The organism is Nocardia fodinahabitans (assembly GCF_052983615.1).
In genome coordinates this window covers 1,373,746-1,430,015 of sequence record NZ_JBRJJC010000001.1, presented here as the reverse complement: position 1 = coordinate 1,430,015, position 56,270 = coordinate 1,373,746, and the positions used below count along the sequence as shown (strand labels likewise).

Here is a 56,270-nt window from a genome sequence, read left to right as displayed (position 1 = left end):
GCATCTATCTACTCAGGCCAGAAGTCCGCAGGTCACTGGCGGCATAGCGAGAACACTGGAGCCCTGACCGGGCACACCATTCTTGACTTCAAGAACGATTTGGTCCCGGTCGGGGGAGGGTTTTCGACGTGACAGTGCCTTGGGGATCGAGTCCAGCTATCAAACGTATTGTCGGCGGCCCGATATCCGGCCAGTCGAATGCCTGTGTGGCACGAAGGATGTCCGCCTCGGCGCCCGATGTCCACTCGGGCGTGGAGGTGGCGAACACCAGCTCGTCTGCTTCGAGCCAGACTGCGGCCTGGCACTTCTTGGAGACCTCGGCTCGACGTTGGTCGACGTTCTTTCCCGAGAGCTGGGCGGCGCTCTTGGCTTCGGCGATGGTTCGGATGCCGCCTTGGTATGCGACCAGATCCAGCTCCACTCTGGCCTTGCGGTTGCCGACGAGTTCGACTTCGGTGAGGTCCTGGTATGGTCCGAGTGAGCTCTTTTCGTGAGATAGATACGCTGCCAAGGCGATCGGGACGTCGCCGTGGTCACCGAGGAGCTGTCTGCCGACTGGATGCAGGTCGTAGTACCAGCGAGGTTCTTGCAGTGGCAGTTTCCAGGCTGGTTGGTTCAGTTCGTTGCCCGTGTCGCAGCGTTCACACGTCCAGCGCTGGCCCAGTCGGTCGACGGGCTGGAACTGTAGTTCGGTGCACAGAGCACATTGGAGAACGAGGCCGCGGCGAATCACCCCTGCCTGCAGTGCCGCGTCAAGGCGGTGCCTGACATCGGTCTCGGCGGCGTCTGCCGACAGGTTGTGAAAGCCCGAGAAGTTCAGGACCCCGTAGTGTGCTCGGATTCTGACCCCTTCGTCATTCGGGTAACAGGCGGTTGAGCTTTCCTGTTTGGCGTCCATTTTCCGTAGGGCCGGCAGTAGCGGTCCAGCGAACAGGTCCACTACCGCGTCGCGGCTGCCGAACATGCGTGTCAGCTGCGCGGCGCGGTGCCCTGCGGGACTCAGTCTGCTGGTGAGATCGTGTTGAGCCAGTTTCGCGTCGACCCAGTCCGACAGGCTCAGGTCGCGGAGTTTGGGGCGGGGGAGCCGATTGAGGGTCGGGATGCCGCCCAGGACAAGGTCGTATCGTTTCGACGGATACGAGGGCCCGTGTCTGCCACTACGGACCAGCGTGACCGGCAGCCCATCCTCGGGGGCCAACAGCTCTCCAGTGGTCATGTCCCCACCCTCGACCGATCGATCGTCCAGCCAGGTGATATCGACGTGCCAGGTGATGTCATTCTGGGAGGCCACCTGTTTGTTCTCGAGGAGCGGCGGGGGTAACGGTGTCAACATCGTGCGTGTTCCAGTGGCGTCGACCTCGACCGGAATATTGAGCGGGTCGTCGAACTGCTCGGTCACCGCGAGTTGTTTGGTGGCGCGTCGCGGCCAAGGCAAGTCCTGAGCCGTGAGAGCTTCGCTGATCTCGGCCGGATTCTGGTCTCCGTTCGGCCAGCCACGCACTCCGGCCCTGAAGCGCTCCAGCTCCGAGTCCACTTGTGCCGCAGGCATCGATGCTGAGGTCACCGTGACCATTGCAGGCCTGTAACGCGAGAGGTAGAAAATCTTGGCCAGGGCATCGACCAGCGCGGTCGGCATCGCGTCGGGGTCACCGCGCAGGGGGCTGGGAAGCCACACTCCGTGCCCGTAGATCAGCTGCCATAGCCGAGCTAGTGCGAAATCCTCCGCCGAGTCACCCACGACCAGCAATGTCCGATGCTGCGCCTCGTGCATCAACGATATCTCGCACAGGCCCGTGGAGGTGTAGCCCCATGCAGAGCCGATGTCCGAGAGGTCGGCACCGTCGAGGGGAAGCCGTGCCAGGAAGTCAGGCGGAAGTGTTCGGGTCCCGGTCAAGAATTCGATAAGCCGCTGCCGGGTGCGTTCGTCGAGGGAGGGCTCGGTGGCCGCCGGATTCGGTGCATCGACCAGACCGGCATGGGAGGCGACGGCCACTGCGAGCAGGCCGCCCCAATTCGGGGGGCATTGCACGCAATTGAGGACCGCCACGCCCGCCATGAAATTCACGTCCGGGAACTCTGATTTGGGAACGCCGAACCGGTGGGTGACCTCTCTGCGGGTGTCGGCACCGACGCGTCTGTACGGCGAGCACACCGCCGCCACCTGATCACGCGCCTGTGAATCCAGCCCGACATGCACGTCCAACATGTTGTGGTCCGCCGTCAACGCTTCCCACCGGGCACGGCCCGTCAAGAGCTGACTGTCCGCGCCGCGTATCTTCAGGGCTCCGGGCAGGAAGTATTCGTAGTCGAGGACTTCCCGGGGGAACGTCACGACGTAGTCCGGGTCATAGGTTCGGCATGCTCGCAGAAGGGCGCGCGCGACGTGGCCCTCGTGATGGGGTATAAGCGCGAATCCGGATCCGCCCCATGTCATGTTGGCAAGGTGAAGTGCCCGGCGGGCCCAGTACGACCAGTGGTCTCCACCGTCGAAAACAATCGCGACGCGCGCAGGGCGAAGGCCTCGCCGGACAGTGGAGTAGGCGACCGTCGTTGGTGAACCCATCCGGCAACCCAACCACAGGCCAAGGCTCCCCGGCAGCGGATTGGGTCCTCAGTCCGCAGCATCTCTCGCCTGTGAGAACTTGCCGGGTGACGGCGCACTCTTCACACCGGCCGAACGGCCGCGGCCTGCGAGTGGCGGTGCTTGCACGCGTCACCGCTCGACGGTAGACACGGACCGATTATACGGGGACCGCGCGAGATGGGCGATCGTAATCGACAGCTATGCAGGATGTTTCGATGCGATCTGCCTCAGTGCGATTGGTGGTTTGCATGCGCGACCAGTCGCGATACAGGTGGGGATCAGGCACCGTCAACCCCGCCGTCGCCGACGCCGCCCGCTGGTCGTGCATGTGCGATGTCACCTGCGAAAGCGCCTCCACATCCATGACAGTCCAGGTTGACAGTTTGCAGGGGTGATCATGACGACTAGAGTGATCCGTATGAGGCAATTGGCCAGGCAGTATGGATGTTTCAGCCGTGTGGTGATGTCCGAGGTTCCGGCTGGACGTGAAAATGGTGATCTGCGCATGGCAATGCGCACTTGGTGGTGGGGCTCGTGCTGCATAGCGTGGTGCCTGTACAAGCGAGAGCATCTCGCTCAGGTGATACGGAGGAGTTCGATGTCCCGTCCTGTCCGAGTCCTGTTGATGCTGGTGGCCACCCTGTTCGGTGTGATCGTTGGCATCGTCGCGGGAATCCTCACAGTTGTTGATGGTGGCTCGCTAGCAGCCGCAGCCGCTTTCGGGGCGGCGGGGTGCGCCACAGCGACCGTCTTCGCCCTGACAATGATCCGCTTCGTGTTCGAGGTCCGGCCATGAGAACGAACCGCTTGGTGTCGCGGCGAGAGATCGCTGCCCTGGCCGGGATCGACAAGTCGCTGCTGTCGACATGGAAGCGCCGGCATGCCAGCTTCCCTCGTCCGCGATCGTCAGAAGAGGGCGAGTACTTCGTCCTCGCCGAAATGATCGAGTGGATGAAGGACCGCAGGATCCCCGACGGCCAGCTGTCGCCGACCGAGAGGAAAGGCTGCACCTATGCCGAGCGCATCGTCCAGAACTCCCGTCAGCGAGGCGCTGGCGGCTATGACCGGTCGGTCGGCGGCGATGGTTCTGCTCGGCAGAGTTCGGATCGGGCCGATGTGCTAGCCGAACTGTACGGGCCATTGGCCAAACGTGTATGTGGTAGCGGACCACAGATGGACTACTTGCAGCTGCTGCTTTGCCTGGTCTTCGTCCGTGTCGTCGCTCCCGGGCAGTGGGCGCGCATCACCGACCTCGTCAACGAAGCCGTCAAGGATCAACGCAGCCCGGCGCAGCTGCTCGACCCGCTCGGGGCAATCGTTGACACCGTCCTGCGTGAGCACGGCGTGCTGCCGGGCATCCGAACGGTTTTCGCTCGACTGCAGCCCGTTTCGGTCGAGGACATCGCCCAGGTCCAGCGGACGTGTCATGATCTGGGCCGCGACTCGTTCCAAGCGATCCTCGATCGTTTCGCGGACTGGGGTCAACGCGACAGCAGCGAATTCTTTACACCATCCAGCATTGTTCGGCTGGCGACCGAGATCCTGCTTGGCGAGGTCACCGGCCCGGTCCGCTGCCACGATCCATACCTGCGTTTCGGTGAATTCCTCTCCGCGGCGGCGTCTGCGGTGGCCGGCGTCGAAACGTCAGGATTCGGGCGCCATCCAGAGCAGCTGCGGCTAGCGGCGATGAACATCGCCATCCACGGCGCGGAAGTCACGGACCTGCTACCCGGCGATGTCCTGGTACCTGGTGAGGTTGCCAATCCGTCACCGACCTTCGACTTCGTCCTGACCAATCCACCCTTCAACCAGAAGAACTCCGCCGAATGGCCTGTGCCAGTACAAGGTTGGCCGTTTTCCGCGCCACCGGCGAAGAACGGCAACTTCGCCTGGCTCCAGCAGGTGTATGCGTCGCTCAAGCACGGGGGACGCGCATGCGTGGTGATGCCGAACCAAGCAGCTGCATCGGATAACAAGGATGAGACGGACATTCGTCGGGCCATGGTCGAGGAAGGCGCCGTGGAATGTGTCGTTGCGCTGCCTCCGGGGCTGTTCGTGACGACACCTGTGCCGGTAAGCGTTTGGTTCCTCGTTAAACCGGAGCAGGCCCCAGATTCCGTTGTCCAGACTGACGTGGGCGCGGCAGTCGAGAAGAAGGGCCGAGCTACCGTTCTGCTGATCGACGCGCGCGCGGCGGGCGAGAAGAAGGCCGGTCGTCGGCATCTGACCGACCAGGACGTGCAGTCAATGGTTGATGGCTATCGCGAATGGCGTTCGGGTGCTACGAAATTTCGTCCGAAGGATCTTGGTCGCGGTGGGATTGCTGTAGCTGCCGACGTCACCGACATCGAGCGTCGCGAGTTCTCGCTCAGCCCAGCCGACTACCGGCCGATTCCCGGTGCAAGCGCCGCCGAAAACGCTGAGCAGCTCAGTGTCTTGTGCGCGATCCAAGCGGGACCCTCGAACGCCCTCTTCAAGGACCTGGAGTTCGTCGACGACGGAGTCGCGATGATCGCGCCCGCACAGCTCCGACACCGTGGCATCCTGGATGAGAATGCGAAGCGGATGCATCCAGACGACGCTCAACGGCTGGGAAAGTTCCAGCTCGAGGATGGCGACATCCTTTGTGCCAGAACGGGAACGCTTGGTCCCTGTGCGATCGCCGATCACAGCGCGAAGGGGATGGTTTTCGCGACGGGATTGCTTCGGTTGCGTGTGAGAAACCCCAACATGGTCGACCCGCAGTATCTCGTCGCGTTCCTGTCGCTGCCGTCGACGGTGACCTGGATCGAGAACAAAGCAGCTGGCACGACGATCCCGTCCATCAGCTCTGCCAACCTCGGCAAGCTGCTCGTCCCCTTGCCCTCGCTGGATGTGCAGAGACGCATCGGTGCCGAGGTTGCTGCTGCCGATGCGGACATCGCTGCGCTGCACAAGCAGATGCAGACAGCGGAAGCGGACCGAACCACCTCTGTGATCGCCCTCTTCGAGAACCCACTCGCGTCTCTCGACGACGGCGACGTAGTCGCGACCGGTCGGTCGGGAGGGGATCCCTTTGGCGGGGACGGGTGCACCAGCACCGCTGGTGGACAGAGCCGATGAGTTGGCGTTGCTCTTGGACGTTCGATGGTGTTCGGCTGAGACCCGGGAGGCACCCGTCATCGTTCTCCGCGGCGAGGCAGGGGCGGGCGCTGACGATAGGCGGGCCGTCGCACACGGCTCCCCTGTACTTGGCAATTGTCTGCTGATGGATGACTGTCGACGGTAGTTCAACAAGGTCAGGGCTGAGCAGTTCGATGTCGCCAGCGCGGCGTGCGCGATTGGAACAACTAGTTTCTGAACATCCCGAGTGGGAAGGAAAAGTAGTATGGGGCAGTTGATTTATGGCCGGACCAGGAGCGATGTCAAGCGTTGGCCTTCTGACCCTGCGGCTCAATCGGCTCTGGGGCTCTACCTGGATCAATTGCCACCGGTGTCGATGTCGATGTCGGCATCCAATCTCTTCAATGGGGACGGTCTGGACCTTTCCCGCTCTGATGTATCGGGTTTGTTCTTGGAGGGCGCGTCCTTGAATGGGGCCGATCTGACTTCGGCATGTGTATCCGATGCGGATCTGTATACAGCGTGGATGATTTCGGCCGATTTGCGTAATGCTGATTTCAGTCGTAGCGATCTCCGCAAGGTCGAAGGTCGTGGCTGTTCGGCATCTGGTGGTATTTTCTGTGATGCCCGTCTTCAGGGCGCGGTCTTCGAGGATTCGGACTTCCGGCGTGCAAATCTGGTTGGTGCTGACTTGCGGAGCGCAAGCTTTGCGGATGCCGATCTCGGATCCGCCGATCTGCGAGGCTGCGAGTTTTCTTCGACAGACTTTTCGGACGCACGAATGGGTGGATGTTCGGTGGCGGGCGCTTCGGGGTCCATAATTGGTCCAGTGGATGTCGGAGTGAAATCGGCTGTGGTTCTCGCGGGTCTCGAGCTTAGAGCCCCTATCGGGTTCGGTTGCTGAGTCGTCGCCAACAGATCAGTGCCGCACCAAGATTGAGGAATCCGTAGTGAATGTCGGTCCGACGTTCCCATCGGACGGCCAGGCGCCGGTACTGGTGGAGCAGGGCGAAGGTCTGCTCCACGATCCACCGACCGGCGGTGACCTTGTCACGGGTTCCGCGGCGAGGAATGTAGCCGGTGATCCCGCGTTTCCGCAGCTCGGCGTACACGCTGGGGTAGTCGTAGCCCTTGTCGCCGATGAGGGTCTTGATCCGGCGCCGTGGTGACCCCGGCCGTCCGCGGAGGGGTCGAACCCGGTCGAGCACGGGCGCGAGCATCAGGTGGTCGTTGAGGTTGGCCGCGGAGAGCTCGACGACGAGCGGGAACCCGTTTCCGCAGGTCAACAGGTGGTGTTTGGAGCCGGTCTTGGCACGGTCTACCGGGCTCGGCCCGGTCGCTGCGCCCCCCTTTTGGCCCGCACGTGCGAGCCGTCGATCATGACCCGGTCGAAGTCGATCAACCCGGCAGTGTTGCTGCGGTCGAGGGCCGCTTGGTGCATCGCCTCGAACACCCCGGCGGCCTGCCAGTCCCGCAACCTGCGCCAACACGTCATCCCGGACCCGAACCCCAGTTCCTGGGGCAGGTCTTCCCACCCGATCCCGGTGAACAGCACGAACAAGATTCCCTGGAACACCAGCCTCGGATCGTGCTGGGCCGGGCCCGGTGTTCCCGCCGGTTTCGCTGGTAGTAGCGGTTCGATAACCGCCCACAACTCGTCCTCCACGATCCACGGTGCTGCCACAGCGAAACATCGTGCACCACAAGGTGTCTCACCGCTACCGAGCCGAACCTGTTAGGAGCTCTTAAGAAATGGTTCAGCGAAAATGGAGCTGTGGATTTCACCATTCGATCGTGACCCGGCTGTCATCGACTCCGAACTTTCGAAGGCGAGGAAACATGCAAGACAACTCGGGTGACCCTGTCGAATCTCTCAGGTCCGGCAATCCCGACAATCAGGTAGCCGCACGGGCGTCATCGACGCTGCACCTGCGGAACGAGTACAGCAACCGTCCCGGTGATGGGGAAAGCGATGAGCTGTGGTCGCAAGATGGAGCACCCGTCGCCGATCGAATCCGACTCGACGGACTTCGAGCCGGATTGCCGACCAGGCTTCCCGGCGCACCTACCCGTAAAGATGCCGAAAGACCCGCATGCACCGCAAACCGGAACGATCCGCCGAGACAGCCCGCACCGAATCCACCGCCGCGCGGCCGACGAATGGACTCACGGAGGATTCTGGGCGCGCTGCCGGTCACAGCCCCGATACATGCCACGATCGATGTCGATCCGACCAGGCTTGGGACGGGGAGGGGAGTCGGAACCGGTGGTGGCCAGATGGCCACGGGCGCTGTGCCCGACCTCGGGCGCGGCCTGGAACAACCGGTCGTGGTCATCACAATCGGCGGGTTCGCAACGGGACGAAGACCTTTCGCCGTCGACCACCTCTATCGGCTCACCATCGAGGTGGACTGAGTCGGGTGCTTCGGCGCCGGGGTGTTCTCGAGCCGATGATGCACAGCTGGCCAAGTCCGTGGAACCGGCCGCTGCGCGCCGCGAAGGACATGGTGCCGGGACTAACCGGTGCCGGTGAGAGGCCCGGTCGCTGATATCCCGTGTACCGATGCGTGCATTCCCATGTTCGCTGTGCCCTGCCACTCCAGAGGGACGAACGCGCTTGACCTGGACTTTCGTGTGCGACCTTTGTTGGAATCGAGAGGAAACGGCCGTTGACCTGCGAAATTAGTGTCGCAGGTTTGTGCCCTCGGCGGGGCACATCGAAAATGGACCGGGGATGACCTGGCAATAGGCTCTGGCCAGTTGGTAGTGAAAGCGGATCTTGCGATGGGTTGAGTGGACGTTGGCTACCGCCGGGCGGCCGGATGGGCTTTCGGGACCGGTGAACGGTCTGCTCGCTCAGTCTGGCCGGGACGGCGACAGGACGGACCGATCCACCCTACGTTGGCCGACCACCCCGGATTCCGCATCGCGCCGAAGCTTCATCACCGCCGCGTCATGACGTGTGGCCGCGATCGACGACGGCAGTTCCTCGTTCAGAGCTGTCAGCAACTCGGCAGCCTCAGGCGCCGTGACGGGCGGGAAGATCGGCATCCCAACAGTATTCACCTCGTCCCGTACATACTGCTCGGTCGACGAGCGATCCGCTACGGTGGCTGCAACGCGCCGACGCTGGGGTTTCGGCTGTTGTCCGTCACGGGTTCGCGGTTCAGCAGGGCAAATGGTGAAACACGGGCAACAGGAGAAGGTCCGGTCGTTACGGGTAGATACGCCAAAATGGCAGGTCATAGCTCGCTTTCAACGCCTATGTCGAAAGTGCTTGACGCGCACGACCGTTACGGTAGGAAGTTGAGCATGTCTGACATAGTCGATCGAGGGCCCGCTAGCGTGCCCCGCCCGTCACGGTGCGACCACCTTCGTGCGGACGTTCGTGGGTACCCGATCATCGCGACGATTGGACAGGAGCCGCCACCAGACTTCGGCGCTGTTTCCGAAAGACGCAAGATCGCCTTGGCAACATTTGATCTCTGTGCAGTCTGTGCGCTTCCCTTCCATGACGAGCTGCGTTGGCAGGTGATGTTCGAGGAGACGGATGAGGACGTCACCACATCTGAAGCTCCTGTACACGAGATATGCGGTTTGTACGCAGCGCAGATCTGTCCCTTCGTCTCTTCGCCGTATGCCCGGCTGAGTCGAGGTGAAGGGCGTAAGGGCGAGCGTCGAGCCGAACTTGTGGTGCTGAGTGGGTATCGGGAAACCAGGGCCGTCTACGGCAAAGCATCCGGCATCCAGTCGGATGTTGTGCTCCACTTCGACATGGGCGGTTATGTACGTCGATATGTCTTGCGCACCAGAGAGGACGCCGCAGCCGCGTACTCCGCAGCCTTGGCGGCGGAACGCCCGATGGACCTCGATGAACATGAGCACCAGCTCGTCGACCTGCTTTGTAGCCCGACGGACCCCGACGGCGAGGACTCCGGTGGTGTGATGGCTGGCGCAGCGTGGAACATTGGGGCGGGATTCTGTGCGGGGGTCACCCACGTTCAGGGTCTTGAACGCTACAACGTCTCCCCGTACACGACCATTGCCGTGCAGGCGTTAGAGGACCGGACTGTTCGCGAGTTGGCAACCGGCTTTCCCGATAAGTACACACGCGCCGCGATGTCGTGGCTGATCACCCGGGACAGACTGCCCTCCATACTCGCAGAGTGGAGGCGTGACGGCCGCCGTCGGTACAGCCACGTCCCGAAGCCCGCTGCTAGTCAGGATAAGTCGGCCGAACGACGGAAGTCCCAGAGGAAAAGGCAATCAGCCGCGAGGCGCAACAACCGACGTTGAGCGGTCGACTCGTTCACTGCTATCACCGGGCCAACCAGATAGGTGCGAGGGTTTACGTCGTTGGTTCGACGTAAACCTGGACGACCGGAGAACGTCTGCTCATTACGGATGTCTACCCGATCTGGCCGTCAGGCGACCGTGCGGCGGCGAACGCCGACGGGATCGGCGCGCGTCGGTGGCAGGCTTCGACCGGTGGGTCCTAGTCGAGTAGCTGGACCCGCGTCGGGCGGGGTGGGTTGTGCCCTGCTTCAGGACGGGGGCTGCTGCACGATGTGGTGACACAATGTTCTGCCTCACCAGCAGCACCTCGTCTAGTAGTGATCGTGCTCGGATGAGTGGGCGGCGGTCGAGAAGTGCTCGATGGGTCGCGGCGTTTCGCGGGTCCCGCGACGCGGTGTTGCGGTGTTTGGTGCACGATATGTAGCTATGGGAGCCTCTGATATCGCCGACGAGCACGATGCCGCCGGAGGAACACTGGTCAGCGTCGGCTACGAGGGCAAGACCGCTGCGGATCTTGTGGCCCAGCTCATCGCACAGGATGTGCAGGTACTCGTGGATGTGCGTCTGACTCCGCTGAGTCGTAAGCCGGGATTGTCGAAGACGAGGTTGGCTGAGGCGCTTGCCGCCGTGGGCATCGCTTACGTTCACCATCGTGCACTCGGCAATCCGAAGAGCAACCGGGAGGGATTCCGTGCCGGTGAGCCGGAGTCGCGTGCCCGGTACCGTGATGTGCTCGATACCGCCGCCGCGACCAACGCGCTCGCTCATGTGTCGGAGCTTCTCGACGGTGGGGTGGTGGCATTGCTGTGCTTCGAACACGATCACGCCGAGTGCCATCGAGAGATCGTCGTGCATCGGCTCCTGGAGGCCCGGCCCAACGCTGCGGTGGTGCACGTCTAGAACAACGCAAGCTCGGTCTTCGGATACCAGACGCCCAGGACGGAGAACGATCGGCGGCGCATGTTCTGATTGCCGACGTAGAAGTGGACGTCGCGGGCGGGGGATAGCATCTCGTCACCCCATTTCGCGATCAGCATTTCTCGCGCCCGGCGGTCGCCGTTGTCTCGGAGCCACCGCCGGCCAGCCTGCCCGGTTTCCCAGTCGAGCACTTTTTGATCATGGCCTCGGCAGGTCGGTGCCTGGCAGTGGTAGTTGTAGCGCACAGCGTAGGGAGCCGGTTCCAGCGGTTTGAGTGAAGTACCGAACAGGTCCGGCGCGGATGCTGCTTCGACCTTGGCCTGTTCCGCTGCGCTCCACGGGTCCCCGGCGACTACGCTCACCTTAACGTTGGTGGGTTTGATCAGTCCGAGCGACGGTGAGGGGGTGCCCATGCCGCCCGCAGGGTTGGCTTCGAGGAGCTCGCACATCGTGGTGGCACCGACAAGGCCGTCGAGGTTCATCCGTCGTTTCTGCCAGTTGCCCCGCGAATCTAGCTGGTCGACGTGCTCCAACTCGTCCTGCCGTGGACGGAACGATTCGGGCCGATTGTCGTTCCTCGTCTCGTATGTTCCGTTCACACGTAGGATTTCGTACTTCCTGAACCGCTTGTCGAAGTCCTCGTTGCGAAACTTGACCGGATACAGCCGGATCCACTCCGGCCGTCCGCGATCGAGCCGTACCCCTGCGACACAGACGGTCTCGCCGTAGGTGTCGCTGGGATTCGGGTAGGTCTTGACCGTGATCATCACCGTTGCTGTCACATCGCCCGCGCGTGGTGACCTGATGCCCATTGAACCCCCCGGGAATCCGGCCGATGGCTGTCCTCGCTCAACCAGAGTAGTGCGCAGTAGTGAATGATCGCAGCAGTTCAACCAGCAGGCCGCCGGGGCGAAGATCATTGTGAGGCAATCTATGCCAACACCGGGTGCCGCGCTTCGGCCTGCTGCTGTGGCAGATGTTCGCCGTCGTGGTTCTCGGCACTCCGGATCTCTTGGACGGCCTTGAGCGGCGCTGGCCGCCGCCCCAGCGGAGGCGCTCGCATCAGGGTGCGCGGGTTGTCCGGGGACGACGGTTCGTCGGCCGGGGCGTGTCGGCCTATGTCGCCACTGCCAGGTCGACGACCGTGGCGTCGGCGGCGTTGAACGGAGCGATTGGCGGATGGGTCGCGTGGTGCACGCGACGGGTGTGCTGTGGGAGCACGGTGTCCTTGAACGTTCGGTACGTCGGTGGTGCGGAAGTGAACGTATCGCTGCAGTCCAAGCCAAGGCGCTGGCCGCGCTGTTGAGTTGGCCGCAGAGTCGTGGCGACAACGATCCGTGCTAAAGGCCGTGTCGAGCGGTTTCCCGGCTCTGATCGCCGCAGCGTCGGCTGTGCGCCGTGTCGGGAAGAAGTCGGCAGGTGCAAGACTTGAGCGGGCCCACCGGTAACCCCCCGCTTTCGTCGTAGAGGTGGCATCAGTGTCAGGCTTTGCCGAGAGAAGATTGTTCGAGAACTGAAGGCCGCGCTGTCGGCAGGTTTCATCTTTGTGCTGGTCAGCCCTTTTCCCATGCTCCTGACCATCTCGGCAAGGTGAACCGGGCGGCTTCCTGTCGTCCGTTGGGGTATTTGACGTTCTGACCACCGATCAGCGCGGGCCGAGTACCTGCCGCTGGACTCGGGGTAACCCGCGGATGGGTGCGGTGCGGCTTTCGCCACGGAAGAAGGTTCCGATCAAGGCGCCGAAATTCTGTTGCAGCCGAGCATGTTTCGCGATTTCAGCGACCTTTTGCCCGGTCGCGGCGGCCGCCGCGCTGGACTGATCGTCGGTGGGGTCGGGCTCCGCACACCAACCCCGTCGGGGCCGGTGGGCTCATGACGCTCTATGTGGGGGTCAGGGGTTCGAGTCCCCTTAGCTCCACTTCCGAGAGACCCCCTCCGACCTTCGTCGGAGGGGGTCTCTTCATGTCCTAGGCGATGTCCTCCGCCGCCGACATGTCCCAACTCTGTTCCACAGCTTTCGAGAGCAGCGCCGACGCGGCGGTCAGCCGGTCGCCGGTGACACGCCCGTAGACGGCCTGCGTCATGCGTTCCGAATGCCCGTGCCACGCCGCCACCACGTCGGCCGGTACTCCCGCCGCGCGCATTCGTGACACGGAGCTGTGCCGCGGTTCAGATAATCGGCGACAAGCGGCCGACCCACCGCCAAGCGCTCACGCTTGTGGGTCGTGTGCACCGTCTCGAGCAACGCCAGTTCGCCCGGGGGAATGGGCAACTCGCGAACGCTGCGGGCGTTCTTCGGATCGTCGATCACGTCGATACCGTTCACGTCCACGCGCGCCTGGACGATGCGCGGCGTCCCGCCTGTCAGGTCGATATCCGGCCAGCGCAGTCCGCCTACTTCCTCGCGCCGCAGGCCGATCAGCGTCAGGGCGCAGCACCCGGTAAGGCGATGATCGGCCACGGAATCCAGAAACGTGGTCATCTGCTCCGGCCACACGTCGTCTTCCTTGGCGGCGACTACCACCTTTTGCGACGGCGGCTCGAGGTGCGCGGCGGGGTCGTGGATACCCACCGCATCGTGACCGCGTGGGCGAACTTCGCGCGTACGGCGTCGTCGGCCTCCCGGACCTCGAGCCAGGTCGGCCACGTCGGCGAACGTGCGATCCGAGCGCGCCGCCCACGTGGTTGCGTCCCAGTTCTCCTGCTGCTCGGATACCCAATCCCCGTGACGGCGAACCTGAAGCGGCTGCGCAATGTCGCGAAGAGGCTGCGAAGTACCGAGCCGAAGCGGTGAAGCGCGGCCTACTCCGATCAGTCCTCCGGCCGCCGATTAGCGGGCCAAATCGGTGGTTGGTCAAATGGAACGGCCGTGGTTCGTGGGGTACACGTGGTGGGCGCAAAGGCACGGTGCACGACCACAGGTGCTCTGCATGACCAGGTTATTCGGTGGTGGCGGGGCGGTCATCAGGACCGCTGGCTCGGACAGTGCGCATGAGCGGCCATAGCTGTCCGGTGCTGATGGCAGCGTCTCAGCTCTTGTCAGCGGGATAGATGGCGGATAGGAATATCGCGTGGCTGATCAACAGAGTGTTGCCCGGATCGTCACGGCCGTCTCGTCGGTCGTGGTCGCCGTGTGCGCGGTGGTGGTGACGGTAAAGGTGGCTGGCGCCGATCTCGACCCTGCCGCAGCACCGAGGGTGCTGGACCAGGCGGCGTTGGAGCAGCAGGTGGCAACCCGGTTGCAGGGTGTGCGGGACAAGCCGGTGGGCCGGGTGACCTGTCCCGGTTCTGTTCAGGTCGTCGTTGGCAACCAGTTCGATTGCGATACATGGGATTACCTGCATACGGTCAAGGTGCGCGTTGAGATCGTCAGCGACCAAGGCGAGATCGAGATCACCAGGTCGTGACAGGAAACCGGGATTCGAGTTGATCCAGCATCTGCTGGGCTGAGTTGCCCGTGCCCGGGTCGCGCATCACCTGTGCCGACCGTCAACGGCATGGATGCGCCGTGATCAGGCGCTCTGCCGCGGCTTTCACCACACTGTGAACCACCGCAACACCGACCTCGATGCCGCGGGCGATCTCTCGCAGCGATTGTCCTTCGGCGCGACGGGCCAGGTAGAGGTGGGCTGCTGGAACAGGTCGTTGAGCACGATCAGGCCCTCGAGCAGGTTGCGGCCGAGCCGGTCGGTTTACTGCACGGTGAGTAGATCACCCAGGGCATCTCGGTGAAGGTCCTGCACGGCATCGCCGCCGGCGAGCACACCGAACGCTGCCCGTTCGGGAAACGCGTTCGGCAACCCGGAATGAGACTGCCTGTTTCCGAACGGGTTTCCGAACATCTGCGCCTGCGAGTCCGGCAATGCTGTCGATGTTCGAAGTTGCGTTCAGCGATGCCCGAAGTGCTCTTCAGCTGCGGAGATGGATGCACGGGATGCGGCGTGCTCGCTTCGCGGACCCGTCACCGACGGGTGACCGGAGACGGATCCGCTTGCCAAACACCGACAATCAGCGTCGCTGTCAGGGGCGGCGATCGGAGTATTCGACGTATCCGCGTCCGCCGATCTGGCGGCCCTTGTGCCGGGCGGTGTAGGTATATCCGGCAACGATGTTGACTCCGGCGTAGAGCCACTGTGTGTCGACGGTCCCGTCGAGCGTGGTTAGTGTCTGATTGCCGTCGCGGATCGTCCATCGGAACGACGCGGGCATGGCCATCGATTCACCGTCGGGTCCGACGAAGGGCTTGTTCTGGAACTCGATGACCTCGAAGCGAACCGAGGTGCCCAAGCGCCAGGACCCGCCACCGACAGTGCGCTCGAAGGCCAGCATGACCAGCGGGGTGTCTCCCATCCCCGTGCCCACGAGCAACAGCTGGGAATCGGCATCCAGATTGAGGACGTGGTAGGTGAAGAAGTCGAACGGAGCCTTCAACTTCGCGGGCACCGGTCGGTCGAGGATCATCGTCGGGGTGTGCCCCTTCCCGTATTCGACCGAGCACAGGCCGGTGACCACGGTTGGCTCGCCCCCGTGGGTGATGGTTCCGCGGTAGCGGCTCAACAGCCCGACATGGGTGTAGTACGGCCGCTTGGTGAACCAGGTGACATCCCCGGTCGCGGTGATCTCGAGGTCGGTCTCGAAACCGGGACGCATGCTGCGGAGCCGGAAATCGGGGTAAGTGCCGGAGATGGTGTAGTCGGGCCCGAAGCGCAGCGATGACCCGTCGGGGGCGAACGCGCTGTCGTGAGCGCCGTGCGCGGTGAACGGGTCGTGGGTGGTCGCTGCCGTACCGTGGCCGACGGTGGCGGTGTCGCGCGCGCGACCCTGGCGGGCGAAGTCCGCGTCCCAGGCCCGAAAGCCCGTGTAACCCACCATGGTCATGTTGGCCATGAAATGGTGCGGTGCCGGCAGGTCGGGGATCATGATCCCGTAGTGGGCGACGCCTTGTCCGAAGCGGCTCTTCGACGGTGGGGTGAACGTCGGTAGTGCGGTGTCGGTGGGAAAGTCCGGTGGCACGACGCCGAACAGATGCGGGGCGATCCGCGAGACCATGTCCTTGAACCAGCCGAGTCGGCGGTCGGGATCGTAGACAACGGGCACCGGCTGGTCGCCGCGGGCAGACTTCGGGGTCATGGGTGAGTGCTCCTTTGCACGGCTGACGACAGTGTCGGGGGTGAGAGGTATTGCCGGCGGCTGAGTTGTCGACGTCATCGCGCGAAACGGCGAGTGGTGTCTCGGATGAAGCCGTCGAACAGGACTTTGCGGTTGAGCGGTTGGCTCACCGCGAGGGGCAGCCGCATGCGGGGGCGCGGCTCGAAGGCAAATCTCCAGGTGAAGCGGCATCCGTTCGGGGTGGAGACCACGCTGTAGTCCTCGGCGAAGCTGCGGAAGACCGGAAGGTTCGCCGCTTCGACGAAGAAGGCGTGACGGCGGGCGGCTTCGTCCCAGAGGAAGAAGCGCTCGTGCAGAACCAGCGCCGCGGCGACCTTCACCCGACGGGTTGTCCCGATGCCGAAGGGGCGGGCACTGGTGTATTCGCCGTCGAGCGTCCGGCACCAGGCAAGAGGTTTGTCGGCAACCAAGCCCCGCCAGACCAGGTCGGCGTCGACATCGAGATCTATGTCGTAGCGGATCGTGTGCGTGGCGGCGTCGAAGAATGTCTCGTCGGTGACGGGGTCGAGGGAAAACCTGGCCATGGGGCGTCCTCGGGATCAGTGGGTGAGTCGGTACAGGGTGTAGGGCACCGTGCGGGACAGGTAATGCGCCATGGTGAGGTACGGGCTGCGCTCGGGCGCGGGGTCCTTTCCGTCGCCGAGGCGCCACAGCTGAGTGGTGTGCCACACGATGTTGCCCAGGCCGTCGATGCGCTTGATCCCGGTATTGCGTTGCCGGGCAGAAGTTTGCGGGTCGATACCGGCCAGCAGGTGTCGTGGGTAGCTGGGCTGGAGGGCCATCGGGCGGGCAATTCCAACCAGGTCGACAGCGCCGGACGCCACGGCCGTACCCGCACCTTCTGCGGTACGGAAACCGCCGGTGAGCAGCAAAGGTATGGAAACGCTCGCACGGATCTTCTCGGCGAACCCGAGGAAGTACGCTTCACGGCCGCGCGTGCTGGCCTTCGTCGCGTCGCCACCCATGAACGCCACCGATTCGTACGTTCCGCCGGAAATCTCCAGCAGATCGATCGACTCCGCGTCGAGCGCGCGCGCCACCGACGCCGAATCGTCCTCGTCGAACCCGCCGCGCTGGAAATCGGCGGAATTGAGTTTCACCGCCAGCGGGACGGCCGTTCCGATGACCGCACGAACCGCGCGAACGACCTCGAGCAGGAACCGACGCCGGTTCCCCGAGTTGCCACCCCACCGGTCAGTGCGAACATTGGTCACCGGAGACAGGAACTGGCTGATCAGATAGCCGTGAGCGGCATGGATCTCGATACCGTCGAACCCGGCCGCGACCAGGATTCGTGCCGTCTCGGCGAATTTGGCGACCAAAGCCACGATCTCGCTGTCGGCCAATTCCCGGGGCGTGCGGTAGGCCCCGGCACTGCCGGTGAGCCGCACCGCCGACGGCGCGACCGGACTCGAGTTCAACGTCGCCGGTATCTGCCTGCCCGGATGATTGATCTGCGCCCAGATCTGCGCCCCACCCGCTTTGGCCGCCCCAGCCCATTCCCTGAGCAGATCGATATCGCGTTCGTCGTCGACAACCACGTTGCCAACCTCGCCGATCGCGGTGCGATCGATCATGATGTTGCCGGTCAGCAGGACCGCCGCGCCCGACTGGGCCCATCGCCGGTACAGCGTGACATGCCTACGGGTCGGCGAGAGACCGAAATCGCCCAGGCACTCCGACATCGCGGCCTTCACGATCCGGTTCGCCAGAACCGTCCCGTTGGGCAGAGTGACAGGCCTCGCTAAAGGGCCCTCGGTATTCGGCATGGTGATCCTCTCCTGAGATGACCGGTCATCTTGAATCAGTAAACAGAGAGCGGTAAGCTACGTCAAGACGACCGGTCATCTGCGAGGTAGGACATGGTGCAGCGAAACATTCCCCAGCAATTGCTGATCGCCGGACTGGACCGGTTCCACGGGCACGGCTACCACGGCACTGCCGTGCAGGACATCACCACGACCGCCCAAGTGCCGAAGGGGTCGTTCTACAACCACTACGCCTCGAAAGAGGCGCTCGCGGTCGCGGCGATCCACCAGTACGTCGCCGACAGTCCCGTGCAGGTGCTGTTCGATCCGACGATTGCGTCCCCCGTGGCCCGCGTGCGCGCGCATTTCGACGCGCTCAGAAGAAACTTCGAAGATTCGGGCATGACCCGCGGGTGTTTGCTCGGCAATCTCTCCAATGAGGTCGCCGACCACAGCGAGACCATCCGAGCCGCCCTTGAGCAGGCGTTCGCCGCATGGGTCGCGGTGATCAGCCACGTCCTCGAGGCCGCATGCGAAGAGGGCGAGATCCCGGCCGACCTCGATGCCCCAACCACCGCGGGGTTTTTGCTCAACGCGTGGGAAGGCGCGCTGCTTCGCGCTCGCGCATCCAAGAGCGCCGATCCCATCGACGCGTTTTACGCGCTTACCTTCTCCGTCGTCCTGAAGCTCAGTAGCTGAGACCCACCCGCCACCCAGAGCTCTGTCTGCGACGTGTCCGCACAGCAGCGGCGGCGGCAGCAGGTATCGCGGGCTCACCGCCGATACCCGTGAATCCTTTGAAGCTCAGGCATCTTTCAGGCGGCAGCGGCCATACCGTTCCGGCACTGGCAGGTCCGGCCGAGCAAGCGCGGTGAATACCGGGCTGCGCGGACGGCCGCATCGTCACGGTGGCCAGAGCGCCGCGCGCACGCCGGAACTCGGAGGTCAACCTATCGGCTCGTTGGACCGATCGTGCTCGCGCAGTAGCCGCATGACGGTGGCTGGTGAGGGGTGCTGGCCTTTTTTCTTTCCCTTGGTGATGACCAGGCGGGCGGCGATGTCGCGCAGGCTGTGGTTGCTCTCGCGCAGATGCAGCGCCATGGAGAGCATGTCGTCGTCGGCCACAGAGGCGCCACCGATGGTCTTGCCGCGCGCGCGGGCGGATTCGTGACCTTCGAGGGTGCGGTCGCGGATGTATTCCCGTTCCATCCCCGACAGTGCGGCCAGCACGGTGAACACCACCCCGGACGGATCGTGGGAACCCTGCAGTTCACCGGTGAGAAATTCCAAGCCGATGTCGGCGGCCTTGAGCTGTTCGGCCAGGGCAGCGAGTTCGATTCCGCGGCCGAGTCGTTTGTGTTCGTGCACGACCAGAGTGACCGCGGCACCGGAGGCGCGGATCTCGCGGGCCAGAGCGACAGCCTTGTCGAGTTCGGGACGGGCCAGGGCGCGGGTGGAGATCTTCTCGGAAAAGATCCGTCCGATGCCGGTGGCGCGCAGGGAATCGAGCTGGGTGTCGAGGGACTGGCGCACAGTGGAGGCGCGCGCATAGCCGATGCGTACGTGCGCGCTCGACTCGGCGGCGGTCGCGGGCGGACGCGGCAACTCGATCCACACCGATCCGGGCTTGCGCAACGCCGGAGTCGTCACGTTGAGAGCCTTCGCGAGCGAGGGCACGAGACGAAAGCGGGCGGTGTGGTACTGGATCGCGACTTTGCCCTTGCCGGTCCGGCACGGCGACCCTGCCGGGGCGGCGCAACTCGACATCGGGCAGTCGTGGGCCTCCGCGCGGAGGAAGTCGTCGTCGCTCACCCACCCAGTGTTTCATAGGTGCGTTTCAATAAGTAGCCTATTTGCACCAACCTATGAAACATTGAACGCGCTGGATACCGATGGAGGTCGACGGTGTTTCATGAGTGATCACCTATGAAACACCTGGGGTTCGGCGTCGTCGGCGCACCGTTCACCGATCCAAGCGGGCGCGCAGGTGGGCGAGGTCGTCGAGAACGAACAGCTCCGCGGCCAGCCCGCCGATTCCGCGCGCCGGGGACGCGGCGGTGAACTCGGTGAGTACGCGAGCGACCTCACCGAGGTCGTATCCGTATAACCCCAGCAGCGCTTCGGTTTCGGCCCGGGTCCGCACGAACTCCGGTGGCATGCCGGTGTCGCGGATCAGGATGTCGCGCTCGCGGTCGAGGTTGGCCGGGCTCGGATCGGCTTCGACGAGAAAGGTCAGTACCCGGCGGGCGGTATCGGGATCGGTGCGCACCGTGCGGGCGAGTTCGTCGAACAGCGCGCTGTAATCGGCGCGGCGGTCCAGGCCGCGAGGATCGAGGATCCGGGCGGCCGAGCCGTCGTGTGCGCGGCGAGGGTCGTCGCCGGGGTAGACCGGTTCGACGCCCGGAAGGGACAGGGCCGGCGCGAGGGTGCCGCGCGGCCGAAGGCGGCGCCCGGCGGCGAGGTCCATCGCGACGGCGGCCGCGGTGAGCAGGTCCTCCTGACGCGGCCAGGGCAGTTGTTCGTAGGGCGTCCAGATGCGGAGCCCGGCGCGTGGGGTCAGCCCGGCGGTCTGCCATACCTGGGTGAGGGCGCGGGCGGACCCGACGCTCAGGCCGGATGTGGGCAGGCTGAGCTCGTCGAGCAGGGTGCGCAGCAGCCGGAACCACACTCCGGCGTGCACGCGGCGGCCGGGCAACCCGACCTTGCCGGTGGTCAGGGCTTGGTGGGTGTAGTTCTCCAGGGTGGCAACAGGTTCGGCGACCGGGGTACCGGCGACATCGGCCCCGGCCAGCTCGGCGGTGAGCAACTCGGCGCGGTAGAGCAACCGGCGCCGGTGGATGGTGCAGCCGGTGGTCAGCGGCAGCGACCACACCCAGCACCGTTGCGGTTGGGGGCCTGCCGTGCACAACGGGCACGACCGATCCAACGGTGTCTCGGGAATCCACGGCCCGCGCCACACCCGCCACCGGGCCAGCTTGTACCGCCGGGCCTCACCCGGGGCCAGCAGCACCGAATCCCCACGCACGTAGCTGTAGAAGGTGTCCTCGCCCTCGTGGGCGGGCATCGGGTAGCTGTCGAACAGCCACGGCACCCACCCGGGAAAGGTCATCGCCGTCAACCTCGCGACCGGAACCGTGGTCGCGGCGGCCAACGCCGCCAGCAGCTCCGGTGGTGCGTGTTCGTCGAGCCGGTCCGGGATCTGGGTGAGCACACCGAGATTCGGGCCGACCAGCTCGGCCGCCGGCATCCTGTACATCTCGGCCAGCCGCCCCACCCACGACGACAGCGACTCGAGCTCGCCCGGGGGCGGGTGCAGCGGCCACCGCGTCGGCGTGCTCATGTGAGTTCGCGTTCGAAGCTTCGCCGGCGTTCGGTCGGACCCGCGTATCCGGCCAGCAGCAGGGTGCGCTGGTTGATCGTCTCCTCACCGGTCTCGATCGCCGCGACCGCGGCGTCGGCGAGCAGTGTCGACAGTTCCCCGATCGTGCCCTCGCAGCGGGTCAGCAGGTAGCTGACCATCTCCTGGTCGGCGATCGACGAGGGGCGCCGCAGCGGCAACGCCGCTGCGAAGCTGGCCAGCAGTGCGGCCGCTTCCTCCCCGACTTCCCAGCGCGGCAGCGCCAACGGCGCGAACCGGTTCTCGAGCTGGTCGTCGGAGCGGATCGCGAGGTAGGCATCCCGGATCCCGACCCCGACCAGCGGGATGCGCAGGCTGTTGCCCAGAAACCGCAGCAGGTTGAGGAATTCGCGCTGGCTGTTGCTGCGCCCGCCGAGGATGTTGTGCAGCTCGTCGATCACCAGCATCCGCACGCCACATGCCCGGCACAACCGCACCACCAGCTCCTCGACATCGGCAAGCCGCCGCGCGCGGGCCCGCACCGGCGCCCCCAACGCCGCCAGCAGTGCCACATAGAAGCGCAGCACACTGGGCTCCGAGGGCATCTGCACCGCCAGCACGGGGATCTCCTCACGGTCGGTGTGCGAGATCGGCGGGTGATCGCGGCGGAACTTCTCGATGATCATCGACTTGCCGTTATTGGTTGGCCCGATCAGCAGCAGGTTCGGCATCCGTTGCTTGGACGGCATCGTCAGCAGCAACTCGAGACGAGCCAGGGCCTCGGTGGCGCGGGTGTAGCCGATCCAGCGATCCGCACGCACGTGGCGCACCCGCTCAGCGGCCGGAAGCAGCGCGATCCGGTGCGCCGAGGGATGCAGGTGCGACAGGTCTACCGGTTCGCCGATCACCATTGCTCGATCACCTCGAACGGCCGAACCGTCGCCGCGGCGGCCGCGGGCGGGGTCGGTGGTGGTTCGGGCTCGGTGGGCCGGCGGGCCCGGACCGTGGTGTGGCGGGCGGTGGTGCGTCGGGCCTTGCGGCTGGTCGCGACAGCGGTGTCGGTGATCTCCCGCATCTGCTCCACCATGGAGAACAGGGCGTTCTCGTCGATCTCGGCGCGGCCCTGCTCGCGCAGGCGGGCCACTGCGGCACTGTGTTCCCACACGCTGATCGCCGGGCGCGACCACGTGCGGTACGGCACCTCCAGGTACTCGCCGGTCTCGGGGTGCAGCGCCCAGATCCGGGAGATGTCGCGGGGATCGCGGCGCAGCACGAATCGGTCCTGATGTTCGCGGCGCGCGATCAATGGGCGCAGCACGTCGGCGTAGTACTGCACACTGCACGTGGTCGACAGTGAACCCGGTACGCGACAGGGTGCGCCGGATCACCGGCAGGAAGTCGACGAGGAAGGCGGTCTCGTTGGTCACCGTCGCCGGGGCGCCCCCGGCGGCCACGCGCTCGGCCCACACCCCGGCCGGGGTGCGTCCACCCAGGCCTTCGTGTGGTCGGCGGTGGTAGCAGGCCACTGCTAGGGCCATCCACCGTTGCAACTCGCCGAGTGTGAGAACGGCTTTCGCGTCACTGTCGTAGGTGCCGCGGTGGGTGGTGTTGGAGAAGGTGGTGCCGGGCAGCTCGTGGACCATCGTCATCGTGTGCCAGACACAGTCCGACCGAGGTCGCTGACGGCGCGTCCAGGGTGATCACCAGCCCCGGCACGCACCGAGTGGGCTCGTCGATCGCCGCGGTCACATACGGGCGCCCGATCGGCAGCCGGTGAAAGTCATCGACCACCATCACATCCGCTGGGGTGTGGTCGATCTGGACCCGCTCCAACAACCCCTCCACCGCCGGGGTGGACCCGCCGGCCGCCCGCCGTCCGCGGGCCGCGTCGGTGCCCTGGAGTGCGCTGGTGGCCTTGACCGGGTCCAGACGCCGGATTCGGCGCGTGACCGCCGACCGAGCCGGCGGCGTGAGCCCGGCGATCCGGCATTCCCGGGCGATCTCGCGGCAGATCACGGTCAACGACCGTCTCTGCCTGGTCAGGTACCGGGTGCGCAGGGCCTTGCGGATGATCTGTTCGACCTCATCAGGCAGCCTGGCGCCACCACGGCCGCCGGATGAACGGCGCGGCAACAGGTCCGACGCGACCCCGTCGCCCGCACGCCAGCGCCGGACCAGCGCATACACCTGGCGTTGAGTGACTCCGAGCTCCTCGGCGGCCTGGTCGGCGGCCGCGACGCTCACCCGGTCCGACTGCGCGAGAGGGCCGATGACCTTCGCGCGGGCCACCGCGACCTGCCACCGTGCTTCGTCGGCGGTCAGAACACCACGCTCGGGCAACGCTGAATCGGCCATCCCGCAACCCCCGTGCTGAAGACGAGTACGAGCTGAATGCACGGTACTGCCGACGAGTACGGGACACGCCGATGATCACCAGTCACGTTCAGCTGCAACGGAATCCGCAGGTCAACGCTGAACAGGACTCCGACAATCGACAATGCCTGTCGCCGTAGGCGACCGAAACCGTGCCTGCTACGGAGTCGGGGCCGGGATGAGGGTACCGCTTGGGCTGGATTGTCGCGACCGGCAGGGCAGTGAGCTGCTGGTACGGGAGCTCGCGTAGCTCGTCCACCAGCAGCGTGCGGCGCCGCTCGAATTCGGCCACCACCCAGTCGTAGGCATCTTGCGCCAGTTGCCGAGGATTCGGCACCGCTGCCGGATCCGAGAGTTGGTTGGCGTTCAGGTGCACAAACACCACCTCGATGTCCTTGTCCCGCAGGTCTTGGATGTACTTCTGGTGCTGACGAGCCAACCCGCCGGATAGACCTTGGCAGCCTCCAGGTTCAACTGCCGTGCCTTCGATTTGGTGTTGAAGCACAACGTGCGAAGGTCACGATCGTCGGACTCGCACCGCGTCAACGGGATGTACGCCGCTTCACCTGCTCGCGGATGCGTCTGCGATGGCGCGAGCGACGGCTGGCGTCTGCATCATCTTGCGGATCGCGGCGGCGAACTCGGGCGAGCCTGCGGTCTCGAGACCGGCGGCGAGGTTGAACTGCCTGCCTCCTCGACAGTGGTACGCGATCTGGTCGAGCAGTACTTCGCGGACCGTGGCGATCGAGTCCCGGTGGACGAGCATCAAAAAGCCGTCCGGGGTGTAGACCTCGTAGCCGAGGTCATCGTCGTTGGCGACGGCGAAGTCGTGGAATCTGCGGTCGGCGGTGATGACGTACTCGACCCTGCCGTGTCCGGCGGCGGCGTGCAGGTGCGCGTCGTACTTGTCGGTGTATGTGAGGTCGGGGTCGATCTCGTATCCACGGATCCGGCCATGCTCGGCAACGGCGATGATGCGGTCCCGCACTCCTCCGATCTGAGGATCGGAGAAGTGCGGGTGGTTCTTGCGTAGGTGATAGACCAGCTCCGCCAGGATGTCCTCGGTCCAGCGCAGATGGAACAGCGGTGGACCGGACCTGTTGGCCAGCAGGCAAATCCAGTCTCGCAGCGTCCGCGAATACAGCACGTTCGCGTCCGGTAGCACGTGGGGAACTCGTGAACTCACCTGAGTGACAATAGGTGCCAGTGCCGACCGCTGGTCTCGGACCGTCAGTAGTCGAGACCCTCCGTCTCTTCGAAGTCACGAAGTTCCTGCAATGCCGCGCGTTGCCGCTGGCGCAGCCGATCCCGGTAGGCAAGAACGTCAGTCGTGTTGAGTCGGGTGTGGGTTCCGACCTTGTGCGCAGCGATCTGACTTTCCCGGACTAGTTTCATCAGCGTCGGGCGGGAGATGCCGAGCAGATCCGCCGCCGAGGACGTGGTCAGCTCGTCGGGCATCGCCCCGACCGTCACCGTGCCGCCGGCGGCGACGATTCGCACCACCTCGGCGAGTATCTCGGCCAGTTCCTCTGGCGCCACCGACCGCAGGGCCGTCGGGTCGAATGCCCCGGCCTGCGACACCTGATCGGATGTCACCGTGAGCGTCGTCTTCCCGACGCCGCTTTCGACTACCGCGTTCATCGTCTCGGACCTCCCGCTTGTACTACACCAAGCGTAATACGCTTTCACTTACAAGTGCAACTTGGTTTGAAGGGTGATTGATCACGCAGGCCGCCGGTCACGCCATCCGGCTGACCACCGGACGCCTGCCGGGATGCGGGCCTTATCGGCGGTCAGGACGCGTATTCGTCCGGTCAGAATCGGGTCGGCCGATCACCCCGCGGCGGTCGGCGGTAACCGTGATGGTGTTCCTTCTCCGCCTCCACCGTGCGCTCGGGCGGGATCGGCTCGGGCCACACGATCACCCCGAACAGCACAATCGGCGGCAGGCCGATCGCGCCGGGGCAGTCCCGTTCCGGCTGCTGGCTTGTGCCGATCCGGTCATCACCGTGCAGTCGGCCGCCGGTCTGGCCGGCCAGCCCCCGGCGCTGGTGGGCAGATTCCTGGCCGAACTGGTGCGGGCGAACCTCGTGATCGACCGCGGATCAGGCTGTTTCGTGCTGCCGGTCCTGGTTCGCCTGTACGCGCGGGAACTCGCCGCGGACAGCGATGGCCTCGACGAGTTGTTCGGTGCGCCGTCTTTGACCGACCGCTTCGGGCCGTGATCTAATCAGGCAAAATCGGCCGCGCACGAGGGTGGCCCATCGTCAGGCTGGGGGGTGTGGCGCATCGTGCTGAGCGTCCCTGGCCCGAAGCGACCGGCGAACGATCTTCCGGGGACGGTGGTCTCCACCATCGATGAATTGGACCACTGCCTTATTCATGCGCTGCGCATCGACGGTCGGGCGCCGTTCAGCCGGATCGCCGACGTTCTCGATGTCTCCACGCAGACAGTCGCCCGTCGCTACCGGCGGCTGAGCAGTGAGATGGCGCTTCGCGTCGTCGGGGTGGTGAACCCGACGCGATCGTCAGGCGAGAAGTGGATCCTGCGACTCACTGCCAGTCCGAACACCGCTGAACAGGTAGCGCACAGCCTGGCTCGGCGTGACGACACCATCTGGATACGGCGCATGTCCGGGGGAAACGAGATCTGCTTCGTCACGGTCACGAACTCCGCGGCGCACCATTCGCTGCTGCTCCACGAGATCCCGCGCGCGGCCAGCATTACCGAGGTGTCGGCGCACCGCCTGCTACACACCTATCTGGGCGGTCCCACCGCATGGCACGGGCACACGACCGCGCTCACCGACGGGCAACAGGAGCAACTCCGCCAAGCATTCGATTCGTCGGGAGGCGCTGACGAACCCGAGACCATCACCTCCCTGACCCCGGCGGATCGGCAGCTGCTGGCCGCATTGCAGCGCAACGGCCGGATCAGCTACACCGACCTCGCCGCCGAGACCGGCCTGTCCTCCTCGACCATTACGCGTCGACTCGCTGCGCTGCAGGCGGGCGGCATGCTCACCTTCGACGTCGAGATCGGTGCGGAGGTGTACGGCATCACCACCCAGGCCTTGCTCTGGATGTCGGTCGCCCCCGCGCACCTGGACCAGGTGGCCAGAAGCCTGATCCAGCACAGGGAACTGGCCTTCCTTGCCTCTACCACCGGCCAGACCAACCTGGTGGCCCTCGTCTTGTGCAGGACTCCCACGGAACTGCACGACTATTTGGCCCACGGTCTCAGTGCGCTGGACTCCATTCGCATGCTCGAGACAAGTCCTGTGCAGAAGACCCTGAAAGCCTGCAGTCCGTATCTGCGCGACAGCCCCCGGTGATTACCCAGGTCGTGGGCGACCTGGGTAATCGAACCGCCACCGATATCAGCCGACCGGTGTCGTGTTGGTCGCGATCAGCTTGCAGTATTCCTTGGCATCGAGGATGAGGTCCTCGTCCGACGGGGTGAAGATCAGGCTGTAGACGGCATGCACACCCTGATAGTCGAAGTGGCAGAACTCCAGCGTTTGAACGACCGGGGCGAGGTACTCGTCGAGGCTGCGTCGGGCGAGCCCTTCCGGAGTGTAGGTCTCCAGAGTGCTGCCGACCGAGACCGCCAGCCACGCCTTCTTACCGGCCAGCGCGGTGGCGGACCCGTCGAAGCTGAAGGCGAAACCATGGGTCAGCACCGCATCGAACCAGGCCTTGAGTGCCGGGGTCACGCTGTACCAGTACAGCGGGAACTGCAGAACCACGGTGTCGTGGTCGCGCAGCAACTGCTGCTCGCGCGCGACGTCGATGTCGAGATCGGGGTAGGTCTGGTAGAGATCGTGGACGGTGACGTTGCCCAGATCCTCGATCTCGGCGAGCCGGGTCGCGTTGGCGCGGGACTCCGCGAGGTTCGGGTGCGCGACGATGACGAGGGTACGAGTGTTGCTCACAGATGATTCCATTTCTCGTGGAGGTACGTGCAGCTACGTCTGCAAGTAGAGGCGGTCGGTGATCCCCGGTGCCGGCGGTGACGCAGGATTGACGGACTCATTCCACCGGCGACCATCGTGGTGGTGGATATTCACGCTCGCTGCGCGCCCACCGACCCATCGGCGGCATCGTGACGGGAGGTCGGCGGGACCGTCCGGAAGTTGAACGCCTTGTCGCGAATGGTGATGGTGAAAGAGAGGCCGGACCGCTCGCCCGCGGCGATTCCCAACACGAGCATGGGCATATGCCACTGATACTTCGTGAGTGTGCCGTGACTCGCGTTGATATCTGAGCCGTCATGTGCGGACACGTTGCCGTAGTTGTTGACGCAGAAGACATTGGGCGTGGCGATCATCTTGCCGATCCTGGCCTGGCCGGCCTCGATGAATTCATCATGCGAGTTGACGTCGGACAGCAGGTCCATAGCTTTCGGCGAACCCGACGGGTAGTTCGCTGACGCCGTCGGAGCGCGACGTTTCCACGGGCGGCAGGAATTCTGCCAGCTCATCGGGTCGGATCCCCAGTTCGGCGAGGCCGCGGGCGATCAGGAATTCGTCCTGCCCGGTTTTCAGGGTCTTCATCAGCGCCTGATGAAAGCGGAAACATTTGTAGCCGTCTTGCAATGGAAATGGTACGCACGTGAAGATGCCCTGTGTGTGTGGCTCGGAGCGATAGGTGACGGAAGCGACCAGAAAGCTGTCGGAGAAACTTTCATATCTTTCCGAGAGGAGTCCTTGAAAGGATGACAGTGGGAAATCCTCGGGAGAATCGAAAGTCAGCTCGATCAGCTCGCATTTGGCGAAGAGTGGATTCCCCCGGAAGAAGTGCGTCAGCGCCTCCTCGAATTCGGTGAGGTCGAAGACTCTGTCGACTGTGTATGTCGAGAGGGCGGGGAAGAACTGCGACTCGTTGATGAAAGGGTACGTGGTCATGGAGAGTCGAAGAACTTTGTCGGCGATGGAGATGGGCATTTCGCGAATGTATGTGCCACGGAGGCGCTGCCACCGCACGTCGCGCGGTATTGGCTGATTCGTTCCATCGAGCGCGGCTCCGGTGGCTGATATTCACTGCTGGGGGGACAGGCGGAGCCCAGCGGGGGCCGGTCATGGAGCGGATCCGTCAGTCGGCACTGCCCGGTGGAACTTTTCGGCCAGACGCCGGTGGCCGGCTTCCCGGATCGGCTCGGCATCGCCGACGCTGCCCCCATCGAGAGCGAAAGGGCCCTGTTATGTCCAATTCTGTTGAACCGGCCGATGTCCTGATCGTCGGCGGCGGGTCGGCCGGCGCGGTACTCGCCGCACGCCTGAGTGAGAACCCCGCCCGCCGCGTCGTGCTGCTCGAGGCCGGGCCCGACTACGGCCCCACCCGGTTCCCCGCCGCTCTGCTCGACGCCAACCGCATCGCCGATCTCGATCACGACTGGGGCTACGCCTCACGTGGTGGGCGACTGAGCCCCGAGATCGCCGCGCTGCGCGGCAAGGTGATCGGCGGGAGTTCCGCCGTCAACGTCGGCGCCGCCCACCGCGCCCGCGCCCGCGACTTCGCCCGCTGGGCCGAGCAAGGGCTCGACGACTGGACCTTCGCCGACGTCCTGCCGTATTTCCGCGCTCTGGAAAACACCCCCACCGGCCACGACGAGTTCCATGGGCGGAGTGGGCCGATGCCCGTGCGCCAACTGGCCGACTCCGACCTGACCCCCGCGCACAGTGCCTTCATCGACGCCGCGGTTGCCCGCGGACACAAGCGGATAGCCGACTTCAACGGCTCCGAACAGGACGGTGTCGGAGCCTTCGCCGTCAACGTCGTCGACGGTGTCCGGCAGAACACGGCATTGGTGTACCTGACCGCAGAGGTGCGCGCTCGCCCGAATCTCATTGTGCACGGCGGCGTCACCGTCGACCGGGTCCTGTTCCGCGAGACGAATGCGACCGGAGTGGTCACCGCCGACGGCACCGTGCACCACGCCGACGACGTCGTCCTTGCTGCCGGGACCTATGGCAGCGCCGCGATCCTGCTGCGCTCCGGCATCGGCCCCGCCGGCGACCTGACCTCCCTCGGCATCGAGCCCCGCGCCGACCTACCCGTCGGACAACACCTGCAAGACCACCCCTTCTTCCACACGATCTACACGCTCGCCCCCGGCCGAACGCAGACGTCCCCGGCCCTCGGCGCGCTGCTGTGGACCGCCTCCAGCGAGGCCGCCGACGGCGACCTCGACCGTCGGCGCATGCTCGAAGGTGTACAACTCGCCCGCGATCTGGCTCGTCACCCGGCACTGACCCCATCGCTCGCCGGCCTTCTGATCCCGCACGAACTCCCCGACGACGCCGCACAACTGATGCAGGTGATCGAATCCAACCTCGCCGTCTACGGTCACCCCACCTCCACCGCCCCCATGGGTTCCGCCGACTCGCCCCAGGCCGTCGTCGACTCCCGCGGAGCCGTACACGGATTCGCCGCCCTGCGCGTCGTGGACGCATCGATCCTCCCGTACGCCCCCTCCAGCGTCACCAACCTCACCACGATCATGCTCGCCGAACGCGTCGCCCACCTGGTCTACACGAGCTGATCGAGGGCGATCCAGCAATGCTGGGGCCGTACGAGCACCCAGGATCGGCAGCATGAGCAGCGCGAGGGCTGGCCAGTTTGTCGGCGCATTTGGGAATGATCATTCTTGACCAACCGTTCCCAATCGGTTAACGTCGGGATATGGCGCGACCGAGGACATTTGACGAAGACGCGGCCGTCGAGGCGGCGGCGAAGCTGTTCGCGCGCAGCGGGTTCGACGCGGTGTCGGTCGACGATCTCGTCGGTGAGCTCGGCGTACACCGGCACAGCCTGTATCGAACCTTCGGCAGCAAGCGGGGGTTGTATCTGCGGGCGCTGCGGCATGTGCGGGCGCGGAACCTTCGCGCACTGGCCGCCGCCGACGAGCCGCTCGAGGTCTTGCGCACGGCGGTGATCTCCGAGGAGATCATCGACCTCGATCTGCTGTTGATGGCGGCCATCGGGCAGGCGGCGGTCGATCCCGAGGTCAGTGCCGAGGTTCGTGGCGCCTTCGCCGATTTGGATGCTGTCGCCGGCGCCTCCGGGGACGCGTTGCCCGCAACGGTGTTGCTCGGGCTGCGGCTACGTGCCCGTGCTGGAGATCCAGTAGCGGAGATCGTCGATCAGTGGTGCCGACGATCCGAATCGAGTCATTGAGCATCACAACAGGAGGAAACCGTGGCTGAGGTCGTCATCGACGGAGGCAACTTGATCGTTCGTATGGAAGGTTTGGACAAGCTGTGGGCGCTGAAGAGCCACCTGTCGATTCCCTTGGCCAATGTGCGCGGCGCAACCGTTGATCCGGGGATTGTCAAGGAGCGTAAGGGCATCCGCGCTCCGGGTACCCACCTGCCGGGTGTCATCACGGCGGGGACGTTCCACATCGATGGGGAGCGGGTGTTCTGGGACGTTCGCGACGGCGCGAAGGCCGTGGTGATCGAGCTCGCCGACGAGCGCTACGCCCGGCTGATCGTCGAGGTCGACGATCCCGCCGCAACGGTCGCGCTGATCGAATCCAGCTGCGTCCGCTGACGCGGGTCGGTACCGATGAAGGGGACCAGTTCAGACAGCCGGGACCCCTTCATCTCATTCTTGTCGATCCCACCGAAGACGGCGTGCTTGGTGCTTGGCGCTCACCACGCCGGCGGGCGGTGACCGCGACGGCGAACCCGAGCACGGTCATCACGCGTCTGCCCGTCCGCCGGTCTCGCCGGCGATCGGCAGGCCGTACCCGTCGCGCTGTTCGGCAGCGGTCAACCAGTCGGCCACGTTGTCCAGCGACCCGTGGCAGACGACCCGGAACGGGCTGTACAGCTCCCACCCGAACGGCGGTTCGGCTGCGCGGCGGATCGCCATGGACCGCTGTGCGGCCCGTTCGGTCAGGCCGTCCAGCCGGTTCTGAATCGCGTCGCTCATCGGTCCCCCTGTGGGTGATTCGGTGAATGCGCCCACCGCCGGGAAGCTTTCGCCATCGTCCGCATAGCTCACTGCGCCCGATGTGCCGGGAATGGTCCACGGCATCGGCCCGGCGGTGGGCTGAAAACAACGCTAGGCGTGCGTTATCGGTGGTCACAGGCTTACGGTGTTGACAGACTGTTCACAGCTCACCGAGCCGAAGGACCACGATGGAACCGGGTGCACAGCTGAGAGCCGCGCGGGAGGCGGCCGGGGTAGGGCTGCGCGAAATCGCCCGGCTGACGCACTATTCACCCGCGTACCTGTCGCTCATCGAGTCTGGTAAACGGCCGGTACCGGCCGAGGTCGACGCCGCCTACACCGCCGCCCTGGGCGAACCGGCCGATGGGGAACGTGCCGGGCAGGAATGGATGCAGCGGGTTGCGGCGTCCGATGTCGGCGGGGACACCCTGGACCGGCTGGAGATGGCCGTGGATGACCTGGCGTCGGCCTACTCGACTGCCCCGCCCGCCGAACTGCTGGTCGGCATTCGCCGGCACCTGGGCTACACCGCCCGCTTGCTGAACGGCAAGATGACTCTGGTCCAGCACCGCCGCCTACTGGTGACCGCCGGGTGGCTCTCGCTGCTGGCCGGGACGTGCCACATAGATCTGGACGAACTACCCGCCGCCGCGTCCCGGCTGCGCGCCGCCCGCGATATCGCCGACGAGTCCGAACATCCGGAGATATCGGCCTGGGCCCTGGAGACACGGGCCTGGCAGCACCTCATCAATCGGGAGTTCGCCGAAGCGGCCGAGTTGTCACAGGCGGCGCGCGACATCGCCCCGGCCGACAGTTCGGTCTACATCCAGGCCACCGCGCAGCGGGGGCCGCGCCCTGGCCCGCATCGGGGACAGCGCGGGCACATACGGGCCGCTGCGTAGCGTCGCGCGCTTGGTGTCCGGGCTGCGCACGCCCAACCGGCCGGAGCATCACTTTCGCTACGACCCGTCGAAGGCCGATACCTACGTCGCCACCACGCTGTCCTGGCTCGGTGATCCGGCGGCCGAGGTGTACGCGCGCAACGTCGTGGCCGACCTCCAGAGTGCCGCGTGCGTCCGTCCGCGCCGCATTGCCATGGCGAACCTGGACCTGGGTCTGGCGCTGGTCGCTGCCGACAAGCCCGATGAGGCGGCGAACGTGGCGCTGGGCGTGGTCACCGGCGGCCGGTTGGTTCCGTCGCACTACTGGCGGGTGTCGGAGATCGTGGCCGGGATCGGTCAGCGAGATGCGCACGGCGCGGCCATCGTGCGGGAAGCCTTCCACGACGCCTACCCGGCATGAGGCGCTGACGACGAACGCCCCAAGAACCATGTGGTTCCGGGTCGCCCAGAGTTCGCACACCTGTTCGCTGTGTCCTACTGGTGCCCTAGGACGCTCGACCACGCATCAACAGACATGAGCACGGTATCCGCTGGTCAGGTGGACGTATCGGCACGCATGAAACGCACGATCCGTTCGTCATCGCACCGGCAGCGTGGGGTCAGGTGTTCGAGTCCCCTTAGCTCCACTTTCGAGAAAAGGCCCGGCATTACGCCGAACCTCTTCCTCATTTCCGGCACGGTTCTTCTCTGTTTTCCTGGTTCCTGGCGATCTGAGGCCGGGACGCTGGAGCTGCAGGACGCGAGCGCCAACCGTGCGTGAGTCGCCTGTGAACTCAATCGGTCAGCCCCAGTTCTCAGCTGCATCCCTGACTCCAACGCGGAAGCAGGACCCAGTGCTCGAGCCGCGTGTCTTCTGGCCCGGGCACATGGCCGGAGGCAATCCGGGCATTGCCTCTATGCCCGAACATGTTGTCGTAGTGGCCAGTACAATAGCCGGCGGCGGACACGGTGTGTGGGTGGATCGAAGTGTTCGTGAGGGGGGCGAGAACACTGGATTCCGACGAGGTATCGCGGCTCAGCCGGAAGGCTCTACTCGATGTCGGTGTACGGCGTCGGTGGCCCGCGGGCGCCACACTCCTGTGCGAAGGCGACCCATCCGACCATGTCGTAGTCATCGAAGACGGCCGGGTGAAGGTTACTTGCTCGGCATCGAGCGGCAAACAAGTGCTGCTGGCGATCCGGGGCCCTGGTGATCTCCTGGGCGAGTTCTCGGCTATTGACGGCAGACCGCGGTCCGCGACTGTGACGGCACTGTCATCAGTCACCGCGGCCGTGGTGTCGGGGCCATCGTTCCGCGCGTTGCTGATCGACGACGGCAAGGCGGCGTTCAGCATGCTGCGGATCGTGGTCAACCGGCTTCGCGAATCGGACGTGCAACGCCTCGAGTACGGTGCCTACAGCGTCACCGAGCGAATCGCCCGTCTCCTGCTCGACTACTCGGGGCGATACGGCCTCGTTGATGACGACCGCGTGGTCATCGCCCTGCCATTGTCACAGGACGAACTTGCGCATGCCGCCGGGGCATCCAGGGAAGCGGTAGCCAAGGCGTTGAAGCGACTTCGGGATCGTGGCGCGGTGCGGACTGCCCGGCGGCGCGTTGAACTGCTACGGCCGGACCTACTTGCCGAAGTCGCCGAGGGTCTTCCGAGTGTGTATTCGGACGCAGACGCGCCCGGTCATTCCGATTAGACATGACGCTATGCGAAGTGGCACGGAGGAAGCATGAACGAACCTGCGCACCGAACGTTTCTCGTGGTCGATATCGAAAACTCGGGAGATCTGGACAACCGCGAGCTCGAGTACACCCGCTCGACCCTGTACCGCATCCTCGACGAGGCGATGACACGTCCTGAAACTGTTGTGGGAAAAGAAGATCGAGGCGACGGGTTCCTGCTTGTCCTCGACCTGCCGGTTCTCGACGTCCTCGACCATATCGTCGAGGCTTTCCACCAGGGTGTGCGGACGCGCAACTACGCGGTCGACCCACCCAACTGGCTACGTGTGCGCATCGCCACGCACGAAGGCTACGTACACCACGACGACAACGGTTGGATGAGCGACGCGCTGACAGCCACCTTCCGCCTGAACGACTCACGAGTCGTCAAAGAGACCTTACGGAACGCGGCTCGTGGGCACAGTGTCATCGCTGTCTCCGACGTTGTCTACCACGGGGTTGTGCGTCACAACTATCGCGCCAGGGTCACCTCCGACGGGTATCGCAGCGCAGTGATCAATACCAAGGAAGGTGATGTTCGTGTGTGGGTCCGCGTGCCGGGATATCCGGAGCCGCCGCTGCCTGCCGACCTCTCGTCTCCGGCCGAAGTGCGCATGAGCTCGGCAGCGTTGGGCGGGGTTTCGACGCTGTCACGGCCAACAACATGATCATCGGTGATGTCCAGGCAGGCACGATTGTCGGTCGCGACAATATCGGCGGGTCTGCGTGAGCGCGGCTACAGCTGAGGATCCGCAGCTGGATGTTCCGGACGACGCAGACTCGAATGCCGTCGAAGCGCCCGGCGTGAAAGAGGCTGTTGCCGATCCACGGACCGACGATCCGAAGGCTGGCCCCGACGCTGCCGCAAAGGTTGCGGAATCCGACGCGCGCCCCACAGAACAGGTCGATGCGAAGGCCGGCGCGGACGCCGCGAGGGAAGATCTCCGCAAGCGCGCGACCGACCCGGCCGGCCGTTACGACCGCCGCGTCGCGTCGAGCGCGCTGCGCGACGGAGCTGTCGCCCTCAGCGGACGGGGAATCGTCGCCAACAACGTGTTCCTCGGAGGTGTCACCGCCGACACCATTGTCGGTCGGGACAATCATCCGGGTACGTCCGGATCCCGCGTCTTGCCGAGCGGACCGGTGTCGTCCACTTGGCTCGACAGCGTCGTGCAGACTTTTGTCCCGCCGCCTGTGTTCGAGAAGCTATGTGACAGACTTCGCGCGCAGCCATTGCTGGTGCTGCGTGCGCCGCATGGCTGGGGCCGGACGACTGCGGCGATGAGTGCGCTCAATCGTGAATGCGATGCCGGTGTGCACAAGCTCGAACCCGGCGTATGGCTACCGTCACTGGATATCGAGTTCGAACCGGATGCCGGGTACTTCCTCGAAACGATCGGCATAGATCAGCTGAGGGCTCTACAGGCCTTTCATCTGGAACAGTTGAGCCGAACCCTGACCGAACACCGGTGCCGTTTGATTGTGGTACTGGATGACAAGGTCGAGCCGTCGCCTGACCTGGAGCCGTTTCTACTGGACGGGGGCGAACCTCCTGACGTGGACCGGGTGGTGCACGAACACTTGGTCAGGAAGCTTCCCGTCGGTGAGACCGATGTGCTTCAGCGCGACGACGTGATCCAACTGTTGACACACGTACGTGAGGCTCGTCTTCCTGCCCGTGATCTGGTCGTGCTGGCTGAGCAATTGGCCGACGTGGCAAGGGCGCGAATTGACATCGGTGAGGTCGCCGAACGGGCTCTCAACTGGGCCGACAGTCGATTTCGGCAATGGTTCGATGGGCTGGACGCCGAGACGCGGTCGTTCACCATCGCCCTGGCTGTGTTCAACGGGATGCCTCTGCACATCGTGTCGACAGCTGGACGGGACCTCGCCCGACTGATCGCCGATGCGGAGACGTCGGAAGACGAGCAAGCCGCGTCATCGGTCTTCGGTATGCGCAGCGGAGAGTTGCTGCTCGGAGCACGAGCGAGGTTGTATAAGGCCGTCGAGGAGACCGAGTACGGCCGAATCCCGGTCGATGCGGTGAGATTTGTCGACGACAGCTTCCCGCCCCGGGTTCTGCAATTCGTGTGGCATGAATATCACGCAGCGCACCAGCTGGTCCGTAACTGGCTGTACGAACTAGGCAACCGCTCGGATCTCAGAGTCTGCACACGAGCCGGGCTTGCGGTCGGTCTGCTGTCCACGTTCGAGTTCGAACATGCGAGGCAGTTGGTCATCGAGCGCTGGGCGAGCAGCGGTGATCCGCTCAATCGATTCGCCGCGATCGGCGCGCTGGACTTCCCCTGCGAGGAACCAGAACTCGCACCATTGGTCGGTCGGATGCTCACGGCGTGGTTACACCCTGACCAACTGCTGGCTCGGCGGGTGACCGCCACTGCTGCGCTGGGCAGCACTTACGGTCGGCTCGTGCCCGACCGCGCCATCGAGCTGTTACGGCGCATGGCGCGCAGCCGGAATCCGGAGATCCGAGCCGCGGTGTGCTACAGCATGATCGAGCTGTTCAAGGTCACCACCCTGACGAGCACCGTTCTCGCCGAACTGCGTAGCTGGACCGGATCGAAGCGCCCGGACCTACGCGACACCGGGTTCTTGTGTGTGCTGCAGTTGAGCTTCGATCTCGAGGTCGACACCGTCCGCGGTGCGCGCGCGTGGCCGGTGATGGTGTGGATCGCCGACGAAATGTCCACGCTCCGCGGGTTTGTCGTCGAGTTGTGCGCGCGCCTGCTGGAAGCGCAGTTCTTCGTGCCTGCAGCTTACGAGGAGATCCGCCGCTGGGTATGTCTGTCCGAAACGGACCCGCAGATGCGTCAGCCGTTGGCAAACCTGCTCATCGATCTCGGGGATACCATCGAGGACCTCGAGGTCCTTCCCTATTACCTGCGTGAGTGGGGAGCGGAGCGACGCGGCCCGGTCCGTGCCGTCGCGGAGTTGCTGCAGATGCTCGAGGCGAAAGGGCGAATCCGACATGCACGGTGACGATGTGAGGCCGTTGATCCGCTATGTGGACATGAACCGCACTTCCTGGCGGCGGGTGCGTCCAACTTCCGGTGGCCACACAGCAGTCGTATCGGTCGGCCGGGACGGACGACTGTTCCTGGTCGACCGTCGGCCTTCGGCAGCCGAGGCGTTCTACAGCCCGCCCGCGGGCGTCTTCTGGGTCGATGTCGGAGTGCATCATGAATCCGACCGGTACGAACTCCCCTCTGCGGAGGGTGTTTTCAGCTTCCTCGCCGAGGTCGACGTTTCATGGCGTGTGGGAGATCCCGTCCGGGCCGTCGATGATCGAGCAGCCAGTGGCGCGGATGTATATCGACCTTTTCTCGAGCAGGAACTCCGTCGAATCAGCCGGGAGTACAGTGTTCATCAATTTGCCGCGGCCGAGATAAGGATCAATGAGCATTTCGCCGACCGCATGTTCGAATTACCCTGCGGGATAAATCTGTTGAGCTGCGCAGTGAAGGTGGCGCCGGAGTCGAGCACCCACGATCATCTCCGGCAGGATACCTACGATCGTCGAAACGAACAGCGCCGCGATGTCGCGCACAAGACCCAGAAGGCAGAGAACGCCGTCGGCCACGACCTCGCCCTTCAGCGTGCGCGGCATGAGCATGAGGTCGCCGAGCTCGAAGAACAGCACCGACTCGCGCTGGAAAAGCTGCGGATGAGCTTCTACACACAAGCCTTGGAATCGGGTGATTTCGGCGTACTTGCCTTCCGGTTGTCCGCCAACCGGTCAGACGTGAACGAGGTCATCGACTTGATGGTGCGTGAGAAGCAACTGGATTTTGACACTGCGCAAAGTGCCCTAACCGCGCTCTTGGAACAACGCATGGTCAACAAGCGAGATGTCCAGGACATCATGGCGCGCGCGACGAAGATCATCGCGGACCGGTGGAGCCCCTCGTCGGCGGCGATCGTGTCGGAGGCGTCGAGGACGGGGCGTGGGCCTACGATGTTGTCGAAATCGTCGGTCGGCTACTCAGATGTCGATGACCAGCCGGATGACGGCGACGAGAGCGGCGATGACTAGTTTGTCCCCGGCGGGAAACCCGTTGATCGAACTTCCGCTCGTCGGGGGAGCGGTTGCCCAATTGGACAGACTTCTGCTCGATCTTGGCTACTCCATCTGGTGGGCGGAGACCATGGAGTTCATGATCCTCATGATCGTGCTGTTCGCAGCGGTCACGGCTGTGCTCGGCAGACTGCTCCCATGGTCATGTGCCAAGTTGATTGGACACGTCGGCCTGCTGGCTGCCCCCGTGCCAGCCATCCTACTTGCACCGGAATGGCTGGTCACCAAGCTGATTGTCAGATCAGGTAGAGCTCCTGGGCGCATAGTGTATGGCTACGGTAGCGGCGTACTCCTACTCGCCGACGGACTCGAGACAGGTCTGAGCACTGTGTTACGTCTCCTCGTCAGAGTCGGCACATACGGTCGCCCAATTGCCTGTCTACTCATCGTGCTCGGGTTTCTTTCGTGGAACAGTGCGGCATGTGTCCGCGATTCGGTGCCCTGCGTCTCGCCGGCACAACACTGGAGCAAGCAATTGACAACAACGTCGGCCGACGGTTGATCATGTCGTCACGCCCAGTAGCGTCACCGCGAACCAGACGAAGAACAGGACCAGACTGATCGCGCTCCATCGCAGCGCTACTCTCAATCGTCGATATTTGCGCTGCGCGATCGCAGCAAGCACGCTCACCTGCTGCCACGCGTGGTCGGCGAGCACGGGTCCGGTGGGGCGCTCGTCGGCTGCGAGCGGAAATGAAGGGAAGGAAAACCAGTTCCCAGCTCCGGTACTGCGTATGCTGGGGCTCAGGGTGGCGGCCAGGTAGCCCATGCACACGATCAACCCGACAGCCAGCACGATCGCCGTGCCACCGAGTGCGGCATTCATCTGCGTGCGCCCGGCGGCTATCAGGCCTGTCAGAGCGAATCCATCAGCGGTGAGCAACAGTCCCGACTTCGTGTCGGCCGCGGCAATGATGCGGTTGAACTCCGAAATCGTTCGCAGGGCGGTATTCAAGTCATCGACGGGTCGGAGCCGTTTCGTGCAAATCTTCATACGACCAGCACAACACCGCTCAGAGATCAGCTCCAGGTACGAAGACACAGTGACGGGCCTCCTCGCTCGTTGGCCGCCATCGGAGATGGCGGGTCGGTCCTTCCCGCGCCGAGGCCTGCAATGATGGGCGGCATGAGCACCCCCGATCAGCATCGTGTGCAGCGACTGACCGCTGAGGCATTCCTGGACGGCGCGGCGGAAGAGCTGGGTGACATCGAGATCGTCGACGGCCGGGTCGTGCAGATGATGGCGCAGAGCCCGCTGCACAGCCGGGTTGTTCGGCGGCTCGCGGGGTTGCTGGAGGCAGGTCGACGCGCCGGTGGGCCCTGCATGGTCGTGGATTCCGACGTCGCGGCACGATTCCCCGACGGCGATTCGTCGGCGTCGGACCGGCGGTTGAATATTCGCTATCCCGACGTGTGGATCCGCGATTGCGAACCGTACGACGTCAACAGCGTGCGAGACCACCTGCTGCTGGTCGTCGAGGTGACATCGGAATCGACCATCGACGCCGATATCACCGACAAGCGGATCCAATACGCGGCCGCGGGGATTCCGCGCTACCTCATCGTCAGGCTCGACCAGAAGGAAGAGCGGATCGAGGAGATCGAGGAATATCGCCTCGATTGGTCCGGGCGACGCTACCGAGCGCACACTGTCCACCGCAGAGTTCTGCTGCTCGACGAACCGGTCGAGGTGACCATCCCGTTCGACATGCTCGAGCAAGCCTGACCGAGATTTCCGGATGGGCGGGGGATACTCGGGGTTCAGGGTGTGACGACGAGAGCGACCGGTGATGACTACACGTGGTGATCAGGGTTCGGCTGGGCGGCGGATCGATGAGCGGATCGCGGAGCTGGCGGATTGGCGGGGGGAGTTGCTCGCGCGGATTCGGGAGCTCGTGCACGAGGCGGATCCGGGGATCGTCGAGGAGTGGAAGTGGCGTGGGGTGCCGGTGTGGTACCACGACGGGATGGTGTGTACGGGGGAGACGTACAAGGAGATCGTGAAGGTCACCTTCGCCCAAGGGGCTCGATTGCCTGATCCACGTGGGGTTTTCAATTCCGGGCTGGAGGGGAATACACGGCGGGTGATCGATCTGAGTGAGGGGGATGTGCTCGATGAAGTGGGGTTCAAGGAACTGGTGCGGGCGGCTGTCGAGCTGAACGAGTCGTAGGCCGCGACGGCGGGCTGTGGTCGGGCGCTCGGCTTCGATCCGGGGCTACACCGGGCAGCCCTGGGGCCGGTCGTACTACGACTGGTGACGGCGAGACGTCGGCTCGCCCAACGGGAACCGTCGAAGTCCGGTGTGTCCGCTCCGGCAGCGAGGTTGGGTCGGCGGCTGGGGGAACTCGCCAGTAACCTGTGGCCGTGAGACCGATGGACACAGCGCCGGGGACACCGGCGCGGCCGGGAGTCGCTCTGGCAGCAGTCGTGGCAGTGGTGTTCGTGACCTTCTTGGACACCACCGTTGTCAGTGTTGCGCTCGGCGATATCCGACGTGAGTTGAGTACCGATGTGACCCTGCTGCAGTGGGTGGTCAACGCCTACACGGTGGTTTTCGCCGGGCTGATGTTGGCGGGCGGATCGCTCGGTGACCGCTGGGGGCGCAAGAAGGTCATGGTCGTCGGGTTGGTGATCTTCTGCGTCGGATCGGTGGTCTCCGCGCTCGCGAGCAGCGTCGCGCTGCTCATCGCGGGCCGCGCGATCATGGGACTGGGCGCCGCGGCCTCGGAGCCGGGCACCCTGTCGGTGCTGCGCCACATCTTCCCGGGTGAGCGGGCGCGGGCCAAGGCGGTCGGCGTGTGGGCGGCGGTGTCCGGGCTGGCGCTGGCGGCGGGGCCGGTGCTCGGCGGTGTGCTGGTCGATCTGTACGGATGGCGGTCGATCTTCTGGTTCAACCTGGTGATCGGCGCGGTGGCGATGGTCGTCGCGATGTGGTCGATCCCGGAGAGCTCGGACCCACAGCAGGCACCGGTCGACTGGGCCGGCGCGGTACTCGGCGCCACGGCGTTCGGCGCGGTGATCTACGCCGCGACCGTCGGCCAGGATCGGGGCTACACGGCACCGTCGGTGCTGGGGCTGTTCGCGCTGGGGGCGATCGCGTTCGCCGCGTTCGTTGTCGTCGAGAACCGGGCGCGCGCACCGATGCTCGACTTCCGCTATCTGCGGCTGCGGGCGGTGCGCGGCGCGCTGGTGGTCGCCTTCGCCGTCTACTTCGGCATCTTCTCGATCTTCTTCTTCACCGCGCTGTATCTGCAAGTGATGCAGTCGTATTCGGCCGCGCGCACCGCGGCGGTCTTCGTGCCGATGGCCGTCATGATCGTGATCGGCGCACTGGTGGCGGGTTATTGGGTGGGGCGTCGCGGCGCCCGCGTCCCGATGATCCTCGGGTGCGTGCTCGGCGCGGGTGGCATCCTGCTGACCCGCCAGGCGCTGTCGGGGACCCTGCACGATCCGTGGATCGCGGCCGCGATGGGCGTGGCCGGGCTCGGCTTCGGCATCGCGGTGGTGCCGTTGACTTCGGCGGTGATGTCGGGTGTCCCGGCGGAGCATTCGGGCATGGCCGCCGCGGTGACCAATACGATGCGCCAGGTCGGTTCGGCGTTCGGTGTCGCGGTGCTCGGTGTCCTGGTGAGCTCGTTCCTCTCGGCGGACCTGAAGAAGAAGATGGACGCGTTGGGCCTGCCCACCACGTTGCAGCCCGACGCGATTCAGGCCGTGGAACGCGGCCGCATCCCCGAAGGCGTCGACATCGGGCCCTACCTGAAGTACCTGTCGAAGGTGTCGGAGGTGCTCAACGAGGGCAAGGTGGCGTTCCACCACGGGCTCGACGTCGCCCTGGTGGTGTCGGCGGTGCTGATTCTCGCCGCCGCGGCGTTCACGGCGTTGGACACGGAGCGCTCCCGGAGCGACGCGCCGTAGGGCGATCTCGCGCAGATGCGCCGAGTTCACCTGGTGGTGGCCTGCATCCGTCATGCTGGTGCGGTGGTAGTTGTTTCTGATGTCGCCCCGGTGCGCGGCAGCGAGTATTCGATCTTGTTGCGCCGGATCAGGGCGGCGGACCTGTTGGATCGTGACCTGCGGTATTACGGGTGGAAGAGCGCGCTCACCGCGACGGCGTTCCTCGGCGGGTGGGCGGCGTTCGTCGCCATCGGGGATTCGTGGTGGACGCTGGGGATCGGAGTGTTCCTGGCCGCGGTGTTCTCGCAGATCGCGTTCCTCGGGCACGACGCCGGGCACAAGCAGATCTTCGCGTCCCGCCGGGCCAACTACCTGTACGGGCTGGTCGCGGGCAACCTCGCGATCGGGCTGAGCATCGGCTGGTGGACCAGCAATCACAATCGCCACCACGCCCACCCCAACACCGAGGGCGCCGATCCCGACGCGATGGGTGTCCTGGCGTTCTCGGCGGAGCGCGCACGTGCTGGAAAAGGCTGGCGGCGCTTGGTCTTCCGCTACCAGGCCTGGCTGTTCTTCCCGATGCTGCTGCTCGAAGGCGGCAGCCTGCACTTCGCCAGTGTGCGGGCGGTCTTCCGCTGGCCGATCCCGAATCGGGTGACCGAGGGTCTCCTGCTCGCCGCGCACGCCGGCACGTACCTGGGCACGGTTTTCCTGGTGCTCTCGCCGGGGAAAGCGTTGGTGTTCATCGCTGTTCAGCAAGGCCTGTTCGGCCTCTACATGGGCTGCACCTTCGCCCCCAATCACAAGGGGATGGAGGTCCTGCCCGAAGGCGACAACACCGACTTCCTCCGCAGGCAGGTCCTCACCTCCCGCAATGTTCGCGGCAGCTTCCTCGTCGACACGGCCCTGGGCGGTCTGAACTACCAGATCGAACACCACCTGTTCCCGTCCATGCCCCGTGCCAACCTGCACCGCGCCCAGCCCATCGTCATGGACTTCTGCGCCGAAATCGGTGTGCCCTACTGCGAGACCTCCCTGCTCGAGTCCTACGCCCAGGCCCTCGGCCACCTCGACGAGGTCGGCCGCCAGGTCCGCGCACCGGAACCCGTCGGCTAGCGCGCCCGCACCCGAGCAGCGTGGGCGGCCGCCGATCGCAGCGGTGCTCTGCGCGTCGGCCGAAGCACGGCGGGGCGGTGGGTGATAATCGCGGCGAGTCCGGTGTGGGCCGGGACGGTCGGGAGGTGGCGCGATGACGGCGATGGCGTTGGTGTTCGTCGGGGTCGCTGTGCTGTTGCACGGCTACATCTTCGTGATGGAGTCGCTGCAGTGGACGCGGCCGCGGACCAGGGCGACGTTCGGGATCACGGCGGAGCAGGCCGAGGCGACTCGGGAGATGGCGTTCAATCAGGGGTTCTACAACCTGTTTCTCGCGATCGTCGCCGCGGTCGGCATGGGGTTCACCGCGTTCGGCGACGCCGGGATCGGGGTGGCGCTGGTGCTGGCGGGCGCCGGGTCGATGGTGGCGGCGGGGGTGGTGCTGCTGGTGTCCTCGCCGGACAAGGCGCGGGCGGCGTTGATCCAGCTGGTGCCGCCGCTGATCGGTTGTGCCGCACTGGTGCTCGCTCAGCTCTGAGCCGCGCGTGCTCGACAGGCGTCGTGCACCGGCTCACTTGTCGGGACCGCGCAGGATGCCGAGCTGTTGTTCGAGCCGTTCCAGGGCGGCCCTGGCCGCGTCGAGCTCGGCTTCGATGCGCGCGATCGTTTCCTCGTCCAGCGCTGGCTGGGAGGCTGCCGGAGGTGGTGGGGCCTGCGCGGGTGGACGTCGGCCGGGGGGGGTGGGGCGCCGGGGCTGCCGCCGGGTGCGGTGGCGAGATCACCGGTGGCCGGGCCGTAGACCTGGTCGAGAGCCTCGGCCAGGGTCGGCGCGTACCCGACCCGGACGCCGCCGGTGCCGGGTTCGCGGTAGCTGACCAGCACACGGGCCAGCTGCGGGAAGGTCGACCCGTTCGGCGCCGTCGAAATCCGTTCGGTGAACAGCGGTTCCACGTACAGCACGCCGCCGTCGGCGATCGGCAGGGTGAGCAGGTTGCCGTACTGGATGCGGTTGGAACGTTCGAGCAGCGTGCGTTCGGAGGCCACCCGGGTATCGGAGATCATCGAGTTCTGGATCTGCTGCGGTCCCTGGGTGAGGGTGTCGGTGGGCAGCTGGAGAACGCTGAACTCGCCGTAGTTCTCGGGGTCGGAATGCACGGAGATATAGGCGGACAGGAACTCTCGCCGGAAGCCGACCATCGCACCGGCCAGCCGGAACGAGGCGTCGGCGGTGCCGGGGTCGCCCACCAGCACGTAGAACGGGGCCTGGTGCGGGTTGGTCTCGACGGTCGGGTCGCTGGGCACCGACCAGAACGCGTTGTTGGTGAAGAACTCTCGCGGTTCGTCCACGTGATAGCGGGCGAGCATGTCGCGCTGGATGACGAAAAGGTCCTCGGGATAACGGAAGTGGGCGCGCAGCTCGTCGCTGATCTGCGACGGCGGTCGGACGGTGCCGGGGAAGACCCGCATCCAGGCGGCCAGGAGCGGGTCCTGCTCGTCGACCTGATACAGCGTGACCGTGCCGTCGTAGGCGTCGACGGTGGCCTTGACCGAGTTGCGGATGTAGGAGATCTCGCCGGGTTCGTGCGATCCCTGGTCCTCGCCCACGCCGAGCGCCTCGAGCGAACTGCGCGCGGCGTAGGGGTAGCCGTCGATCGCGGTGTACGCGTCCACGATCCAGACGATGCGGCCGCCGACGACGGCGGGATAGGGATTGTTGTCGATGGTCAGCCACGGCGCGACCCGCTCGACCCGCTCGCCCGGATCACGATGGAAGATGATCTTCGAATCGGCGCCGATCGCCGTCGAGAACACGATGTTGCGTTCGGTGTAGACGGTGGCGAAGGCGAGCCGGTTCAGCCAGTTCCCGATCGGGACGCCGCCTTTGCCCGCGTAGGTGTATTTGGTGCTGTCGGTGTCGTATTCGCGGGGTTCGGTGCCGCCGCCGACGATGGCGTAGTCGGGGTCGCCCCTGGCGATGACCTCGCCGTAGTAGATGCGCGGCTGGTCGACCGGGATCACCTGCTGCCCGGCGTGCTGGGTGGCGATATCGCTGACGGCGTAGATCGGGTATCCGCTGTTGCCCGCGGCGCTGTCGCTCGCCGCGTCGACGACCGCCGCGTTGACCCGGTTCGCCGGGGCGGCCACGAACCCGTCGCCGTGGGTGTAGACGGTGTGCCGGTTGACCCAGTGCCCCTGGTTGCCGCTGAGCGCGGCGGGGGTCAGTTCCCTGGCGGTGACAACGTAGTCGCGCAGCTGCCCGTCGATGCGGTAGCGGTCCAGGTCCAGGTTGTCGGGGAAGCTGTAGAAGTTCTTGAGCTGTTGCTGCTGGGTGAAGGTGCGCGAGAGCACGCGTGGGTCGAGCAGGCGCAGGTTGGCGATCGTGGTCGCGTCCGCGGGGACCTCCGGCGGTGGCGCGGTGCCGACGCCGGGATAGGGCTGGTAGTGGACCCGATCCGCGCCGATCCCGTACGCCTGCCTGGTCGCGGCGATATTGCGCTCGATGTAGGGGCTCTCCAGGTCGGCGGCGTTGGGGCGCACCGAGAACTGCTCGACGACCAGCGGCCACATCCCGCCCGCCACGATCGACGACAGCAACAGCAGGGTGGCGGCCATCGCGGGCACGCGCAGATCACGCACCACCACCGCGGAGAACACCGCGGCGGCGCAGATCAGCGCGATGGCGAACATGATGAAGCGGGCGGGCAGCACGGCGTTGATGTCGGTGTAGCCCGCGCCGGCGAAGGTCGGCTCGCGCCGCCCACTCGACAGCAGAGCGTAGCGATCGAGCCAGTACGCGCCCGCCTTGAGCACGAAGAACAGACCGGCCAGCACCGCGAGCTGGCAGCGCGCCGCCGCGGTGATGCCGATCGACTTCCCGGTCAGCCGCACCCCACCGAACAGGTAGTGGGTCGCCAGGCAGGCCAGGAACGCGACGAACACGATGACGAACAGCCAGCTGAGCACGAGCCGGTAGAACGGCAGGTCGAAGACGTAGAACCCGACGTCGAGATCGAACTGGGGGTCGCGCTCACCGAACGAGCCGCCCCGCAGGAACAGCTGCACCGTCTGCCAGCGCGATTGCCCGGCCAGGCCGCAGAGCAGGCCGAAGACCGCGGCGATGCCGAGCCCGAACCGCAGCGGCCACCGGCCCACCGCCGTGCGGTAGGGCGTGATCGGGTCGTCGCCGCGACCGCCGGGGAAGAAAGCCGGACGGGACCGGTAGGCCAGCCACATGGCCGTGAACAGCGCGGCCCCGAGGATCGTCGCGATCACGACGAACAGCGTCAGCCGGGTGAGCAGCACCGTCGACCACACGCTGCGGTAGCCGACCTCGCCGAACCACAACCAGTTGACGTAGAGGCCGATCAGCCGGGGAACGAGGAGCAGGGGCAGAAAGAGCACCGCGACTGCCGTCAACAGCAGTCGCCACTTCCGGGGTATCCGCTCGGACCCGTCACCTGCGCTCATCCGCCACTCCCGTGGACCGCGGGCGCCGGGCACGCCGGCGCCGCGTGCATCCCCCGAGTCTACTCGCGTGGGTTCGGGCTCAGACGAAGTCGAAAGCGGGCGGAACGGCGACCACCACGGCGGCGGCCCAGATCCCGTACACGGGCAGATAGTGGGTCTGCCACCGTTCCAGGTCGGCGAATCCCTGTCGGCCGCGCAGGAATCCGATGCCGAGCCGGACCGACCACGCCAGGTTCACCAGCAGCACGACGTTCAGGCCGAGCGCGACGACCTTGTTCGGGGAGGACCCGAACTCCGCGATGCGGGTGAGCATGGCGGTCAGCATCACCACGTCGACGGCGAGCGCGCTGATCACCAGGACCAGCTGGACCCGGTCGAAGAAGCCGGGCGGGGCCAGTGGGTCGCGTGCCGAGATCGAATACAGCAGCAGGCCGAGGACCAGCACCAGGATGAGGTCCATCAGGATCAGCAGGGTGCGGTCGACATCGATCACGCTGCGGGTCGTCGCGAACGCGGCGAGCAGGGCCAGCAGCATGAGGATGGTCAGCGGCGTGAACACCCGGGTGAGCACGGGCGCGATGTTCTCCACGACGTTCTGCTTGGCCTCGACCAGCCAGGCGGCCACGATCACCGCGCCGGCGACGCCGAACGGCAGGACCCAGTCCTCGATGACCGGTTCGATATCGAGGTCCAGCGTGTCGAACGCGCCGACCGTCAACCCGATCAGAACGCCACCGCCCAGGGCCAGCAGGGTGAGGTAGACGAACCATTCGCCGGTGAACCGGATGAAATCCATGCGGCGCCGGTCCGATCGCCAGTCGCCGCCGGCATAGGCCAGGCCGATGACGAACCACAGCGCGATCGGCGCGTGGATCGCGGCGATCACCTCGGTCGCGCCCTCCGGCTCGAAGGGATAGCGGTTCAGTACCAGGGCGACGAGTACGAACGGCACCACCAGCGCGGCGGTGACCCTCGCAGTCACCTGCCGCTTCCACGCGAAATACGCTGCGAGGAAGGGAAGGATGAGCAGGGCGGCGTTCACGCCGACGGCCGATCCGGGCAGCCAGGCGAAGCCGGCCTTCAGCGCCAGGGCCGCGCCGACCGCGAGCGCCAGGACGACGGCCAGTTCCCGATTGCTTTGCCGCCCGGTCTCTTCGGACTCGGCGGGCAGCAGAACCAGCTGCTTCCACAGTCTTTCGGAGTGCTCGCGCGCGAACTCGCGGGACAGGGCGTCCAGGCTGCCCATCCGCTTCACCGCGACCAGGAACGCTTCGTCGGCGTCCAGTCCCGCGTCCTGGAGGGACGAGACCTGTTCGCGCAGATGGTCTTCCATCTCGTCGACGTCGGCGACCGAGATCGCGCGGTGGCGCTGGACGTATCCGCGCCACTGATCGATATGGGCCTGCAACTGGGTCTCGGCGTCCATCACGCCCATCCTTTCGCCACCCTGGGCGGTGTCGTGGCGTCGCGCCAGACCTGGTCGAGCGCATCGGCGACGACCGCCCACTGCGCGCGCCGCTCGGCCAGTGCCGCCCGGCCCGAATCGGTGATCAGGTAGTGCTTGCGCCGTCGTCCGCTGTCGGCGGTGCGCCAGGTCGAGGTCACGTGGCCCTGTCGTTCCAGGCGGTGCAGCAGGGGGTAGAGCATGCCGTCGGTCCACTGCATGCGGCCCCGCGACAGATCGTTCACCTGCTCGAGAATCGCGTACCCGTACGACTCGCCCTCGGCGAGAATTCCGAGCACCAGTGGGGTCGCCGACGCCGCCACCAGGTCTTTGTCGATTCGCATCGCACTCCTATACCTAGAACCGCTAGGTCATAACCTAGCAGACCTAGGTATATCGCGTGTCGGACCTCGGAGGATGCTTTCATTCAGTAACAATGTGGCGTCCCGGTCGGATACGGGGGTGACACGACACGAGTGGAAGGATCTGTATGACTATGCGAGTGAGGTCCACGATCGCCGGTCTCGCGGCGGGCGTCGCGGTGGTGGCGGGAACGATGGTCGCGGGTGCGGGGGGCGCGAACGCGCTGCCGAGCAGCCTGGTGGGCATCAACTGCCTGGGGCTGAGCCCCAATATCGTCGATGTGCCCTACAGCAATCAGGTGATCGTCTCCTACCTGTACGACCAGTCCGGGCTGCCGTCGTTCACCGTGCATTCCGGTGCCAGTATCTGGGGCTATCAGACCCACCCCACGCTCACCTGGACCAATCTGGCCACGGGAGCTTCCGGGTCGCTCACCGGACACACGAACATCTCCTCGTTCTTCGGCACCGGCGGCACGGTGTACTTCACCGATGTGCCGACCGGGACCGGTCCGGTCCGGATCGACCTGTCGGTCGTCAACACCGGCCCCGTGCCGGTGCCGGTCGTGACCTGCTCGGGGACCACCGACATCGTCTGATCGACCACGATCCGGCCGAGGGCGTGCCCTCGGCCGGATCTGTGTGTGCGGCAGGGTTTCTCGAGTGGCTGTGTCGCGGATCGCCTTCCCCGCAGGGGATTTCCTTAGCAAGGGTGATGATTTCGCACCCTAGGGTGATGATCGTCGATTTTCGCCTAACAGGGCTGTTCAGGGTCCCGATGGAGTCAGCAGAACGCGCTACCGGCGCGGCGGACAGGAGTCGAGGAACCATGAAGAACGCAGTTCGGATGAGTGCGCTGATCGCCATCGCCGCAGCGGCGGTGGCCGGGTGCAACGTGGAAAACGGTTCGCCCACCTCGCCGTCGACGAGCCGGTCGACGACCACGGTCGCGGCGAGCGCGCCGCAGACTCCCGGTGAGCAGCCGCAGGCGACCGTGGCTCCCGGCGGTACCGGGGCGCCCGCGGTCACCGAGGCGCCTGCCGTGACCGAGGCACCCGGCACGACGCAGCCGACCACGAAACCGCAACCGGCCAACGACATCAGCGGCCCGGGTCGCTGCATCGATCCCCACTCGGCAGGCGTGCAGAACGCGCTGGCGCGTCTCGACGGCAGCTGGGTCGCCCAGCAGGCGTCGGCGGATCTACCGGGCCAGTGCGCCCAGCTGCTGTGGGTGCGCGCGGTCGGCGGCAACTCCGCGGGCGCGCCGATCCACGTGCTGTTCTTCCACGACGGGAAGTGGCTGGGCACAGCCACTTCCGAGGCGTACGCGTTCACCTCGGTGGTGGGCTACACCGACACCACCGTGACGGTCGAGTACAAGTGGCTGGCGGGCGACGAACCCTTCGCCGCGCCGCAGGGCGGTCCGGTGGCGATCCACTACACCTGGAACGGCTCGAATGTCGTGATGAGCGGGCCGCTTCCGAAGGAAGTGACCCAGCCGCACCGCTAGGCCCGTTCCGGGTGCAGCACCAGCACGGTGATCTCGCTGGGCGCGAACACCCGCAGCTGCGGACCCCAGAAACCGGTGCCGCGGCTGGTGTAGAGCTGGGTGTTGTTCGCGTGCCTGCTCAGCCCGGCGACCACCGGCTGGTCCAGCCGCACCAGGTAGTGGAACGGCCAGATCTGCCCGCCGTGGGTGTGCCCGGAGATCTGCAGCGCCACGCCCGCCGCGGCGCTGTCGGTGATCTGCTTGGGCTGGTGGGCCAGCAGCATCACCGGCAGCGCGGGGTCGGCGCCGGCCAGTGCCGCGGGCAGGTCGGGGCCGTGGCCGGGCAGACCGGCGCCGGTGGGATCGTCGATCCCGGCGACGACCAGGCGACCACCGTCGCGGTCGACGGTCCGGTGCGCGTTGTGCAGCGGCTGCCAGCCGATCGAGGCCATGTGGTCGATCCAGCCCTGGGCGTCACCGAAATACTCGTGGTTGCCGGTGATGTAGTAGCGGCCGAGCGGTGCTTCGACGCGGGCCAGCGGGTCGACCTGGGCGCGGCGCTTCACCACCGAACCGTCCGCGAGATCACCGGCGTGGCAGGCGATATCGGGGCGCTGGGCATTGACCACGTCGACCACCCGCTCCGACCAGCGCTGCCGGTCCAGCGCGGCGTAGTGGGTGTCGGTGACCACCACGACGCGCAATCCGTCCAGGCCCTCGGCCAGGCCGCGGATCGCGACGTCGACGGTGCGGACCCGCGGCACCCGGCGCGCCTCGTAGACGCCCCAGGCGATCAGCACGATCGAGATCGCCAGCACCCCGAGCGCCACGATCCGCGCGGCGAGCGCACCCTCCACTCCGGCGACGGCCAGACCACCGCGGACGAAGACACCGAGCACCGACCACGAGAACATCACCCACAGCACCCCGAGCAGGGTGTCGCCGACGATCACCGCCGGATCGGACTGGGCCGGTCCGTGGCCGAGGAACATCGCGGCGGGCAGGCACAGGTACCCGAGGACAGACACGGCGGTGCCGATCCAGAACAGCGTGCCGGTGCCGCCGGTGGGCGCCGCGACCAGCGTCCACCAGGGCAGGGCGAACAGCACCGCCGGAATCAGCAGCATCAACATCAGGCGTACAGCGAGTCTCACGGGGTCCCGTCCTGCGCAGGGCCGCCGGGTGCGGTCGCGGCCACGAATAGATCATCCAGCCTAGCGCCGCCGGCTGGGCCGCCCCGTTGCCCGGTGACGCGCCGGCCGGTTCACTGGTGCCATGCGGATTGCCACACTCGCCGCGGCGGCTGTCACGGTGCTGCTGCTCGTCACGGGCATCATGCTGCTCCGGGATGATCGGGGGGTCGCCCTGCCCGTCGGTGCCGGCACTTCACTACACGACCTCGAGCACGACGGCAGCACCCGGAGCTACCGCCTGTATCGGCCGACCACGATGCCCGAACGCGCGCCGCTGGTGGTGATGCTGCACGGCGGGCTCGGCTCCGGTGCGCAGGCCCAACGCTCCTACGGCTGGGACGCGATGGCCGAGGAGGCCGGGTTCATCGTCGCTTATCCCGACGGTGTCGACCGGGCCTGGAACGCGGGCGGCGGTTGCTGCGGCACCCCCGGCCGGACCGGCGTCGACGACGTGGGGTTCCTGACCGCGATGATCGACGAGATCGCCCGCGACCTGCCGATCGACCACGAGCGGATCTATCTCACCGGCATGAGCAACGGCGCCATGATGGCGTACGCGATGGCGTGCCACACCATGCTCGCCGCCGCCATCGGTCCGGTCGCGGGCACTCAGCTCGGCGACTGCGCCTCGCCGGCGCCGACCTCGGTGATCCATGTGCACGGCACCGCCGACGACAACGTCCGTTACGACGGGGCGCCAGGCAGTGGCGTCGCCCGGATCGATGGGCCGTCGGTGCCGGAGCTGAACGGGTTCTGGCGGACGGTCGGCGACTGCGCGGCACCGGTGGCCACGACCGGCGATCGGGTGACCACCCTGGGCGCCACCTGCCGGGACGGGCGTGCTGTCGAGCTCGTCACCGTGGCGGGCGCCGGGCACCGGTGGCCAGGAGCCGACCAGCGGGGCACAGTCGACGCGACCCGGATGATCTGGGACTTCTTCGCCGCTCACCACCGCTGAACCGGCGCAACCGAATCGGACCGGGGACAGCGCCGCGGCGCAGCCGATAGCCTGACCTGGTGATGGAGTTCGGGCCAGGGGCGAGCCTTGCGGGCTACCGCATCGAACGCAGGCTCGGCGGCGGGGGCATGGGTGCGGTCTATCTGGCGCGACATCCCCGGCTGCCGCGCCACGACGCGCTGAAGGTGCTCGACGCGCGGCTCGCGGTGGAACCGACCTTCCGGGCCCGCTTCGAGCGCGAGGCGGATCTGGCGGCCCGGCTGCGACATCCGAATGTGGTGCAGATCTTCGACCGCGGCGTCGACGGTGACCGGTTGTGGATCGCCATGCAGTTCGTGGACGGTCTCGACGCGGCGCGGCTGCTGCGCCACGGTCTGGCCGTCCTCACGCCCGAGCGCGCGGTGCGGATCGTCGCCGAGGCGGCCAAGGGCCTGGACTACGCGCATCGGCAGGGACTGCTGCATCGCGACATCAAACCGGCGAATCTGCTGATCGCGCGCGCCGACGACGGCACCGACGAGGTGCTGGTCACCGACTTCGGGATCGCCCGCAGCATGGGCGAGACGACCAGCCTCACCTCGGCGGGCTCGGTGCTGGGCACCCTGGCCTACGCGGCGCCCGAGCAGCTCGAAGGCGAACCGATCGACGTGCGCACCGATGTGTACGCGCTCGGCGGCACCCTCTACGAGCTGCTCACCGGCTTCGTCCCGTTGCCGAACTGCCCGCGCCGCCGGGGAAGTCGCGCTCGCGGACCCGGTCGATCCTGGTCGGCGTCGGTGCCGCCGCGGCTGTCGCCGGACTGGCCGCGATCGCCGTTCTCACTGCCAAAGACCGTGTCTCGCCGGGCAATTCGAACGCACCGGGGCCCATGCAGGCGGCGCAGATCGGCGCGGTTCCCGACAGTCCGACCGCGTCGACGGTGCTGCGTCCCTGGCTCGACGACGTCCGCGCCGGCGATACGGCCGCGTTGATCCGCAAGTGCTGGACCCAGTCGCCCGCCGAGATCCCGCGCATGTACGGCGACGTGGAGCAGATCACCGACGCGGTGCGCCGTCCCGGCGTCCTCGGCCAGTTCGGTCCGTACTGGCAGAACGACGTGCTGAAGGTGAGCCTGCGCCCGAGCGAGCTGCGATCGGGCTACGGCTGCCCGATCGTCAGTGACCGGGCGGCGACGCGGCTCACCGACGAACAGGCCCGCTACACCGCCGAGCGGTATCTGAGCCGGGTGGTCGGCTCTCCGGTGAACCCCGCCGACGTGGAGCCCGACTACCCGCTGCTGTGCGCCGGTGCCCAGCCGGGCACCGCGCTGTCGGGGGTGCGGCGCTTCGACGACACGGCGCTCACGGTGCGTGGCTCGACCGGCTCGGTCGTCACCGTCAGCGCACCGGTGACCAGCGCCGATGGTGCGGCGAAGCAGGTGTATCTCACCCTCGATCACGGCACCGACGGATTCTGCGTCTCCCGCATCGACCCGGCCGGGTGAGCGCGGGAGCCGAAGAGAACTGCGTCACATCGGTTTTCGATATGCCCCTCGGATCGGGGGCGCGCTATGCTGCCCGGCAGGATCCGTCCGCAGGCTGTCTCGCCGCGGCCGGGTGGAGTGGGGAGCGGCGCGGCCGCACAACGGAAAGGTCCGAACACGATCATGCGTGGCGTAACTGTGGGAGGGGCGCCGGAGCGCCGGCACCGCACGAGCAGACTCCTGGCGGGTGCCGCGGTGGCCGCGTTGCTGCCGTTCGGCGCGTCGGTGGCCGCGGTCGCTCCGGCGGCGGCCGATGCCGACCCGGCGGCGATCGACTTCCCGGTCGACTCCTCGATGGGCACCATCAACACCCGCATCCTGCGGGCGGCCGACGGCAACACCGACCGGGTGGTCTACCTGCTCGACGGTGAACGCGCCGAGGACGACCTGAACGGCTGGGAGAAGCACACCTCCATCCCGGCCCAGATCGCGAAGTTCAACATCAATGTGGTGATGCCGGTCGGTGGCCAGTCCAGCTTCTACGCCGACTGGGACCAGCCGAGCAGCTTCAACGGTGTCAACCCCGACGGTTCCCTGCTGCCCAGCGCCGACTCCGGTTCGGCCATCGGCGGCTGGGAGGACACCCAGGGCAAGACCAACACCTATCAGTGGGAAACCTTCATCACCAAGACGCTGCCGGACGCGCTGAAGTCGCGGCTGGGCTTCAGCAACAGCCGCAACGGCGTGGTCGGGCTGTCCAGCGGTGGCAGCGCGGCGCTGTTGATGGCGGCCTACCACCCCGAGCAGTTCACCTATGCCGGGTCGTTGTCGGGCTATCTGCACATGTCGATGCCGGGCATGCGGGAGGCGCTCGCGGGCGCGATGATCGCCAGCGGCGGCTACAACATCGAGGCAATGGCGCCCGCGGGCAGCGAGAAGTGGAAGCGGATGGACCCCTACGGGTTCGCCGAGAAGCTGATCGCCAACAACACCCGCCTCTACATCTCCGCGGGCAGCGCCAAACCGGCCGATCAGGACCTGTCCTCGATCGACGCGATCACCCAGGGCATGCCGCTCGAGGCGATCGCGCTGGCCAACACCCGCTCGTTCGAAAAGCGGATCACCGCACTGGGATACACGAACGTCAGCTATGACTTCCCCGATATCGGCATCCACAACTGGGGCACCTGGGAGCAGGTCGCCATCCGGTTGATGCCGGACATGGCCCGCAATATCGGCAAGCCGCTGCCCGCCGGTGCGCCGCCCGCCGGTGGGGAACCGCCGGCCGGTGCGCCGGGTCAGCCGCCGGCCGGTGGTCAGCCGCCCGCGGGCGAGCCGCCGAAGTAGTCTTTACACTGCGCGAAACCGCCGTTGTCTCCATGGAGGCAACGGCGGTTTCATGTGTGCCGGGTCAGCGTGTCCTGATCGGGCTTTCGGTGTTCCAGCCCCACGCGTTGTCGACGCGGACGGTGATCTCCGCCGGTGGTGCGGCGACCAGGCGGGTCAGGCGCTGGAGTTCGCCCCAGTCCCTGGTCCAGTCCTCGGCGAGGTAGGCCGGCAGGGTGCGCGACTGCATGAGCAGGCCCGTCCAGCCCAGCGGGCCGCCGCCGGTATCGCCCTGCCAGGTCTCGGAGACCTGCGCGTTGAGCTTGTCCGGCTGGATCCGCCAGATCGGCAGTTCCGCGACACCGCTGCGGTGATCGAATGGACGCTGGCACGGGAAGGCCAGTCCCACATGGAAATCCCCGAGCACCGGATCGTTGGTGCCCACCACGGTGTTCAGGGTCGAGAGTTTCGGCAGGCGTGGGGGAGTGAGCGCCAGCCACTGCAGGGGATCGGGTTCGCCCGCCGCGGCGACCAGGCGGACGGCCGTGGTTGCGGCGGGAATCTCGTTCAGATCGATCGGCAGGTTCCGCCAGCCCGGCGCGCCACCGACCGTGGGCGGGGTGAGTTCACCGGTGGGCGTGACGGTTCCGTCGTCCGCGCGGCGGGCGAACTCGACCCGCAGGCGTTGGCCCGGCAGCGGGCTGCCATCGGGGGCCACCGATTCGATGCGGCCTGCGACGGTCAGGATCAGCACGCGATGCGCGGAATCCTGCTGGGCGGCAGCGAGATCCAGGCGGTACCACTGGGTGGTCAGCTGGGTGCGCTGGGGTGCGCCGGTGGAGTAGCTGCCCAGGACCGGAGTGCGTTCCGGGACGAGGCCGAAGGGGAGGGCGACGGTACTGCCGTTGACACCGGGTGTGCTGCCGGGTCCGCCCTGGGGTGATCCGCCGGGACCATTCGGGGCCGTGCCACCGGAGGGCGAGCCGCCGGGAACGCTCTGGGCGGATTCGCCGGCGTTGTTGGGGCCCGAGCCTCCGCCGGGAGCGATTGGAGCTGCGCCGCCGGGCGCCGCACCACCCGGGCTCATGCCGCTACCTGGGCTCGTGCCGCCACCTGGGCCCGCGCCGCCGCCGGGACCTGCGCCGCCGGGTGCCGCGCCGGGACCCGGGCTACCGGGGGCGGGGCCCGAACCCGAAGGGGGCGCCGAGGATTGACCGGGGCCAGGGTCGGGGGCGAGGCTGCCGATGCCGTTCGGGGTGAAGCCGGTGTTCTCGGCGGCGAGTCCGTCGGCGACGGTGCCGGTGTAGGGGGTGAGGAGGGAGTCGGCCGTGTTGGTTTCGACCAGGATGTCGTCGGCCATGGCGCACTGGTCGCCGG

56 protein-coding genes and 2 pseudogenes (2 of these 58 only partly in view) are annotated in these 56,270 nt (G+C 66.0%); 32 read left to right on the top strand and 26 right to left on the bottom strand.

Annotated elements, in window-relative coordinates; translation table 11 throughout:
- A protein-coding gene (locus NV348_RS06805; RefSeq protein WP_447146233.1) for a hypothetical protein crosses the window boundary here: on the top strand, positions 1 to 67 show its 3' end. 383 nt of this gene lie to the left of the window's left edge; the window shows 67 of its 450 coding nt (coding positions 384–450); the start codon falls outside the window, past its left edge; it ends in the stop codon at positions 65 to 67.
- Between the two features lie 21 nt (positions 68 to 88).
- On the opposite strand, the gene NV348_RS06800 is transcribed toward NV348_RS06805, so the two are convergent.
- Entirely contained in the window at positions 89 to 2,332 is a 2,244-nt protein-coding gene (locus NV348_RS06800) for a hypothetical protein (RefSeq protein ID WP_447146232.1), read from the bottom strand.
- A 670-nt stretch (positions 2,333 to 3,002) separates the two neighbouring features.
- Between NV348_RS06800 and NV348_RS06795 the strand changes: the two genes are divergently transcribed.
- The 3 genes from NV348_RS06795 to NV348_RS06785 all read left to right on the top strand — a co-directional run bounded on the left by NV348_RS06795 (position 3,003) and on the right by NV348_RS06785 (position 6,590).
- The gene (locus tag NV348_RS06795; RefSeq protein ID WP_447146231.1) at positions 3,003 to 3,380 is read left to right on the top strand and encodes a hypothetical protein; all 378 of its coding nucleotides are present in this window, start codon (positions 3,003 to 3,005) and stop codon (positions 3,378 to 3,380) included.
- Entirely contained in the window at positions 3,377 to 5,686 is a 2,310-nt protein-coding gene (locus tag NV348_RS06790; protein ID WP_447146230.1) for an N-6 DNA methylase, read from the top strand. The genes NV348_RS06795 and NV348_RS06790 overlap by 4 nt, the downstream gene beginning before the upstream one ends.
- 265 nt (positions 5,687 to 5,951) lie before the next feature.
- Positions 5,952 to 6,590: a pentapeptide repeat-containing protein gene (locus NV348_RS06785; protein WP_447146229.1), complete on the top strand. Its 639-nt coding sequence runs from the start codon at positions 5,952 to 5,954 to the stop codon at positions 6,588 to 6,590.
- Here NV348_RS06785 and NV348_RS06780 read toward each other — a convergent pair.
- Both NV348_RS06780 and NV348_RS06775 read right to left on the bottom strand, forming a co-directional pair.
- Positions 6,571 to 7,370 (bottom strand): IS5 family transposase gene (locus NV348_RS06780; protein ID WP_447146228.1). Its coding sequence is split into 2 segments (ribosomal slippage): positions 6,571 to 7,040 and positions 7,040 to 7,370, totalling 801 coding nucleotides; the frame shifts between segments, so codons are not numbered across the junction. The genes NV348_RS06785 and NV348_RS06780 overlap by 20 nt on opposite strands.
- A gap of 1,172 nt (positions 7,371 to 8,542) precedes the next feature.
- A complete protein-coding gene (locus tag NV348_RS06775; RefSeq protein ID WP_447146227.1) occupies positions 8,543 to 8,737 on the bottom strand; it encodes a hypothetical protein in 195 nt (64 codons plus the stop codon).
- 483 nt (positions 8,738 to 9,220) lie between these two features.
- Here NV348_RS06775 and NV348_RS06770 point away from each other — a divergent pair, with 483 nt between their 5' ends.
- Both NV348_RS06770 and NV348_RS06765 read left to right on the top strand, forming a co-directional pair.
- Positions 9,221 to 9,982 (top strand): hypothetical protein, encoded by a 762-nt coding sequence (locus tag NV348_RS06770; RefSeq protein ID WP_447146226.1) that lies wholly within the window; start codon positions 9,221 to 9,223, stop codon positions 9,980 to 9,982.
- A gap of 402 nt (positions 9,983 to 10,384) precedes the next feature.
- Positions 10,385 to 10,882, top strand: a complete 498-nt coding sequence (locus tag NV348_RS06765; RefSeq protein WP_447146225.1) for a DUF488 domain-containing protein — start codon at positions 10,385 to 10,387, stop codon at positions 10,880 to 10,882.
- Here NV348_RS06765 and NV348_RS06760 read toward each other — a convergent pair.
- Together NV348_RS06760 and NV348_RS06755 are read right to left on the bottom strand one after the other, a co-directional pair.
- Positions 10,879 to 11,667, bottom strand: coding sequence for a DUF8757 domain-containing protein (locus NV348_RS06760; protein WP_447146224.1), 789 nt, complete (start codon positions 11,665 to 11,667; stop codon positions 10,879 to 10,881). The two genes, NV348_RS06765 and NV348_RS06760, sit on opposite strands and share 4 nt — an antisense overlap.
- A 1,313-nt stretch (positions 11,668 to 12,980) precedes the next feature.
- A complete protein-coding gene (locus tag NV348_RS06755) occupies positions 12,981 to 13,472 on the bottom strand; it encodes a site-specific integrase (protein WP_447146223.1) in 492 nt (163 codons plus the stop codon).
- A gap of 499 nt (positions 13,473 to 13,971) precedes the next feature.
- Here NV348_RS06755 and NV348_RS06750 point away from each other — a divergent pair, with 499 nt between their 5' ends.
- Positions 13,972 to 14,307: a DUF4333 domain-containing protein gene (locus tag NV348_RS06750; RefSeq protein ID WP_447146222.1), complete on the top strand. Its 336-nt coding sequence runs from the start codon at positions 13,972 to 13,974 to the stop codon at positions 14,305 to 14,307.
- 613 nt (positions 14,308 to 14,920) lie between these two features.
- Here NV348_RS06750 and NV348_RS06745 read toward each other — a convergent pair.
- The 3 genes from NV348_RS06745 to NV348_RS06735 all read right to left on the bottom strand — a co-directional run bounded on the left by NV348_RS06745 (position 14,921) and on the right by NV348_RS06735 (position 17,838).
- Positions 14,921 to 16,030 (bottom strand): DUF6670 family protein, encoded by a 1,110-nt coding sequence (locus NV348_RS06745; RefSeq protein WP_447146221.1) that lies wholly within the window; start codon positions 16,028 to 16,030, stop codon positions 14,921 to 14,923.
- A gap of 74 nt (positions 16,031 to 16,104) precedes the next feature.
- Entirely contained in the window at positions 16,105 to 16,593 is a 489-nt protein-coding gene (locus NV348_RS06740; RefSeq protein ID WP_447146220.1) for an SRPBCC family protein, read from the bottom strand.
- A gap of 15 nt (positions 16,594 to 16,608) precedes the next feature.
- The gene (locus NV348_RS06735; protein ID WP_447146219.1) at positions 16,609 to 17,838 is read right to left on the bottom strand and encodes an NADH:flavin oxidoreductase/NADH oxidase family protein; all 1,230 of its coding nucleotides are present in this window, start codon (positions 17,836 to 17,838) and stop codon (positions 16,609 to 16,611) included.
- Between the two features lie 93 nt (positions 17,839 to 17,931).
- On the opposite strand from NV348_RS06735, the gene NV348_RS06730 reads away from it, so the two are divergent.
- Entirely contained in the window at positions 17,932 to 18,516 is a 585-nt protein-coding gene (locus tag NV348_RS06730; RefSeq protein ID WP_447146218.1) for a TetR/AcrR family transcriptional regulator, read from the top strand.
- Between the two features lie 246 nt (positions 18,517 to 18,762).
- Here the strand turns inward: NV348_RS06730 and NV348_RS06725 are convergent, their stop codons facing one another.
- The 8 genes from NV348_RS06725 to NV348_RS06690 all read right to left on the bottom strand — a co-directional run bounded on the left by NV348_RS06725 (position 18,763) and on the right by NV348_RS06690 (position 25,168).
- Entirely contained in the window at positions 18,763 to 19,629 is an 867-nt protein-coding gene (locus tag NV348_RS06725) for a recombinase family protein (protein ID WP_447146217.1), read from the bottom strand.
- 151 nt (positions 19,630 to 19,780) lie between these two features.
- On the bottom strand, positions 19,781 to 21,157 hold the full coding sequence (locus tag NV348_RS06720; protein WP_447146216.1) for a TniQ family protein: 1,377 nt from the start codon (positions 21,155 to 21,157) through the stop codon (positions 19,781 to 19,783).
- On the bottom strand, positions 21,154 to 22,065 hold the full coding sequence (locus NV348_RS06715) for a TniB family NTP-binding protein (protein ID WP_447146215.1): 912 nt from the start codon (positions 22,063 to 22,065) through the stop codon (positions 21,154 to 21,156). Before NV348_RS06715 ends, NV348_RS06720 begins: the two co-directional genes overlap by 4 nt.
- On the bottom strand, positions 22,059 to 22,490 hold the full coding sequence (locus tag NV348_RS06710; RefSeq protein WP_447146214.1) for a Mu transposase C-terminal domain-containing protein: 432 nt from the start codon (positions 22,488 to 22,490) through the stop codon (positions 22,059 to 22,061). The genes NV348_RS06715 and NV348_RS06710 overlap by 7 nt, the downstream gene beginning before the upstream one ends.
- 242 nt (positions 22,491 to 22,732) lie before the next feature.
- The gene (locus NV348_RS06705; RefSeq protein ID WP_447146213.1) at positions 22,733 to 23,509 is read right to left on the bottom strand and encodes a TnsB C-terminal domain-containing protein; all 777 of its coding nucleotides are present in this window, start codon (positions 23,507 to 23,509) and stop codon (positions 22,733 to 22,735) included.
- An 88-nt stretch (positions 23,510 to 23,597) separates the two neighbouring features.
- Complete coding sequence (locus NV348_RS06700) at positions 23,598 to 23,966, bottom strand: hypothetical protein (protein WP_447146212.1); 369 nt, start codon at positions 23,964 to 23,966, stop codon at positions 23,598 to 23,600.
- 123 nt (positions 23,967 to 24,089) lie between these two features.
- The gene (locus NV348_RS06695; RefSeq protein ID WP_447150961.1) at positions 24,090 to 24,692 is read right to left on the bottom strand and encodes a PIN domain-containing protein; all 603 of its coding nucleotides are present in this window, start codon (positions 24,690 to 24,692) and stop codon (positions 24,090 to 24,092) included.
- A 65-nt stretch (positions 24,693 to 24,757) separates the two neighbouring features.
- Positions 24,758 to 25,168, bottom strand: a complete 411-nt coding sequence (locus tag NV348_RS06690; RefSeq protein WP_447146211.1) for a helix-turn-helix domain-containing protein — start codon at positions 25,166 to 25,168, stop codon at positions 24,758 to 24,760.
- A gap of 221 nt (positions 25,169 to 25,389) precedes the next feature.
- Between NV348_RS06690 and NV348_RS06685 the strand changes: the two genes are divergently transcribed.
- Positions 25,390 to 25,752, top strand: a complete 363-nt coding sequence (locus NV348_RS06685; protein ID WP_447146210.1) for a hypothetical protein — start codon at positions 25,390 to 25,392, stop codon at positions 25,750 to 25,752.
- Positions 25,753 to 25,869: 117 nt separating this feature from the next.
- Complete coding sequence (locus NV348_RS06680; protein WP_447146209.1) at positions 25,870 to 26,862, top strand: Lrp/AsnC family transcriptional regulator; 993 nt, start codon at positions 25,870 to 25,872, stop codon at positions 26,860 to 26,862.
- A gap of 45 nt (positions 26,863 to 26,907) precedes the next feature.
- Here the strand turns inward: NV348_RS06680 and NV348_RS06675 are convergent, their stop codons facing one another.
- The 3 genes from NV348_RS06675 to NV348_RS06665 all read right to left on the bottom strand — a co-directional run bounded on the left by NV348_RS06675 (position 26,908) and on the right by NV348_RS06665 (position 28,473).
- Positions 26,908 to 27,462 (bottom strand): NAD(P)H-dependent oxidoreductase, encoded by a 555-nt coding sequence (locus tag NV348_RS06675; protein ID WP_447146208.1) that lies wholly within the window; start codon positions 27,460 to 27,462, stop codon positions 26,908 to 26,910.
- Between the two features lie 131 nt (positions 27,463 to 27,593).
- Positions 27,594 to 27,926, bottom strand: coding sequence for a hypothetical protein (locus NV348_RS06670; RefSeq protein WP_447146207.1), 333 nt, complete (start codon positions 27,924 to 27,926; stop codon positions 27,594 to 27,596).
- Positions 27,895 to 28,473 carry a hypothetical protein gene (locus tag NV348_RS06665; RefSeq protein ID WP_447146206.1) on the bottom strand — a complete coding sequence of 193 codons (579 nt, stop codon included), beginning with the start codon at positions 28,471 to 28,473 and terminating at the stop codon, positions 27,895 to 27,897. Before NV348_RS06665 ends, NV348_RS06670 begins: the two co-directional genes overlap by 32 nt.
- A 257-nt stretch (positions 28,474 to 28,730) precedes the next feature.
- Between NV348_RS06665 and NV348_RS06660 the strand changes: the two genes are divergently transcribed.
- The 3 genes from NV348_RS06660 (at position 28,731) to NV348_RS06650 (ending at position 31,081) form a co-directional block, all read left to right on the top strand.
- Positions 28,731 to 30,071 carry a GMC family oxidoreductase gene (locus NV348_RS06660; protein WP_447146205.1) on the top strand — a complete coding sequence of 447 codons (1,341 nt, stop codon included), beginning with the start codon at positions 28,731 to 28,733 and terminating at the stop codon, positions 30,069 to 30,071.
- Positions 30,072 to 30,211: 140 nt separating this feature from the next.
- Complete coding sequence (locus tag NV348_RS06655; RefSeq protein ID WP_447146204.1) at positions 30,212 to 30,706, top strand: TetR/AcrR family transcriptional regulator; 495 nt, start codon at positions 30,212 to 30,214, stop codon at positions 30,704 to 30,706.
- Positions 30,707 to 30,727: 21 nt separating this feature from the next.
- The gene (locus NV348_RS06650; RefSeq protein ID WP_447146203.1) at positions 30,728 to 31,081 is read left to right on the top strand and encodes a hypothetical protein; all 354 of its coding nucleotides are present in this window, start codon (positions 30,728 to 30,730) and stop codon (positions 31,079 to 31,081) included.
- Positions 31,082 to 31,231: 150 nt separating this feature from the next.
- Here NV348_RS06650 and NV348_RS06645 read toward each other — a convergent pair whose 3' ends face one another.
- Entirely contained in the window at positions 31,232 to 31,465 is a 234-nt protein-coding gene (locus NV348_RS06645) for a hypothetical protein (RefSeq protein WP_447146202.1), read from the bottom strand.
- A gap of 209 nt (positions 31,466 to 31,674) precedes the next feature.
- On the opposite strand from NV348_RS06645, the gene NV348_RS06640 reads away from it, so the two are divergent.
- From NV348_RS06640 to NV348_RS06605, 8 genes and pseudogenes are all read left to right on the top strand, one after another.
- On the top strand, positions 31,675 to 32,388 hold the full coding sequence (locus NV348_RS06640; RefSeq protein WP_447146201.1) for a helix-turn-helix domain-containing protein: 714 nt from the start codon (positions 31,675 to 31,677) through the stop codon (positions 32,386 to 32,388).
- Positions 32,389 to 32,398: 10 nt separating this feature from the next.
- On the top strand, positions 32,399 to 32,788 hold the full coding sequence (locus NV348_RS06635) for a hypothetical protein (protein ID WP_447146200.1): 390 nt from the start codon (positions 32,399 to 32,401) through the stop codon (positions 32,786 to 32,788).
- Positions 32,789 to 33,336: 548 nt separating this feature from the next.
- A pseudogene (locus NV348_RS06630) lies at positions 33,337 to 33,681 on the top strand (Crp/Fnr family transcriptional regulator); the annotation flags it as partial.
- Positions 33,682 to 33,687: 6 nt separating this feature from the next.
- Positions 33,688 to 34,077 carry a Crp/Fnr family transcriptional regulator gene (locus NV348_RS06625; protein WP_447150960.1) on the top strand — a complete coding sequence of 130 codons (390 nt, stop codon included), beginning with the start codon at positions 33,688 to 33,690 and terminating at the stop codon, positions 34,075 to 34,077.
- A 33-nt stretch (positions 34,078 to 34,110) separates the two neighbouring features.
- Positions 34,111 to 34,770, top strand: a complete 660-nt coding sequence (locus NV348_RS06620) for a hypothetical protein (RefSeq protein ID WP_447146199.1) — start codon at positions 34,111 to 34,113, stop codon at positions 34,768 to 34,770.
- A gap of 58 nt (positions 34,771 to 34,828) precedes the next feature.
- Positions 34,829 to 37,102, top strand: coding sequence for a hypothetical protein (locus tag NV348_RS06615; protein ID WP_447146198.1), 2,274 nt, complete (start codon positions 34,829 to 34,831; stop codon positions 37,100 to 37,102).
- Positions 37,103 to 37,106: 4 nt separating this feature from the next.
- Positions 37,107 to 38,156, top strand: coding sequence for a hypothetical protein (locus NV348_RS06610; protein ID WP_447146197.1), 1,050 nt, complete (start codon positions 37,107 to 37,109; stop codon positions 38,154 to 38,156).
- The gene (locus NV348_RS06605) at positions 38,116 to 38,700 is read left to right on the top strand and encodes a hypothetical protein (RefSeq protein WP_447146196.1); all 585 of its coding nucleotides are present in this window, start codon (positions 38,116 to 38,118) and stop codon (positions 38,698 to 38,700) included. Before NV348_RS06610 ends, NV348_RS06605 begins: the two co-directional genes overlap by 41 nt.
- Here the strand turns inward: NV348_RS06605 and NV348_RS06600 are convergent, their stop codons facing one another.
- Positions 38,701 to 39,240, bottom strand: coding sequence for a Pycsar system effector family protein (locus NV348_RS06600; RefSeq protein ID WP_447146195.1), 540 nt, complete (start codon positions 39,238 to 39,240; stop codon positions 38,701 to 38,703).
- Positions 39,241 to 39,324: 84 nt separating this feature from the next.
- Here NV348_RS06600 and NV348_RS06595 point away from each other — a divergent pair, with 84 nt between their 5' ends.
- The 5 genes from NV348_RS06595 to NV348_RS06575 all read left to right on the top strand — a co-directional run bounded on the left by NV348_RS06595 (position 39,325) and on the right by NV348_RS06575 (position 43,729).
- Positions 39,325 to 39,924, top strand: coding sequence for a Uma2 family endonuclease (locus NV348_RS06595; RefSeq protein WP_447146194.1), 600 nt, complete (start codon positions 39,325 to 39,327; stop codon positions 39,922 to 39,924).
- A 64-nt stretch (positions 39,925 to 39,988) separates the two neighbouring features.
- Entirely contained in the window at positions 39,989 to 40,369 is a 381-nt protein-coding gene (locus NV348_RS06590) for a DUF1801 domain-containing protein (RefSeq protein ID WP_447146193.1), read from the top strand.
- A 272-nt stretch (positions 40,370 to 40,641) separates the two neighbouring features.
- Positions 40,642 to 42,117: an MFS transporter gene (locus NV348_RS06585; protein WP_447146192.1), complete on the top strand. Its 1,476-nt coding sequence runs from the start codon at positions 40,642 to 40,644 to the stop codon at positions 42,115 to 42,117.
- Between the two features lie 63 nt (positions 42,118 to 42,180).
- On the top strand, positions 42,181 to 43,212 hold the full coding sequence (locus NV348_RS06580) for a fatty acid desaturase family protein (protein ID WP_447146191.1): 1,032 nt from the start codon (positions 42,181 to 42,183) through the stop codon (positions 43,210 to 43,212).
- 133 nt (positions 43,213 to 43,345) lie between these two features.
- Positions 43,346 to 43,729 carry a DUF1304 domain-containing protein gene (locus tag NV348_RS06575; protein ID WP_447146190.1) on the top strand — a complete coding sequence of 128 codons (384 nt, stop codon included), beginning with the start codon at positions 43,346 to 43,348 and terminating at the stop codon, positions 43,727 to 43,729.
- Between the two features lie 33 nt (positions 43,730 to 43,762).
- On the opposite strand, the pseudogene NV348_RS06570 reads toward NV348_RS06575, so the two are convergent.
- From NV348_RS06570 to NV348_RS06560, 3 genes and pseudogenes are all read right to left on the bottom strand, one after another.
- Positions 43,763 to 46,659: pseudogene (locus NV348_RS06570) on the bottom strand (UPF0182 family protein).
- 79 nt (positions 46,660 to 46,738) lie between these two features.
- Positions 46,739 to 48,094, bottom strand: coding sequence for a permease prefix domain 1-containing protein (locus NV348_RS06565; RefSeq protein WP_447146189.1), 1,356 nt, complete (start codon positions 48,092 to 48,094; stop codon positions 46,739 to 46,741).
- On the bottom strand, positions 48,085 to 48,447 hold the full coding sequence (locus NV348_RS06560) for a PadR family transcriptional regulator (protein WP_447146188.1): 363 nt from the start codon (positions 48,445 to 48,447) through the stop codon (positions 48,085 to 48,087). Before NV348_RS06560 ends, NV348_RS06565 begins: the two co-directional genes overlap by 10 nt.
- Positions 48,448 to 48,593: 146 nt before the next feature.
- Here NV348_RS06560 and NV348_RS06555 point away from each other — a divergent pair, with 146 nt between their 5' ends.
- Entirely contained in the window at positions 48,594 to 49,064 is a 471-nt protein-coding gene (locus tag NV348_RS06555) for a hypothetical protein (RefSeq protein ID WP_447146187.1), read from the top strand.
- Positions 49,065 to 49,294: 230 nt separating this feature from the next.
- Positions 49,295 to 49,975: an LppP/LprE family lipoprotein gene (locus NV348_RS06550; protein ID WP_447146186.1), complete on the top strand. Its 681-nt coding sequence runs from the start codon at positions 49,295 to 49,297 to the stop codon at positions 49,973 to 49,975.
- Here NV348_RS06550 and NV348_RS06545 read toward each other — a convergent pair.
- Positions 49,972 to 51,087, bottom strand: coding sequence for a metallophosphoesterase (locus NV348_RS06545; RefSeq protein ID WP_447150959.1), 1,116 nt, complete (start codon positions 51,085 to 51,087; stop codon positions 49,972 to 49,974). The two genes, NV348_RS06550 and NV348_RS06545, sit on opposite strands and share 4 nt — an antisense overlap.
- 202 nt (positions 51,088 to 51,289) lie before the next feature.
- On the opposite strand from NV348_RS06545, the gene NV348_RS06540 reads away from it, so the two are divergent.
- The 4 genes from NV348_RS06540 to NV348_RS06525 all read left to right on the top strand — a co-directional run bounded on the left by NV348_RS06540 (position 51,290) and on the right by NV348_RS06525 (position 54,914).
- Positions 51,290 to 52,105 carry an extracellular catalytic domain type 1 short-chain-length polyhydroxyalkanoate depolymerase gene (locus tag NV348_RS06540; protein WP_447150958.1) on the top strand — a complete coding sequence of 272 codons (816 nt, stop codon included), beginning with the start codon at positions 51,290 to 51,292 and terminating at the stop codon, positions 52,103 to 52,105.
- Between the two features lie 62 nt (positions 52,106 to 52,167).
- On the top strand, positions 52,168 to 53,076 hold the full coding sequence (locus NV348_RS06535; RefSeq protein ID WP_447150957.1) for a serine/threonine-protein kinase: 909 nt from the start codon (positions 52,168 to 52,170) through the stop codon (positions 53,074 to 53,076).
- Complete coding sequence (locus NV348_RS06530; RefSeq protein WP_447146185.1) at positions 53,025 to 53,588, top strand: hypothetical protein; 564 nt, start codon at positions 53,025 to 53,027, stop codon at positions 53,586 to 53,588. The genes NV348_RS06535 and NV348_RS06530 overlap by 52 nt, the downstream gene beginning before the upstream one ends.
- A gap of 162 nt (positions 53,589 to 53,750) precedes the next feature.
- Positions 53,751 to 54,914 (top strand): alpha/beta hydrolase, encoded by a 1,164-nt coding sequence (locus tag NV348_RS06525; RefSeq protein WP_447146184.1) that lies wholly within the window; start codon positions 53,751 to 53,753, stop codon positions 54,912 to 54,914.
- A gap of 64 nt (positions 54,915 to 54,978) precedes the next feature.
- On the opposite strand, the gene NV348_RS06520 is transcribed toward NV348_RS06525, so the two are convergent.
- A protein-coding gene (locus NV348_RS06520; RefSeq protein WP_447146183.1) for an arabinosyltransferase domain-containing protein crosses the window boundary here: on the bottom strand, positions 54,979 to 56,270 show its 3' portion. 2,572 nt of this gene lie beyond the right edge of the window; only the last 1,292 of its 3,864 coding nucleotides appear in the window; its start codon lies off the right edge, out of view; the stop codon is at positions 54,979 to 54,981.

Bases quoted from the DNA above. Each gene is read 5' to 3' on its own strand.
- NV348_RS06795 (WP_447146231.1), top strand. From the start codon at position 3,003: ATGAGGCAATTGGCCAGGCAGTATGGATGTTTCAGCCGTGTGGTGATG.
- NV348_RS06790 (WP_447146230.1), top strand. From the start codon at position 3,377: ATGAGAACGAACCGCTTGGTGTCGCGGCGAGAGATCGCTGCCCTGGCC.
- NV348_RS06785 (WP_447146229.1), top strand. From the start codon at position 5,952: ATGGGGCAGTTGATTTATGGCCGGACCAGGAGCGATGTCAAGCGTTGG.
- NV348_RS06775 (WP_447146227.1), bottom strand. From the start codon at position 8,737: ATGCCGATCTTCCCGCCCGTCACGGCGCCTGAGGCTGCCGAGTTGCTG.
- NV348_RS06770 (WP_447146226.1), top strand. From the start codon at position 9,221: ATGTTCGAGGAGACGGATGAGGACGTCACCACATCTGAAGCTCCTGTA.
- NV348_RS06760 (WP_447146224.1), bottom strand. From the start codon at position 11,667: ATGATCACGGTCAAGACCTACCCGAATCCCAGCGACACCTACGGCGAG.
- NV348_RS06745 (WP_447146221.1), bottom strand. From the start codon at position 16,030: ATGACCCCGAAGTCTGCCCGCGGCGACCAGCCGGTGCCCGTTGTCTAC.
- NV348_RS06740 (WP_447146220.1), bottom strand. From the start codon at position 16,593: ATGGCCAGGTTTTCCCTCGACCCCGTCACCGACGAGACATTCTTCGAC.
- NV348_RS06735 (WP_447146219.1), bottom strand. From the start codon at position 17,838: ATGCCGAATACCGAGGGCCCTTTAGCGAGGCCTGTCACTCTGCCCAAC.
- NV348_RS06730 (WP_447146218.1), top strand. From the start codon at position 17,932: ATGGTGCAGCGAAACATTCCCCAGCAATTGCTGATCGCCGGACTGGAC.
- NV348_RS06720 (WP_447146216.1), bottom strand. From the start codon at position 21,157: ATGAGCACGCCGACGCGGTGGCCGCTGCACCCGCCCCCGGGCGAGCTC.
- NV348_RS06715 (WP_447146215.1), bottom strand. From the start codon at position 22,065: ATGGTGATCGGCGAACCGGTAGACCTGTCGCACCTGCATCCCTCGGCG.
- NV348_RS06705 (WP_447146213.1), bottom strand. From the start codon at position 23,509: ATGGCCGATTCAGCGTTGCCCGAGCGTGGTGTTCTGACCGCCGACGAA.
- NV348_RS06690 (WP_447146211.1), bottom strand. From the start codon at position 25,168: ATGAACGCGGTAGTCGAAAGCGGCGTCGGGAAGACGACGCTCACGGTG.
- NV348_RS06685 (WP_447146210.1), top strand. From the start codon at position 25,390: ATGGTGTTCCTTCTCCGCCTCCACCGTGCGCTCGGGCGGGATCGGCTC.
- NV348_RS06670 (WP_447146207.1), bottom strand. From the start codon at position 27,926: ATGGACCTGCTGTCCGACGTCAACTCGCATGATGAATTCATCGAGGCC.
- NV348_RS06665 (WP_447146206.1), bottom strand. From the start codon at position 28,473: ATGCCCATCTCCATCGCCGACAAAGTTCTTCGACTCTCCATGACCACG.
- NV348_RS06660 (WP_447146205.1), top strand. From the start codon at position 28,731: ATGTCCAATTCTGTTGAACCGGCCGATGTCCTGATCGTCGGCGGCGGG.
- NV348_RS06655 (WP_447146204.1), top strand. From the start codon at position 30,212: ATGGCGCGACCGAGGACATTTGACGAAGACGCGGCCGTCGAGGCGGCG.
- NV348_RS06645 (WP_447146202.1), bottom strand. From the start codon at position 31,465: ATGAGCGACGCGATTCAGAACCGGCTGGACGGCCTGACCGAACGGGCC.
- NV348_RS06640 (WP_447146201.1), top strand. From the start codon at position 31,675: ATGGAACCGGGTGCACAGCTGAGAGCCGCGCGGGAGGCGGCCGGGGTA.
- NV348_RS06620 (WP_447146199.1), top strand. From the start codon at position 34,111: ATGAACGAACCTGCGCACCGAACGTTTCTCGTGGTCGATATCGAAAAC.
- NV348_RS06605 (WP_447146196.1), top strand. From the start codon at position 38,116: ATGACCAGCCGGATGACGGCGACGAGAGCGGCGATGACTAGTTTGTCC.
- NV348_RS06595 (WP_447146194.1), top strand. From the start codon at position 39,325: ATGAGCACCCCCGATCAGCATCGTGTGCAGCGACTGACCGCTGAGGCA.
- NV348_RS06590 (WP_447146193.1), top strand. From the start codon at position 39,989: ATGACTACACGTGGTGATCAGGGTTCGGCTGGGCGGCGGATCGATGAG.
- NV348_RS06575 (WP_447146190.1), top strand. From the start codon at position 43,346: ATGACGGCGATGGCGTTGGTGTTCGTCGGGGTCGCTGTGCTGTTGCAC.
- NV348_RS06565 (WP_447146189.1), bottom strand. From the start codon at position 48,094: ATGGGCGTGATGGACGCCGAGACCCAGTTGCAGGCCCATATCGATCAG.
- NV348_RS06560 (WP_447146188.1), bottom strand. From the start codon at position 48,447: ATGCGAATCGACAAAGACCTGGTGGCGGCGTCGGCGACCCCACTGGTG.
- NV348_RS06555 (WP_447146187.1), top strand. From the start codon at position 48,594: ATGACTATGCGAGTGAGGTCCACGATCGCCGGTCTCGCGGCGGGCGTC.
- NV348_RS06550 (WP_447146186.1), top strand. From the start codon at position 49,295: ATGAAGAACGCAGTTCGGATGAGTGCGCTGATCGCCATCGCCGCAGCG.
- NV348_RS06545 (WP_447150959.1), bottom strand. From the start codon at position 51,087: ATGTTGATGCTGCTGATTCCGGCGGTGCTGTTCGCCCTGCCCTGGTGG.
- NV348_RS06540 (WP_447150958.1), top strand. From the start codon at position 51,290: ATGCTGCTCCGGGATGATCGGGGGGTCGCCCTGCCCGTCGGTGCCGGC.
- NV348_RS06535 (WP_447150957.1), top strand. From the start codon at position 52,168: ATGGAGTTCGGGCCAGGGGCGAGCCTTGCGGGCTACCGCATCGAACGC.
- NV348_RS06525 (WP_447146184.1), top strand. From the start codon at position 53,751: ATGCGTGGCGTAACTGTGGGAGGGGCGCCGGAGCGCCGGCACCGCACG.